Source organism: Leisingera sp. F5 (assembly GCF_001593695.1).
Genome location: NZ_LUKH01000036.1, coordinates 1 through 42968 on the forward strand (window position 1 = coordinate 1; position 42968 = coordinate 42968).

General features: G+C 63.1%; 43 protein-coding genes and 1 pseudogene. 24 read left to right on the top strand and 20 right to left on the bottom strand.

Going from position 1 to position 42968, the window contains the following annotated elements:
* Window positions 1–461 (top strand): annotated as a pseudogene (locus tag A2I95_RS19880) (AsmA family protein); the annotation flags it as partial.
* 240 nt (window positions 462–701) lie between these two features.
* Here A2I95_RS19880 and A2I95_RS19885 read toward each other — a convergent pair.
* From A2I95_RS19885 to A2I95_RS19900, 4 genes are read right to left on the bottom strand one after another with little or no spacing between them, the layout of a single operon-like run.
* A complete protein-coding gene (locus tag A2I95_RS19885) occupies window positions 702–2198 on the bottom strand; it encodes a phosphomannomutase/phosphoglucomutase (protein WP_291732496.1) in 1497 nt (498 codons plus the stop codon).
* Between the two features lie 21 nt (window positions 2199–2219).
* A complete protein-coding gene (kdsA, locus tag A2I95_RS19890; protein WP_291732497.1) occupies window positions 2220–3053 on the bottom strand; it encodes a 3-deoxy-8-phosphooctulonate synthase in 834 nt (277 codons plus the stop codon).
* A 15-nt stretch (window positions 3054–3068) separates the two neighbouring features.
* Window positions 3069–4793: a capsule biosynthesis protein gene (locus A2I95_RS19895; RefSeq protein WP_291732498.1), complete on the bottom strand. Its 1725-nt coding sequence runs from the start codon at window positions 4791–4793 to the stop codon at window positions 3069–3071.
* Entirely contained in the window at window positions 4771–5430 is a 660-nt protein-coding gene (locus A2I95_RS19900) for an ABC transporter ATP-binding protein (RefSeq protein WP_291732499.1), read from the bottom strand. The genes A2I95_RS19895 and A2I95_RS19900 overlap by 23 nt, the downstream gene beginning before the upstream one ends.
* A 266-nt stretch (window positions 5431–5696) precedes the next feature.
* On the opposite strand from A2I95_RS19900, the gene A2I95_RS19905 reads away from it, so the two are divergent.
* Together A2I95_RS19905 and A2I95_RS19910 are read left to right on the top strand one after the other, a co-directional pair.
* A complete protein-coding gene (locus A2I95_RS19905) occupies window positions 5697–6290 on the top strand; it encodes a uracil-DNA glycosylase family protein (protein ID WP_291732575.1) in 594 nt (197 codons plus the stop codon).
* Entirely contained in the window at window positions 6287–7078 is a 792-nt protein-coding gene (locus A2I95_RS19910; RefSeq protein WP_291732500.1) for an SseB family protein, read from the top strand. Before A2I95_RS19905 ends, A2I95_RS19910 begins: the two co-directional genes overlap by 4 nt.
* 265 nt (window positions 7079–7343) lie before the next feature.
* On the opposite strand, the gene yghU is transcribed toward A2I95_RS19910, so the two are convergent.
* Entirely contained in the window at window positions 7344–8219 is an 876-nt protein-coding gene (gene yghU / locus A2I95_RS19915; protein ID WP_291732501.1) for a glutathione-dependent disulfide-bond oxidoreductase, read from the bottom strand.
* 273 nt (window positions 8220–8492) lie between these two features.
* On the opposite strand from yghU, the gene A2I95_RS19920 reads away from it, so the two are divergent.
* A complete protein-coding gene (locus A2I95_RS19920) occupies window positions 8493–9011 on the top strand; it encodes a YHS domain-containing (seleno)protein (RefSeq protein ID WP_291732503.1) in 519 nt (172 codons plus the stop codon).
* A 132-nt stretch (window positions 9012–9143) separates the two neighbouring features.
* Here the strand turns inward: A2I95_RS19920 and A2I95_RS19925 are convergent, their stop codons facing one another.
* On the bottom strand, window positions 9144–9743 hold the full coding sequence (locus A2I95_RS19925) for a GcrA family cell cycle regulator (RefSeq protein WP_291732504.1): 600 nt from the start codon (window positions 9741–9743) through the stop codon (window positions 9144–9146).
* 160 nt (window positions 9744–9903) lie between these two features.
* Between A2I95_RS19925 and A2I95_RS19930 the strand changes: the two genes are divergently transcribed.
* On the top strand, window positions 9904–10716 hold the full coding sequence (locus A2I95_RS19930; protein ID WP_027258190.1) for an ABC transporter permease: 813 nt from the start codon (window positions 9904–9906) through the stop codon (window positions 10714–10716).
* A 5-nt stretch (window positions 10717–10721) separates the two neighbouring features.
* Here A2I95_RS19930 and A2I95_RS19935 read toward each other — a convergent pair whose 3' ends face one another.
* Window positions 10722–11960 (bottom strand): MFS transporter, encoded by a 1239-nt coding sequence (locus A2I95_RS19935; protein ID WP_291732505.1) that lies wholly within the window; start codon window positions 11958–11960, stop codon window positions 10722–10724.
* A 124-nt stretch (window positions 11961–12084) separates the two neighbouring features.
* On the bottom strand, window positions 12085–13002 hold the full coding sequence (locus A2I95_RS19940; RefSeq protein WP_291732507.1) for a DMT family transporter: 918 nt from the start codon (window positions 13000–13002) through the stop codon (window positions 12085–12087).
* A 467-nt stretch (window positions 13003–13469) separates the two neighbouring features.
* Between A2I95_RS19940 and A2I95_RS19945 the strand changes: the two genes are divergently transcribed.
* The 4 genes from A2I95_RS19945 (at window position 13470) to A2I95_RS19960 (ending at window position 17257) form a co-directional block, all read left to right on the top strand.
* Complete coding sequence (locus tag A2I95_RS19945; RefSeq protein ID WP_291732509.1) at window positions 13470–14645, top strand: aspartate aminotransferase family protein; 1176 nt, start codon at window positions 13470–13472, stop codon at window positions 14643–14645.
* A gap of 78 nt (window positions 14646–14723) precedes the next feature.
* Window positions 14724–15650, top strand: coding sequence for an ornithine carbamoyltransferase (argF, locus tag A2I95_RS19950; RefSeq protein WP_291732511.1), 927 nt, complete (start codon window positions 14724–14726; stop codon window positions 15648–15650).
* A gap of 218 nt (window positions 15651–15868) precedes the next feature.
* A complete protein-coding gene (locus tag A2I95_RS19955) occupies window positions 15869–16444 on the top strand; it encodes an isochorismatase family protein (RefSeq protein WP_291732512.1) in 576 nt (191 codons plus the stop codon).
* A 93-nt stretch (window positions 16445–16537) separates the two neighbouring features.
* Window positions 16538–17257 (top strand): SDR family NAD(P)-dependent oxidoreductase, encoded by a 720-nt coding sequence (locus A2I95_RS19960; protein ID WP_291732514.1) that lies wholly within the window; start codon window positions 16538–16540, stop codon window positions 17255–17257.
* Window positions 17258–17324: 67 nt separating this feature from the next.
* Here the strand turns inward: A2I95_RS19960 and A2I95_RS19965 are convergent, their stop codons facing one another.
* The 3 genes from A2I95_RS19965 to hrpB form a co-directional block, all read right to left on the bottom strand.
* Entirely contained in the window at window positions 17325–18806 is a 1482-nt protein-coding gene (locus tag A2I95_RS19965; RefSeq protein ID WP_291732516.1) for an inorganic phosphate transporter, read from the bottom strand.
* A 90-nt stretch (window positions 18807–18896) separates the two neighbouring features.
* Entirely contained in the window at window positions 18897–19355 is a 459-nt protein-coding gene (locus tag A2I95_RS19970) for an NUDIX hydrolase (RefSeq protein ID WP_291732519.1), read from the bottom strand.
* 277 nt (window positions 19356–19632) lie between these two features.
* The gene (hrpB, locus tag A2I95_RS19975) at window positions 19633–22080 is read right to left on the bottom strand and encodes an ATP-dependent helicase HrpB (protein WP_291732521.1); all 2448 of its coding nucleotides are present in this window, start codon (window positions 22078–22080) and stop codon (window positions 19633–19635) included.
* Between the two features lie 199 nt (window positions 22081–22279).
* Between hrpB and meaB the strand changes: the two genes are divergently transcribed.
* The 5 genes from meaB to A2I95_RS20000 all read left to right on the top strand — a co-directional run bounded on the left by meaB (window position 22280) and on the right by A2I95_RS20000 (window position 25539).
* Entirely contained in the window at window positions 22280–23257 is a 978-nt protein-coding gene (meaB, locus tag A2I95_RS19980) for a methylmalonyl Co-A mutase-associated GTPase MeaB (protein ID WP_291732523.1), read from the top strand.
* Window positions 23258–23262: 5 nt separating this feature from the next.
* Window positions 23263–24066, top strand: coding sequence for an alpha/beta hydrolase (locus A2I95_RS19985; RefSeq protein WP_291732525.1), 804 nt, complete (start codon window positions 23263–23265; stop codon window positions 24064–24066).
* A 149-nt stretch (window positions 24067–24215) separates the two neighbouring features.
* Window positions 24216–24506 (top strand): 50S ribosomal protein L28, encoded by a 291-nt coding sequence (gene rpmB / locus A2I95_RS19990; protein ID WP_024089350.1) that lies wholly within the window; start codon window positions 24216–24218, stop codon window positions 24504–24506.
* Window positions 24507–24659: 153 nt separating this feature from the next.
* Window positions 24660–25007, top strand: coding sequence for a hypothetical protein (locus tag A2I95_RS19995; protein ID WP_291732529.1), 348 nt, complete (start codon window positions 24660–24662; stop codon window positions 25005–25007).
* Between the two features lie 55 nt (window positions 25008–25062).
* Window positions 25063–25539: a copper chaperone PCu(A)C gene (locus A2I95_RS20000; RefSeq protein WP_291732532.1), complete on the top strand. Its 477-nt coding sequence runs from the start codon at window positions 25063–25065 to the stop codon at window positions 25537–25539.
* A 99-nt stretch (window positions 25540–25638) separates the two neighbouring features.
* On the opposite strand, the gene A2I95_RS20005 is transcribed toward A2I95_RS20000, so the two are convergent.
* On the bottom strand, window positions 25639–26340 hold the full coding sequence (locus A2I95_RS20005; protein WP_291732533.1) for an NAD-dependent deacylase: 702 nt from the start codon (window positions 26338–26340) through the stop codon (window positions 25639–25641).
* A 50-nt stretch (window positions 26341–26390) separates the two neighbouring features.
* Here A2I95_RS20005 and A2I95_RS20010 point away from each other — a divergent pair, with 50 nt between their 5' ends.
* Window positions 26391–26828 (top strand): low molecular weight protein-tyrosine-phosphatase, encoded by a 438-nt coding sequence (locus tag A2I95_RS20010; protein ID WP_291732535.1) that lies wholly within the window; start codon window positions 26391–26393, stop codon window positions 26826–26828.
* A gap of 1 nt (window position 26829) precedes the next feature.
* On the opposite strand, the gene A2I95_RS20015 is transcribed toward A2I95_RS20010, so the two are convergent.
* The 4 genes from A2I95_RS20015 to A2I95_RS20030 all read right to left on the bottom strand — a co-directional run bounded on the left by A2I95_RS20015 (window position 26830) and on the right by A2I95_RS20030 (window position 30374).
* Window positions 26830–27795: a LysR family transcriptional regulator gene (locus A2I95_RS20015; protein WP_291732537.1), complete on the bottom strand. Its 966-nt coding sequence runs from the start codon at window positions 27793–27795 to the stop codon at window positions 26830–26832.
* A gap of 178 nt (window positions 27796–27973) precedes the next feature.
* Window positions 27974–28285 carry a hypothetical protein gene (locus tag A2I95_RS20020; RefSeq protein WP_291732539.1) on the bottom strand — a complete coding sequence of 104 codons (312 nt, stop codon included), beginning with the start codon at window positions 28283–28285 and terminating at the stop codon, window positions 27974–27976.
* Between the two features lie 152 nt (window positions 28286–28437).
* Entirely contained in the window at window positions 28438–28620 is a 183-nt protein-coding gene (locus tag A2I95_RS20025) for a hypothetical protein (protein WP_027258207.1), read from the bottom strand.
* Between the two features lie 269 nt (window positions 28621–28889).
* Window positions 28890–30374 (bottom strand): hypothetical protein, encoded by a 1485-nt coding sequence (locus A2I95_RS20030; protein ID WP_291732541.1) that lies wholly within the window; start codon window positions 30372–30374, stop codon window positions 28890–28892.
* Between the two features lie 46 nt (window positions 30375–30420).
* Between A2I95_RS20030 and lepA the strand changes: the two genes are divergently transcribed.
* The gene (lepA, locus tag A2I95_RS20035) at window positions 30421–32220 is read left to right on the top strand and encodes a translation elongation factor 4 (RefSeq protein ID WP_291732543.1); all 1800 of its coding nucleotides are present in this window, start codon (window positions 30421–30423) and stop codon (window positions 32218–32220) included.
* A 370-nt stretch (window positions 32221–32590) separates the two neighbouring features.
* On the opposite strand, the gene A2I95_RS20040 is transcribed toward lepA, so the two are convergent.
* Entirely contained in the window at window positions 32591–33079 is a 489-nt protein-coding gene (locus A2I95_RS20040) for a deaminase (RefSeq protein ID WP_291732545.1), read from the bottom strand.
* Here A2I95_RS20040 and A2I95_RS20045 point away from each other — a divergent pair.
* Entirely contained in the window at window positions 33078–33722 is a 645-nt protein-coding gene (locus A2I95_RS20045; protein WP_291732546.1) for a hypothetical protein, read from the top strand. The genes A2I95_RS20040 and A2I95_RS20045 overlap by 2 nt on opposite strands.
* Before the next feature lie 276 nt (window positions 33723–33998).
* Window positions 33999–34256 (top strand): hypothetical protein, encoded by a 258-nt coding sequence (locus A2I95_RS20050; protein ID WP_291732548.1) that lies wholly within the window; start codon window positions 33999–34001, stop codon window positions 34254–34256.
* A gap of 72 nt (window positions 34257–34328) precedes the next feature.
* Here A2I95_RS20050 and A2I95_RS20055 read toward each other — a convergent pair whose 3' ends face one another.
* Window positions 34329–34466, bottom strand: coding sequence for an entericidin A/B family lipoprotein (locus tag A2I95_RS20055; protein WP_084294418.1), 138 nt, complete (start codon window positions 34464–34466; stop codon window positions 34329–34331).
* Window positions 34467–34741: 275 nt separating this feature from the next.
* On the opposite strand from A2I95_RS20055, the gene A2I95_RS20060 reads away from it, so the two are divergent.
* The 4 genes from A2I95_RS20060 (at window position 34742) to A2I95_RS20075 (ending at window position 38758) form a co-directional block, all read left to right on the top strand.
* Entirely contained in the window at window positions 34742–35008 is a 267-nt protein-coding gene (locus A2I95_RS20060) for a hypothetical protein (protein ID WP_291732551.1), read from the top strand.
* Between the two features lie 260 nt (window positions 35009–35268).
* The gene (locus A2I95_RS20065; protein WP_291732553.1) at window positions 35269–35922 is read left to right on the top strand and encodes a protein-L-isoaspartate O-methyltransferase; all 654 of its coding nucleotides are present in this window, start codon (window positions 35269–35271) and stop codon (window positions 35920–35922) included.
* A 136-nt stretch (window positions 35923–36058) separates the two neighbouring features.
* The gene (locus tag A2I95_RS20070) at window positions 36059–37483 is read left to right on the top strand and encodes a TolC family outer membrane protein (protein ID WP_291732555.1); all 1425 of its coding nucleotides are present in this window, start codon (window positions 36059–36061) and stop codon (window positions 37481–37483) included.
* Window positions 37484–37558: 75 nt separating this feature from the next.
* Complete coding sequence (locus tag A2I95_RS20075) at window positions 37559–38758, top strand: hypothetical protein (protein ID WP_291732557.1); 1200 nt, start codon at window positions 37559–37561, stop codon at window positions 38756–38758.
* A gap of 296 nt (window positions 38759–39054) precedes the next feature.
* Here the strand turns inward: A2I95_RS20075 and A2I95_RS20080 are convergent, their stop codons facing one another.
* Both A2I95_RS20080 and A2I95_RS20085 read right to left on the bottom strand, forming a co-directional pair.
* The gene (locus A2I95_RS20080) at window positions 39055–40515 is read right to left on the bottom strand and encodes a cobyric acid synthase (protein ID WP_291732558.1); all 1461 of its coding nucleotides are present in this window, start codon (window positions 40513–40515) and stop codon (window positions 39055–39057) included.
* 196 nt (window positions 40516–40711) lie between these two features.
* On the bottom strand, window positions 40712–41029 hold the full coding sequence (locus A2I95_RS20085) for a DUF6280 family protein (RefSeq protein WP_008556013.1): 318 nt from the start codon (window positions 41027–41029) through the stop codon (window positions 40712–40714).
* Window positions 41030–41248: 219 nt separating this feature from the next.
* Here A2I95_RS20085 and efp point away from each other — a divergent pair, with 219 nt between their 5' ends.
* Window positions 41249–41812, top strand: coding sequence for an elongation factor P (gene efp, locus A2I95_RS20090; protein ID WP_027258216.1), 564 nt, complete (start codon window positions 41249–41251; stop codon window positions 41810–41812).
* Between the two features lie 280 nt (window positions 41813–42092).
* Window positions 42093–42950 (top strand): hypothetical protein, encoded by an 858-nt coding sequence (locus A2I95_RS20095; protein ID WP_291732574.1) that lies wholly within the window; start codon window positions 42093–42095, stop codon window positions 42948–42950.
* The last annotated feature ends 18 nt before the right edge of the window (window positions 42951–42968 follow it).

The following is a 42968-nucleotide window of genomic DNA, read 5'->3' on the forward strand; positions in this document are numbered from 1 at the left end:
TGGAGCAGCTGATGCGCTCGGGCGGCAATGGCGGCAGCACCGTGTTTGATCAGATGACAGCCAGTTACACGATTGAAGGCGGCAACCTGCGCAATCAGGATCTTCTGGTTCTGCTCAAGGGGTTCCGGGCCGAAGGCAAGGGCCGGATCGGGCTGGGCGCGCGGGATCTGGACTACCTGTTTATCCCCCAGCTGGTGCGGGCAGGCCGTGATCAGGTGCTGACCATCCCGGTGCGGATCACCGGTCCTTGGGAAAACCCGGATATCCGTCCGGACCTGAGCCAGGCGCTGCAGCCGAAGATCGACGAGATTGAGCAGGAGGCCAAGGACAGGGTGCGCCAAAAGCTGAGTGAGGAACTGAACACCGAAATCGCGCCGGAACAGGATCTGAATGACGTGCTGAAAGAGCGTATCGAACAGGAAGCCCGGGACCAGCTGTTGAGGCTGCTGGGCGGCGATTGACCTCCTCCAGCTGGAGGGCCCCGGGTCAAGGAGGGCCGAGAGGCCACAGCCCGGCCTGTCCTTGACGCGGCTGCAGGCGACTTACACTCGAATTGGAGCATGTAAGTGCAGACCTGCCCTTACATCGCGTCTCAGCAAATGAAAGCGCCCGCCGAAGGCGGGCGCGGATCGCCTGCGCCAGCAGGCGAAACCACTCAGACTGCCGCCTGCGCCAGCAGGCGAAAAACCTTGTGGCCAAGGTCAGATGGTCTGGTCGTAGTCGCCCACCAGCGGTTCGGTGCGGATCACCGCGTCGATATCCGCAAAGATCGCCCGCATCTCGTCTTCGCTGTCGGAGCTTTCGCAGACCACCACCAGGTTCGGCGTATTCGAGGATGCGCGCACCAGGCCCCAGGAGCCATTGTCCAGGATTACCCGCGCACCGTTCACGGTGACAACTTCCTTGATGGCGCGGCCGGCAAGGCTGTCGCCCGCCTCATGCTTGGCCACCAGTTTCTGCACCAGCCGCTCCAGAACGTCGTATTTCTCGGTGTCGGCGCAATAGGGGGACATGGTCGGGGTGGACCAGGTTTTGGGCAGCGCCTTGCGCAGGTCGGACATCGACTGGTCCGGGTTGCGGTCCAGCATCTTGCAGACCTCAACCGCCACCCGCATGCCGCAGTCATAGCCGCGGCCGATGGGTTCGGCCAGGAAGTAGTGGCCGGACTTCTCAAAGCCGGCCAGGGCGCCGATTTCCTTGACCCGCCGCTTCATGTGGCTGTGGCCGGTTTTCCAGTAATCCGCGGTCACGCCGTTCTTCTGCAGCTCTGGGTCAGAGGCGAACAGGCCGGTGGATTTTACGTCGGCCACAAAAGTGGAGTTCGGATAGAGCTTGGACAGATCACGCGCCATGATCACGCCCACTTTGTCGGCAAAGATCTCCTCGCCCTCGTCATCCACCACGCCGCAGCGGTCGCCGTCACCGTCAAAGCCTAGCGCCAGATCGGCGCCCGAGGCTTTTACGCTGGCGGACATGTCATGCAGCATTTCCATGGCTTCGGGGTTGGGGTTGTAGTGCGGGAAAGTGTAGTCGAGCCGGTTGTGGCTCTCGACCACTTCGACACCCAAACGCTTGAACAGCTCCGGCGCAAAGGCAGAGGCGGTGCCGTTGCCGGTGGCGCAGACCACCTTCAGCGGGCGGGACATTTTGAAATCACCCGCCAGGTCGTCGAGATAGGCCTCTTTCACGCCATCCACGAATTCATAAGAGCCGCCCGGAGCAGGCCGGCCTTCGCCGTTCAGCACGATATCGCGCAGCTCGCCCATCTCGTCCGGGCCGTGGGTCAGCGGGCGCTCAAAGCCCATTTTGACGCCGGTCCAGCCGTTGGGGTTGTGCGACGCGGTGACCATGGCGACCGCGGGCACGTCCAGGTGGAATTGCGCGAAATAGGCCATTGGCGACACGGCGGGGCCAATGTCCTTCACTTGGATGCCCGCCTGCATCAGGCCAAGGATCAGGGCGTTTTTGATCGCCAGCGAATAATCCCGGTAATCGTTGCCGACCGCAATCACCGGCTCGATGCCGCGTATGCGCATCTGGGTGCCAAGGCCCAGGCCCAGGGCGGTCATGCCGGGGAGGTTGATCTCCTCCGGGTACTTCCAGCGTGCGTCGTACTCGCGGAAACCCGTGGATTTGATCATCGCGTCGCGCAGAAAGCTCCAGGTGTTCGGGGTCACCTCTGGCTGGGGTTTTGTCATCTCTGAAATCTCTTTGCTGGTTCAAATACGGATGGGATCGGCCTTGGCCAGCGCATCAAAGCGCATCAGGCTGCCGATGAGCTGCGGCATCTGATCCAGGTAGATCATGTTCGGCCCGTCGGACGGTGCTGTGTCCGGGTCCTGATGGGTTTCGATGAACACTGCTGAAATGCCGAGCGATACCGCTGCGCGGGCCATCAGCGGCGCAAATTCACGCTGGCCGCCGGTGGAGCCGCCCTTGCCGCCGGGCTGCTGCACCGAGTGGGTGGCGTCCATCACCACCGGGTAGCCGCCCTGCGCCATCTGCGGCAGCGACCGCATGTCGGCCACCAGGGTGTTGTAGCCGAATGAAGTGCCGCGTTCCGTCAGCAGGATATTGGTGTTGCCAGTGCTTTCGACTTTGGCCACCACATTGGCCATGTCCCAGGGCGCCAGGAACTGGCCCTTCTTGATGTTCACCGCCTTGCCGGTGTTGCCTGCGGCCAGCAGCATGTCGGTCTGGCGGCACAGGAAGGCAGGGATCTGCAGGATGTCCACCGCCTCCGCCGCCACCGCGCATTGCGCCTCGGTGTGCACATCGGTCAGCACCGGCACGCCGAATTCCGTGCGGATTGTGTCCAGCACTTTCAGCCCCTCGTCCAGCCCCAGCCCGCGCTGGCCGGACAGCGAGGTCCGGTTGGCCTTGTCATAGGAGGCTTTGAACACAAACTGGGCGCCGGCCTTGTCACAGGCCTCTTTCAGCTGCCCGGCAATCATCCGGGCGTGATCTGCAGTTTCCAGCTGGCAGGGGCCGGCAATGAATGTCAGCGGACAATCATTGCCGATAGTGAGGCCGGCGATATCGATGTTTTTCATGAGCTTCCGATAGCTTTATGATGAGACCTGTTCCCGCAGGATAGACGCGGTAAGCGAGCACATCAGATAAATACCGGAAAAAATCAGGAAAGCCAAAACGGTATTCTCGAACTTGCGCGGATAAGACGGCTCCTGGCTGGGAACAGGCTCCACCGCGGTGGTCAGATAACGGACCTGGCGGTTGGCCTCCAGACGGGTGGTTTCCACTTGCTGCAAGGCCGATTGCAGCATCAGGTCGCGGGTCGCGAGATCGGCCTGAGCCATCTGAATCTGGATCCGCAGACTGGCCAGCGAGTTTTCGCCGGCCGAGGCATCGACCATGCGGTTGTTGAGACTTGCGATCACCGCTTTCAGCCGCCGGATGTCTGCCTCCGCGCCGGACACTTTGGCGCGGTTGGGGCGGGCGTTGTCCTGAAGCGCGGCGAGCTCCAGCCGTTTTTCCTCCAGCTGGATTTCAAAGGTGCTGATCTGCTGGCGCAGCGACGCCACCACGCCTTCGGGGTCCAGAACTGACCCTTGCTGCTGCAGCAAAACCAGTTGCTCCTGTGCGGCGCGGCGCTGGGCCTCGGCATCAGAGAGCGCGGATGCCGCTTCGGACATCTGGTCGGCCCGCTTTTGCTGCGAGAGGTTGTTCACCTTTTCCTGCGCATATGAGATCAGCTTGCGGGAAAATTCCGCCGCGGCTTCGGGATCGGCAGCAGAGACTTCCATCCGCACCACGCCCTCGGTCGGGTCATAGCCGATCTTCACGTTGCGGCTGTAGGTGGCATAGGCCTCCTCGTTTGTCGGGCCGCTCTCCAGCCGCTGGATCGGGTCCAGCCAGTCCTGGGTGAAATGCGCCTTGAAACCGGCCTCTCGGTCCAGCCGCAGCATCGCCTCTTTGGACATCAGGTAGCTTTGCACCGCAATAGAATCCTGACTGGTGGCGAACTGAGTGCCGGACAGCAAGCCGCCGACACCGCCGCCCGCGCTGTCGGCCTTAAGCACCAAGAACTCAGATTTGGAAGAATACATCGGCGTGGCCACCGAGTAGAAGTAAAACCCAGCGGCCAGCGTCGGCAGCAGCACGAAAAAGGCCAGCCGGGCGGCCAGCAAGGTCAATTTGCGGCGGCGGCGGCGGGCGATATCGCGCTGGATTTCCTGGATTTCACGGGTGCGCCGCTCTGCCGGGCTCAGCTCGGTCGAGGGCAGGGTGGTCTTGCCCGCGGGCACTGTCTGCGGCAGCTGGACCGATCCGGGCGCAGGCGGGGTGCCTGCGGGCTGCGCCTTGTTCTGCGGCACCACCAGTTCCAGCATATTGGCGCGCTTGAACGGGTCGATGCCGCGCTCGCGCAGCATCCGCACGGCCTCAAAATCCGAGGTGGCGGCAAGGTTATGTTTCTGCGCCATCCGGCGGGCCAGGCGCAGTTGGCGGCCGGTCAGGCCTTCGTGGCGGATTGCATCGATATCGGTTTCCTGCCGGGTCTCGCGGGCCGAGCTGACCATGCCGGACAGCGGCGCGCCGCCAGGTTGCGCTTCAGCCGGATGGGCTGCGCCCGGATTCGACGGAGCTGCCTGCGCTGCCGGTTCTGCTGCCGGCGCCGCGGGCCGGGCGGCGGCAGCCGCGGTCCGGGGCTGGGAAGGCCCGGCCGGGCTTGCGGCGGCGCCGGCCGCCTGAGGCTGATCCCCGGCGCCGCTGGCTCCGGCTGCAGCGGGGCTGCGGCGGATGCGGAACTTTTTAGCTCTCGGTTTCGTAGTCATAGAGCTGTTTCGCTTCTTCCAAAGTGTCAAAAATGTGCAACTGGCCCTGCAGCAGGACCGCAGCTGAACGTGCAAATTTCTCCAGCGTCTTGGCTTGGTGGGAGACGATGATGATTGTGGTTGTCGCCAGCCGCTCCTGCAGGATTTGGCCAGCCTTGCGGTTGAACTCCACATCCGTTGTGCTGGGCATGCCTTCATCGATCAAGTAGATGTCAAAGTCCAGCGCCAGCATCAGCGAGAAGCTGAACCGTGCCCGCATCCCCGAAGAATAGGTGCCAAGCGGCTGATCGAAATACTCCCCCAGACCGCAAAGCCAGCGGCAATAGGCCTCCACATAGTCGGGATCCAGCCCGTACAGCTTGGCGATATAGCGGCAGTTTTCCATTGCGGACAGGCGGCTGATCACCCCGCCCATGAACCCCAGCGGAAAGGAAATCTTGCAATTGCGGCGGATCTCGCCCTCATCCGGTTTTTCCAGCCCGGCCATCATGTTGATCAGCGTGGTCTTGCCGGTGCCGTTCGGAGCCAGCACACCCAGCGATTTGCCCGGCTCGACGCGGAACGACACGCGGTCAAGGATCACCTTGCGCTGGGTTCCCGTCCAGAAGGACTTGCTGACGTTTTCAAACTCAAGCATTGCTGGTTCCGGTGCTGCTCGTGCGGCCCTCTTGCGGGCTCTGTCTGCCTCATATCCACATCGGCGCTCTGACGCGCCCGTGGCTCTTTGGTATCAAAAGAGTGTTAATGGCCTACGCCGCGAATTTGGCCTTATTATGTCGAATTGTACCATAATTGATCAATGAAGTTTTAACCAATTCACCCCCGATCCGGGATGAGGGACGTGTTTTTTGCCGGCAGGATGGCAAGGCGGAGTAAGCGATGACTGTTTCCAAAGGCGGGACAATGAGGGCCGGGCAGCAATTGAAAGCAGAGATTCGGGGCTGCCGGATCTGTGCGGAGCGATTTGCCGCCACTGCCACGGCGCATGAGCCGCGCCCCGTGGTGTGGTTCCGTCCTTCAGCCCGGATCCTGATTGCCGGTCAGGCCCCGGGGGCGCGGGTGCATGAAAGCGGCCGGCCTTTTACTGACCCGTCCGGTGACCGGCTGCGCGGCTGGCTGGGCCTCACTGAGGCGGAGTTCTATGACAGGGACCGGGTGGCCGTGGTGCCGATGGGGTTTTGTTTTCCCGGCTACAACGAGAAAAAGGCCGATCTGCCGCCGCCTGCCGTGTGCAGTAAGACCTGGCATGCCCAAGTGATGGCGCAGCTGCCGGATGTCCGCCTCAAGGTTCTGGTCGGTGCGCATGCGCAGCGCTATCACCTCGGCGTAAAGGGGCCGGTGACGCCGCTGGTTCAGGGCTGGCGGGATCATGCGCCGCAGGTCTTCCCCTTGCCGCATCCGTCCTGGCGTAATACCGGATGGCTGAAGAAAAACCCCTGGTTCGAAGCCGAGCTGCTGCCGGTTTTGCAGGCCCGGGTGAGGGAGCTGATGCAATGACCGAACAAACTCTGTTGGACCTGGCCCATGCCGCGATGGAGACCGCGCCGCAGGACGATGCTGCCCGGCTGCGGTTTTTTGAGCGTCTGTCGGATGCCGAGCTGTTTTTGATGCTGGCGGCTGAGGCCGATGGAGATCAGATTTCGCCGGAGCTGTTTGAGACGCCGGAGGGTTCCTTTGTGCTGGTGTTCGACCGTGAGGAGCGGCTGGCGGGATTTGCCGGCCGGGCAGTGCCTTATGCAGCGCTGTCGGGGCGGGTTGTTGCACAGTTGCTGGCGGGGCAGGGGATCGGGCTGGGCCTGAACCTGGAAGTGGCGCCCTCATCAATTCTGATCCCGGCAGAGGCTATCGGCTGGCTGTATCAGACACTGGGCCACGCCCCCGAAGAAGTGGAGGACAAGATCACGGAGTTCACAGCGCCTGCCGGGCTTCCGGAGGTGCTGCTGACGGCCTTGGATGCCAAACTGGCTACCGCTGGCGGGCTGGCCGCAGCGGCCTATCTGGCCGGCGTGCGCTATGCAGGCGGCGGGCGCGGGCATCTGTTGGGCTTTGTCGGTGCCAGAGAGGCCGCGCAGCCGTCGCTGGCCAAGGCCGCCGGCGAAGCGCTGACCTTTTCCGGCGTTGAGGCCGGTGCCATGGATGTTGCGTTCTTCGAGCTGGAGGATCCGGTTGCTGCCAGCCTGGCACGCGCGGGCCTGCGCTTTGACCTGCCGCAGCCGCCGGAACCGGAAAGCTATCAGCCGGAGATCCCGGGCAGCAACCCGGACAAGCCGCCGCGGCTGGTGTAGCAGGAGGGGGAGGCTCCCGCCTGTTCCGGCACATTTGGAAAATGTGCCTCGCAGTTGGGCGTGGCGCTGTGCTGTGCACAGCGCAGGGGGCCTTCTGAAAAGCGCTTAAGGGCAGGCCTGCCCTTAAGGCGCCTGTTCAAGGATGTTCTGCCTGTTTCCGGGCGGTGGCGCGCCGCGCATCAGCGCGGCGCCGGGCCCAAGGCCGCATAAGGCAAGTCCGGGCATGGCCCGGACTTGCGCGGGCGCGGGAGGGCATCGTGCGCAGTTATTCCGCTGCCGGTTCCAGCTTGTCCTGGGTGCGGGTGTCGAAATCGCTTGCGTCGTGGCGCTCATGCAGCTGGGTATCCAGTTCTCCAAAGGAGCGGTTCACCATGCGGCCGCGTTGCACCGCCGGGCGGGCGTCGATGGCCTTGGCCCAGCGGACGACGTTCTTGTAGCTTTCCGCGTCCAGGAATTCCGCGGCATCATAAAGACGGCCCAGAACCAGCTGGCCGTACCAGGGCCAGATCGCCATATCGGCGATGGTGTAATCCTCACCGGCGATATAGCTGCGCTCCGCCAGCTGCCGGTCCAGCACGTCGAGCTGGCGTTTGCTTTCCATCGCAAAACGGTCGATCGGGTACTGCCATTTCTCCGGCGCATAGGCGTAGAAATGGCCAAAGCCGCCGCCCAGGTAGGGCGCGCTGCCCATCTGCCAGAACAGCCAGTTCAGGGTCTCGATGCGCGCCGCGCCGCCTTCCGGCAGGAACTCGCCGAATTTCTCCGCCAGATGCATCAGGATCGAAGCGCTCTCGAACACCCGCACCGGTTCATTGCCGCTGCGGTCCAGCAGCGCCGGGATTTTCGAGTTCGGGTTGATCTCCACGAACCCCGAGCCGAATTGGTCGCCGTCGCCGATCTTGATAATCCAGGCGTCATACTCGGCGCCCGCGTGGCCCTTGGCCAGCAGCTCTTCAAGCATCACCGTGACCTTCACCCCGTTCGGGGTCGCCAGGGAGTATAGCTGCAGCGGGTGCTTGCCCACCGGCAGTTCCTTGTCATGGGTCGCACCGGCAATGGGGCGGTTGGTGGAGGCAAACTCGCCGCCGTTTTCCTGGTCCCATGTCCAGACCTTCGGCGGGGTATAGGGGGTGTCGCTCATCTGTCGGGCCTTGTTATGATTGTTTCCTGAATGGGGGCAATCGCACATGCTGCGGCGATCGGCTCAGGCAGAGATAAGGGGATATTTACAATTTCCAATGACTGGAAGGTATGGGCGACGCAAATTTTTCAAAAGTTCACAGAAGCCGCGTGTGCGGACACAGAGGCGTGAGCCCCCCTTCGCATTTGCTGCAGGCCCTATAATGTCTGTTCCGAAGCCGGTCAGGATGCCGGTGCCCAAGTTGAAGCGATCACCGATGAAAGGGATGATTTCATGAAGCGTTTTGCATTTGCTGCCGTGGCAGCGCTGTCCTTTGCCCTGCCGGCCTTTGCAGGCGAGCAATATGTCGATGGCACCGGATTTGCTGTCTCCGGCTATGACGTGGTGGCCTACCGCAGTCTGGATATGAACCCGGTGGGCACTGCGCAGCCTGAACCAGTCCGGGGCCATGCGAATATCACCGCTGACTACAACGGCGCGACCTGGGCGTTCTCGACCGAGGAGAACCGAGACGCGTTTCTGGAAAATCCGGCCCATTATGCGCCGCAGTATGACGGCCACTGTGCCTATGGCGTGTCGCGTGGCGGAAAGGTGCCGGCCAATCCGAACCTGTGGCGCATCGTCGATGACAAGCTGTATCTGAACATCACCGACGTTGTCGTTGGCTTCTGGGAAGAGGACATTCCGGAAAACATCAACCTGGCCGAAGGCAACTGGCCGGGGATTGAGCCGGACGCGGCCTCGGGCAGCGTGATCCCGAAGTTCACCTCTGCCGGACCGGTGGCAAACTGATCTGAGGTAAAACTCTCATCTGCCTGGCCGCAAGGCCGGGCGGGCGGCGGAAATGAGAAAACCCGCGCTGCAAGGCGCGGGTTTGAATTGTCTTATAGGTCTGCACACAGGCTGTCAGCGCCCGCCTGATCCTCAGCGGCGGCGGTCCCGGCGCGAGGACATCGGCTGGAAGGCCACGCCCACATGCGCCTCGCAATAGGGTTTGCCTTGCTGCGAGGGCAGGCCGCAGAACCAGAAGTCCTCGGTTGCGGGGTCGCCAACCGGCCATTTGCAAGTGCGTTCGGTCAGATCCATCAGGGTCAGCTTCTTGGCCTTCTTTTCGATCTCGTTGACCTTGGCCAGCGCTTCGGGGCTGATTTCATTGGCCGAAGGCTGGGGCGGCAATGGCTGGCCGGCCGGGATGATCTGGCGGCGGGCAGGCGTCGCCGGTTTGGCTTCGGCTGAGGCAGGCTGGACCGCTGCGGGGCGGGCCGGCTCGGTCTTGGGCTGCGGCTTCGGTTTCGCTGCGGCCGCAGGTTTCGGTGCTGCAGCTGCGGCGGCTGCGGCGGGCTTTTCCTTCGGCTCGGCGGCCTTGGTTGTGCCGCTGTTGCGGTTGGACAGGCCGAGGCGGTGCACCTTGCCGATCACCGCATTGCGGGTAACGCCGCCCAGTTCCTTGGCGATCTGGCTGGCCGACTGGCCCTCGCCCCACATTTTCTTAAGCAGTTCGACGCGCTCGTCTGTCCAGGACATCTGTTGCCTTTCCAAGCTAATAGCGGCCCCAGGGATTCTGCGGCCGCCATCATATTCCGTGTGATCGCCCTATTTTAATCACTCCGGGCGGAGTTACAAGGCATCTTGCGCCCCTTGCCGCAGCCGTTATGCAGGCAAAGCAGCGAAAAACGGGGGCAGCATGGCGGATCAGGGGTATCAGGTTGAATTGGGCGCACGCCGGTTCGGACGGGTGAACTGGCTGGGGCTCAAGGCGCTGGCCTGGCGCGAGGTGAAGCGGTTCCTGGCAGTTTGGACCCAGACCCTGCTGGCGCCGCTGATGACCGCGGCGCTGTTTCTGATGATCTTCAACATCGCCATCGGCCCTCAGCGCGGTGATGTGATGGGGGTGCCGTTCCTGACCTTCCTGGCGCCGGGCATCATGATGATGACGGTGATACAGAACGCTTTTGCCAATACGTCGTCCTCGATTGTGATTGCCAAGGTGCAGGGTAACATCGTCGACACGCTGATGCCGCCCCTGTCCGGGCTGGAGATCCTGCTGGGCTATCTGGCAGGCGCCATCGCCCGCGGCACGCTGGTGGCACTGGGCATCGGGCTGGGATTGATGGCGGTCTTGCAGATCGTGCCTGCGCATCCGCTGACAGCACTGGTGTTCATCGTGCTGGGCGCGGCGTTTCTGGGCGGCTTGGGCATCGTCGCCGGTGTTTTTGCTGACAAGTTCGATCAGATGGCGGCGATCACAAATTTCATCGTCACGCCGCTCGCCTTTTTGTCGGGCACCTTCTATTCGGTCGAGGCTTTGCCTCCGGTGCTGAAAGTCATCTCGCATCTGAACCCGGTCTTCTACCTGATCGATGGGGTGCGATTCGGGGTGATCGGCACCTCTGACAGCCCGCCGCTGCTGGGGCTTGCGGTCTGCAGCGGCGCCACCTTTGCAGTGTGCCTGCTGGCCTGGGCCATGCTGCGTTCCGGGTACCGGCTTAAACCCTGACGCTGCTATTCTGCCGGAACCGGATCTTCGCTTGACGGAGGCACCGGTTTCCTGCGTCCAAGCCGCGGGTGCAGGTTGCTCGCCAGCAGCACCGCCCCTGCGGTTGCTGCCGCCCCTGCGGCAAAGATCCCCGCAACCGGCGCGGCCAGCAGAACCAGCCACGCAACGCCAGGGGTCAGAATGCCGGAAATGTCGCGGTAGCTGGAATAGACTGCCGACATCTCGGTGCGCTCGGACGGTTTCACCGCCATCAGAAACGGCAGGCCCGCACAGATATCCAAGAGAATCAGTGCTGCCGAACCGGCCACCAGCAAGGTGATCGACACTGCGGGCCAGTCTTGGGTAAAACATGCGGCGCCAAAACAGGCGGTCACCCCCAAAAAGCCTGCCTGCACCGCAAACCGGATCGAATGCCGTTGCACCCAGCGCTGCAGCAGTGGCGCGCCGAACAGGGCGGCATTGGTCACGGACAGCAGAAGGCCGCCCAGTTCCTCGCTCAGGCCTTTTTCGATGGCAAAGATCGGCAGGTAGACCACGTAAATCCACCACCCGGCCGAGCGGATCACCGCAAACAGCCAGCCGGCGACCAGACGCGGCTGCGCCAGAAACCGGGGCAGGTAAGTCAAGGGATTGGAGGCCGGGCCGCGGGCGCGGGCGATCTGCTTGCCGTCACCCATGCGCATCCACCAGAAGGCCGCCAGCATCACCAGTGCAGCAGCGCCAGAGATCAGAAATGGGGCCGGGGGCCAGATCTCCAGCAGCAGCACGCCGGCCACCGGGCCTGCGGTCCAGCCAAGGGCCGAATAGAACATCCGCGAGGTTTCGCATTGCCCGAGTTCCATCCGGGAAATGTAGTCCAGCACATAAGCGTTGAAGCAGATGAACGTGGTCACCGCCGCCACTGTGTTCAGTGCAAGGGCAGCAAGCACCGACACCGGGCTGCCTTCGATGGCAAAGCCGGCAGAGGCGATGAACATCAGCGCCCCCAGCGAATAGGCCCAGCGGCGCGGCACCAGCCGGATCAGCGCCGGAATCATCAGTCCGGCCAGCAGCGACAGGATGCCAACCGCGAAATAGGAGGCTGACACCAGCCCGGCATCCCCCAGGGCCCGGTACATGATCAGCGGAAAGACTGAGATCAGCGTGCCGCGCACAACCGCTTCGAGCCCCGCCAGGATGCCAAAGTCCCGCACCGAAGGCACCGGCGCGTGGCGCAGCCATTCGGGTATCCGCCTCTCGTGCATCTGCGTCCTCCTGTCCTGCTAGGGAACAGGGTGGCGCGCAATATGCGGGGAAAATGCCGGTTTTCGACGCAGACGTCGCGGCCAGACCCGGCGCAGGAAATAACTTTTCGTGAGGGCCGGCTGTCTAGCGGTCGATTGCGGCAGCGGCGGCGCGGCCTGCCGGGGGAACAGGCCGGCCCTCCCGCCAGGCGAGAATGGCCGCACCGGCCAGAATGATGAAGGCGCCAAGGAAGGATATGGCATCCGGCACCACGCCGAAGCCAAGGAAGTCGTAAAATGCCGCAAAGACCAGCGTGGCATAGCTGAACGGCGCCACAAAGGAGGCATCGGCCCGCGCCATTCCATTGATGAAACAGGCCTGCGCACAGGCCATCAGCAGCCCCAGTCCAGCCAGCGCACCCCATTGCGCGAGGCCCGGCATCTGCCAGACCGGCAGCACGGCGCAGCTTGCGATCATCATGCCCAGCAGGTTGTTGAACCAAAGCACTTGCAGCGGCCCTTCGCGGCCCGCGAGCTTCTTGATGAAAATCAGCTCCAGCCCCATCACCGCCGCGGCCCCCAGCGCGAGCAAGGCTGCGGGCTGGAAGCTGGCGGGGGTAGGGCGCAAGAGGATCATCGCTCCGATCATGGCAACCAACGCCGCCCCCCAGCGCCAGGGGCCGACCCGCTCTCCCAGCAGCGGAATCGCCAGCAGCATGCCGAACACCGGGTTCAGGAAGGTGATGGCGGTGGCATCGGCCAGGGGGATGTAGGCAACCGAGGCAAACATCAGCGTCACACCGGCCCAGCCGAACGACGTGCGGCCGATGTGATATCCCCAATGCGGCCGGGTGAACCGCGGGCGCAGGGCTATCACCACCGATGAAATCGCCAGGAAAGCAAAGACAAACCGCCCATGGCTGATCTGCATCGGATGCAGCGGCGTGCCCAGCAAATCCGTTCCCAGCGCCTTGGCCAGCAGGGTGGTGCCCGCAATGAAGGTTGTTGCCGCCAGAATGAGGGCGGCGGCCAGGGCTGGGTTCTGGGGAGTAACGAGGCTCATCGGCAAGCGGTGCGGCAAGCTGCCGCGGGATGCAAGTGGAAACGCTTCGGCGCCTGCCGTATTCTGGTCAGGGGAAGGCACGCTGCCCCGCAGGTGTAGCAGGAAGGGGGGCGCTGCCCCGCAGGTATAGAAGGAAGAGGGGCGCTGCCCCTCTTGGCCTGACGGCCAATTCACCCCGGAGTATTTCGGCAAAGGTGAAGGAGCGGGCGGCGCGATGTGGCAGATAGACGGGGCGGGTCGTACGAAAAGGGTTTTCTTTTACCGAAACCTCCATTATGGAACCCATCCATGATCAAACGTGCAGATATCACCGTTTTGCGACGCCGACGCCGCCTGGCGTAACCGGCCCTTTGATCTGTTGTGCCTGCCTTGCGGCACATCCCCTTCGAAATCCCTTGCTCCGCCGTTGACCCAAGGCCCCAGCTGTTGCACAGCTTTGGCTTCTACCTTTGAAAAGGATGATCCTGATGATCCCGTCCGTTCTGCCAACCTACAACCGTGCACCGCTTGAGTTCGTCAAAGGCGAAGGCGCCTGGCTGACCACGGCAGACGGGCGACGCTTTCTGGATCTGGGGGCGGGCATTGCAGTGAACGCGCTGGGCCATGCCCATCCGGCGCTGGTGGAGGCTCTGACCACCCAGGCGCAGGCTTTGTGGCATGTCTCCAACCTCTACCAGATCCCGCAGCAGCAGGCGCTGGCCGACAAGCTGGTGGAGCATACCTTTGCCGATACCGTGTTCTTCACTAATTCCGGCACCGAGGCCTGCGAGCTGGCGGTGAAAATGGCGCGCAAGTATTTCTACGACAAGGGTCAGCCGGAGCGGGTGGAGATCATCACCTTTGACGGCTCCTTCCATGGCCGCTCCTCCGCCGGCATTGCCGCTGCCGGTTCGGAAAAGATGACCAAGGGCTTTGGTCCCATGTTGCCGGGTTTTGTGCATCTGACCTTCGGCGATCTTGATGGCGTGACCGATGCCATCTCCGACCAGACCGCCGCGATCATGATCGAGCCGGTGCAGGGCGAGGGCGGCATCCGCCCGGTCCCGGATGCAGAGCTGAAGGCGCTGCGGGCGATTTGCGACGAACATGGCCTGCTGCTGATCCTGGACGAGGTGCAATGCGGTGTCGGGCGGACCGGCAGGCTGTTTGCCCATGAGTGGGCGGGCATCACCCCGGACATCATGATGGTGGCCAAGGGCATCGGCGGCGGCTTCCCGCTGGGCGCGGTGCTGGCCACCGAAGACGCGGCCAGCGGCATGACTGCAGGCACCCATGGCTCCACCTATGGCGGCAACCCTTTGGGCTGTGCCGTTGGCTGCGCGGTTATGGACCACGTCGCCGACGAGGCGTTCCTCGCCGAGGTGAACCGCAAGGCGGGCCTGTTGCGGCAGAAGCTGGAGGGGCTGATTGCCAACCACCCGGAGGTCTTCGAGGAGGTGCGCGGTTCCGGCCTGATGCTTGGCCTCAAGTGCAAAGCGGTCAATATCGACGTGGTCAATGCAGGCTATGACAACGCACTGATCACGGTCCCGGCAGCGGACAATGTGATCCGCCTGCTGCCGCCGCTGACGCTGACCGATGAGGACATCGCCGAGGCCGTCAGCCGCCTGGAAAAAACCGCCGCTCAGTTCGAAGCCGCCTGATCTTCACCTTTGGACAAATACTCCCGGGGGTCCGGGGGCAGGCGCCCCCGGCCTTCGCCAGCCAGAAGCGATACAGTGATGAACCATTTCCTCGACATCCACAAAACCGATCCCTCCGACCTGCGCGCAATCATCGATCAGGCCAAAACCACCAAGCAGGCGCGCCTCGGCCACCCCAAGGCAGCCCTGGACGATGAGCTGCCGCTCAAGGACCGGATGGTGGCGCTGATTTTTGAAAAGCCCTCGACCCGGACCCGTGTTTCGTTTGATGTCGGCGTGCGCCAGATGGGCGGCCAGACCATGGTGCTGAGCGGCAAGGACATGCAGCTGGGCCATGGCGAGACCATTGCCGACACCGCCCGCGTCCTCAGCCGCTATGTCGACATGATCATGATCCGTACCTTTGACGAGACCGTGCTGACCGAGATGGCCGAGTATTCGGACGTGCCGGTGATCAACGGCCTGACTGACCGCACCCACCCCTGCCAGATCATGGCCGACGTGCTGACCTACGAGGAGCACCGCGGCTCGATCAAGGGCAAGAAAGTGGTCTGGGCAGGCGACGGCAACAATGTCTGCGCCTCTTTCCTGCATGCGGCCGGCCAGTTCGGCTTTGACCTCACCTTCACCGGTCCGGCGCAGCTGGATCCGGAGGAGGAGTTTATCGGCCTCGCACGCAAGGCAGGCGCCAAGGTGACCATCGAACGGGACGCGTTCAAGGCAGTTGAAGGCGCCGATCTGATTGTGGCGGATACCTGGGTGTCGATGCATGACAGCCAGTCCTCCAAGGAACGCCGCCACAACATGCTGCGCCCCTATCAGGTGAATGACGATCTGATGGCCGCCGCCAAACCCGATGCGCTGTTCATGCACTGCCTGCCCGCTCACCGCGAGGAAGAGGTGACAAGCGCCGTGATGGACGGAAGGCAGTCGGTGATCTTTGATGAGGCCGAAAACCGCCTGCACGCGCAGAAGGCCATCATGCGCTGGTGCCTGGGCGGCTGAGCATTGCGGCTTGCGGCCAGGGCGGGGCGCTCCCGCCTGCCGCGGATCATTCCATGGAATGACCCTGGCCGGTTGGGCGTGGCGCCGGGCCTTTGGCCCGGTGCAGTGCGTCTGGCGCAGCCGTTTCGGGTTTGGACCCCACGGAAACGGGGATTGCACTGGCTTGAGCCGAGCAGCCCTGCCAGTCTTGGCCTGTATTCGAGCGGGAGGAAATTTTCATGGACCATTCAACAGCCCTGTTGATCGTCGACATGCAGCAGGAGATGGCCAATGTGGCCGCCACGGGCCGCCAGCAGGCCAACCCCGAGGCAGAAGAAAGGGTTGCTGAGCTCGCCGCAGCCTGCCGCACGGCGGGGTTGCCGGTGGTTCATGTGATGCACGATGACCCGCGCGCTGAGAGCAAGTTCCGCCGCGATCTGCCCAGCGGCCAGCCCTTGCCCTGTGCTGTGCCGCAGGAAGGAGAGGCGGTATTTTGGAAGACCTCCTCCTCCGGGTTCTGCGGCACCGGGCTGGAACAGCATCTGCGGGACGCGGGCATCACCCGTCTGGTGATCGCTGGCGGGGTGGCGGCGTTCTGCGTCAACTCCACCGCCCGTTCCGCCGCCGGTCTGGGATTTGGAGTCAAGGTGGTGGAGGATGCGCTGATCGCCTTCGACATGCCCGCGCGCAAGGGAGGCATGCTGGATGCGCAATCCGTTCTGGAGGTCACGCTGTCGGCCCTTCACGCAGGTTTCGGCAAAGTGGTGAGCGTGGCAGATGTGCTTGCGCAGCTGCCTGCCGGGGCTGAAGCCTGAAAGCCATCACCGGCCGAAGCCTCTGCCTGATAAACCTTGTGCAGGCTGCGGATTCCCGCCAGCATCCTCGCGCCAATCAGGGGGAGGAAGACCATGGCGGACGTATCATTCAAACCGCAGGCACTTATCGTCGGGGCAGGGACCGGCCTGTCGGCGGGTTTTGCCCGGCAGCTGGCGGGTGCTGGTTACGCGGTGCATCTGGCGGCGCGCAATGTGGCCAAGCTGGAGGCACTGGCGGCGGAAACCGGGGCAGAGCTGCACCCGCTGGACGGCACCGATGCGGCAGGAACCGCCGCCCTTATCGATGGTCTGCCGGGCGATCTGCGGGTGGCCTGTTACAACCCCTCGGCCCGGATGCGCGGCCCGGTGGCCGATCTGGACCCCGAGGCGGTGCGCAAGGCGGTGGAGATCACCGCCTACGGCGCCTTTGTTCTGGGGCAGGCGGCGGCCAAACGGATGCTGGCGCAGCAGCCCGCGAATGGACGGCGCGGCACCATCCTGTTCACCGGCGCCTCCGCCGGGGTGAAGGGTTTTGCCCAGTCCGCGCCCTTTGCCATGGGCAAGTTTGCGCAGCGCGGCCTGGCGCAGTCGATGGCGCGGGAACTGCACCCCAAGGGCATCCATGTGGCCTGGGTCAACATCGACGGCGGCATCCGCAATGCATCGCGTCCGGAGCGGACCGAGGCCACAGGCCGCCCGGACAGTATGCTGGATCCGGAGGCCATCGCCGCGGAATACATGCATTTGATCAATCAGGACCGGTCAGCCTGGAGCGATGAGCTGGTGCTGCGCCCTTGGGTCGAAAAGTTCTGAACCGGTAACGATGAAACCCCCGCAGCCAGATGGGCGCGGGGGCTTGCTGTTTCATCGCTGGTATGGATCAGCCGACGATGGCGTTCAGCAGCAGGAAGATCACCGCTGACAGCAGTGCGGCAGCCGGCACGGTAATCACCCAGGCGGCCACGATGGTCATAAAGTGGCTGCGGCGCACCAGCTTGCGGCGGCGGCGTTCTTCGGGGGCGATACGCTTGGCTGCCGGGCGCTCTTCGACGGTCTTCTTCAGGCGGCGCTCCATGTGCCACTCGCGGAAGAAACCGACGCCGAACACAGCCCCCACAGCAATATGGGTGGAGGACACCGGCAGGCCCAGCCAGCTTGCCACAATCACGGTGATGGCGGCAGACAGCGACACGCAAAAGGCGCGCATCGGGTTCAGCTTGGTGATCTGGCTGCCGACCATGCGGATCAGCTTAGGGCCGAACAGGAACAGGCCGAACGAGATGCCGAAGGCGCCGATCACCATCACCCATGTGGGAATGGTGACTTTTGAGGCGAAATCGCCGAACTCGGTGGCGTGCACGATGGCAGCCAGCGGGCCGACTGCGTTGGCCACGTCATTGGCGCCATGGGCAAAGGACAGAAGGGCCGCAGATATCACCAGCGGCAGGCCGAACAGCGCCTTCAGCGACTTGTTGCGGTTCTCCATGCCCTCGGACTGGCGCCTGATCAGCGGCGCGGTGATGACATAGGACAGCGCGCCTGCGCCTGCGCCGATCAGCAGCGCGGTCTGCAGGTCGATCTTGACGATCCGCTTCAGCCCCTTCAGCGCCAGATAGGATGCAAAGGCACCTGCCATGATCCCCACCAGCACCGGCACCCAGCGCCGTGCTGCGGCGATCTTGTCGTCCTGGTAGATGATCTTGGCCTTGATGAAGGCCAGGAACAGCGCCGCAACCACGCCGCCCAGCACCGGCGAGATCACCCAGCTGGCGGCGATCTTGCCCATGGTGGGCCAGTTCACCGCGGCGATGCCTGCAGCAGCCACACCGGCGCCCAGCACACCGCCGACAACCGAATGGGTGGTGGACACCGGCGCGCCGACCCAGGTCGCCAGGTTCACCCACAGTGCCGAAGAAATCAGCGCCGCCATCATCGCCCAGATGAACACGCTGCTGCTGGAAACGGCCGCCGGATCAATGATGCCCTTGGAAATGGTCGAGACCACATCGCCGCCCGCCAGCAGCGCACCCGCACTTTCGGCAATGGCGGCAATCACAATGGCGCCGCCCATGGTCAGCGCATTTGCACCCACCGCCGGCCCCATGTTGTTGGCGACATCATTGGCGCCGATATTGATCGCCATATAGGCGCCAAAGGCGGCGGCCGCGATCACCACCATGTTCATCGCCGAGCTGCCGAAGAAGACACCTGCTGCCAGACCGGCCAGCACGATGAAGGCCAGTGCAATGCCAGGCGCCACCAGCGGGCGGGAGACATAGCTTGTGGCCAGTTCGAGCTGGGAGATCCGGTTCAGATCCTTGTCCAGCGTGTTCCATTGCGTGCGCTGCTCTGCATCGCTCATCGTCGCATTCCTGATTCCGAGGTCTGCGCACGCGCCTAACGCTGCTCCGGTCACGGATCAAGCGTTTGACATAAAAATGTCACATAACTTTTACAATTGACGCAAAAGGTCCTGCAACTGCGGCTCCTGCACCAGGGTTGCGGCCTGTTCCGGGCGCATCCATTGGCGGTTGCGCTCAGCGGATTCGGGGTAGTCGTCGGTCAGTTGCTCCACCTCGGCGGAGAAGATCAGCGTCGTCACCGGTTCCTCGGTGCCGTTGTCGTGGTATTTGGTGTAGTTGTACTCGCCGATCGGTTTTTGCGAGATGCGGGCCGCGCGCACGCCGGCTTCTTCCCAGGCTTCCTGCAGCGCGGAATCCGGCCCGTCCTTGCCCTCGATCGGCCAGCCCTTGGGCAGGATCCAGCGGCCGGTGCCGCGGCTGGTGATCATCAGCACTTCTTTGCCGTCCGCGCCGGCGCGGTAGCACAGCGCGGCGACTTGCAGGCGGTTTGGTCGTTTCAGCATGGGCTTGAGAATTTCTTCCCAGGCGCGGATCAGAGTGCTTGTCATGTCTGCTCAGCCTTTATTGTTGGGTTGGTCCCGTGTTTTGTGTGGAATTGTGGGAAAGTAAGCTTGAAAATGCTGAGTTTCAAGGCCGGGCCTGCAGATATGCCGGCCTGGCGGCAGGCGGTTTGCGCCTGTTCGTGCTCTGCCTGCACCTGCTGCACCGCGAACATTGCCGGCAGCGGGCGGTAATTGCGGGTGCTCCCGCCCGCTGGCCACTGCATCAAAGATGCGTCGCCAGCCGTTGGGCCGGGCAGCGCGCCTGGCGGTGCGCTGCGGGCGCTTATTTGCGGCGTTTCGCGCGCAATGTCGGGTCTTCCCGGGTGGGGTCCTCGGGCCAGGGGTGCCTGGGATACTGCGCACGCATATCCTTACGCACGTCCGCATAGGAGCCTGCCCAGAAACCGGGCAGGTCGCGGGTGATCTGGATCGGGCGCTGGGCCGGCGACAGAAGGGACACTTTCAGCGGCACGCCCCCGACGAACGGGTGGCGGGTGACGCCGAACATCTCCTGCAGGCGGACCGAGATTTCCGGCACCTCACCGTCATAGCTGATCGGGATCTTGCGGCCCAGCGGGGTGGTGAAACTGCCCGGTGCCTCGCAGTCCAGGATCTGCGTCTGCTCCCAGTTGAGGGCAGCGCGCAGCGCAGGCAGCGGGTCAAAACGTTTCCAGTCCTCGGCGCTTTTCACCCCGCCCAGCATCGGCAGCAGCCAATCCTCCAGCGTCTCCGTCAGGCCGGGAAGGGAGAAATCGGGCAGATCATGGCCTTCCGCCCGCACCAGTTCCACCCGCGCCGCCAGCCGTGCCGCAGCCCCTGACAGCCGCAGGCCCACGTCACGCACCCCGTCCAGCATCGCTTGCGCCACCGCGTCCGGCGGCGCATCCTTCCAAATCCGGTCGTCCAGCACCACCGCGCCAAAGCGCTCCTGCTGGCGCGCCACTACCCGGCGGTCGCGCTTGGACCATTCGCAGGTGTCACTCCAGATGATCTGATCCGCAAACAGCTCACGGATTTCGCCTTGCGAGATCTGCGCCGCCATCCTGATCCTGGCTTCGCGCGGGTTGCCGTCGGTGTCCAGCGCCACGATGAACGGCGCTCCGGCCAGCGTGTCGCTGCTTTCAAGGATCGCGCCCTTGCCGCCGGACAGCACAAACCGCGGCGCGTCGCCCTTGCGCCGCTGGCTAACGCGGTCGGGATAGGCCAGCGCAGCCATCATCGCGTGCGACAAGCCGGCATCGCGGCGGCCTGCCTGTTTCTCCAGCCGCCGCGCCTCGTTCTTGATGCGTTCCGCCACCGGGCGGTTCAGCTGGTACGGGCGGCTGCGCCCGAACCCTTTGGGATCCTTCAACGCCTTCAGCCTCAGGGACAGATCGGCAGGTGCGCCGCGCAGCGGGTCGCGCTCGCCGAGCAGTGCCGCCAGCGGCGCGGCGGCAGGACCGGCGGTGAGCAGCATATGGCCAAGACGCGGATGCAACGGCAGGGATGAGAGCGCCTTGCCATGTTCGGTGATCCGGCCCTGCGCATTCAAAGCGCCCAGCATCTGCAGCAGCGCTTGCGCTTCGGCCAACGCGCCGGCAGGCGGCTGGTTCAGGAAAGAGAGGTCCTCCGGCGCCGCGCCCCACAAGGCCAGTTCCAGCGCAAGATCCGTGAGGTCAGCGCTTTCAATCTCGGCCGGCGGGAACCCCATCAGCGCGCCTTCCTCACCCTTGGTCCACAGCCGGTAGCAGATACCTTCGGCGACCCGCCCCGCGCGGCCCTGGCGCTGGGTCGCCTCGGCGCGGGTCACTTTCTCTGTCACCAGCCGCGACATGCCGGAGCCGGGATCGAACCGCGCGCGGCGTGCCTGGCCCATATCCACCACCACCCTGATATCCTGAATGGTCAGCGAGGTCTCGGCAATCGAGGTCGCCAGCACCACTTTGCGCCCGGTCTGCTCAGGCTGAATGGCCGCGCGCTGCTCGGCAAAGGGCAGGGCGCCGAACAGCGGGCGGATATGGCAGTTGCCCGGCAGGCGTTTGGCCAAAGCACCTGCGGCGCGGCGGATTTCACCCTCGCCGGGCAAGAACGCCAGAATGCCGCCGCCGGTCGCCCGGGTCTCTTTCTCGGCCTGCAACACCAGATCGGTCAGCGCGTCCACGCGGCGGGCCTGGGCAGGCAGGGGGCGCTCCAGCCAGCGGGTCTCCACCGGATAGCTGCGCCCCTCAGACGTCACCAACGGCGCGTCCAGCAATGCCGCCACGGGGGCCGCATCCAGGGTTGCCGACATGGCGACAAGGATCAGGTCATCGCGCAGCGCGCCCGCCACCTCCAGGCACAGCGCCAGCCCCAGATCGGCGTTCAGGGAGCGCTCGTGGAATTCATCAAAGATCACCGCGCCGACGCCAGGCAGGTCCGGGTCCGACTGCAGCATTCGCGTCAGGATGCCTTCGGTCACCACCTCGATCCGTGTCGCCTTGGAAACCTTGGCGTCACCGCGCACCCTGTAACCGACGGTCTGGCCGGGTTTCTCCCCCAGCGTCTCCGCCATCCGCTCCGCAGCCGCACGGGCGGCCAGGCGGCGGGGCTCCAGCATCACGATGCGGCCCCGGATCAGCCCGGCCTCCAGCATCGCCAGCGGCACCCGTGTGGTCTTGCCTGCACCGGGCGGCGCCTGCAGCACGGCACGGCCGTGGGCGCGCAGGGCGTCCAGCAGGTCGGGGAGGGCGTCTTCGATCGGCAATCTGGTCATGCCGCCTTATCGCCAAAGGCAGCGGTCAGGTCCAGCGGCCAGTCCGCACGAAGAGAACTTGCGCAAACCGGGGCAAGCGCGGCGGATTTGCCGCCTTTCCTGCCGCGTCTGCTGATGTAGGTTGTGCGGCAAACGGCAGGGACTGGACTTTGCGGGCGGCCTTGCGCCAAGGTCCGCCCATCACGACAGGAAGACGCGCATGGATACCGAACAGCTGAAGCAAAAGATCCTCGATGGCGACCGGCGGGGGCTGGCCCGCGCCATAACCCTGGTGGAAAGCGGCCGCGCGGATCACCGTGCCAAGGCGCAGGAACTGCTGTCGGAGCTGGCAAAACACAAGCGCCAGTCGCTGCGCATCGGCCTTTCGGGCACGCCTGGTGTGGGCAAATCCACCTTCATCGAAAGCTTCGGGATGATGCTGACCGGGCTGGGCCTGCGGGTTGCGGTGCTGGCGGTGGATCCCAGCTCCGCCCGTTCCGGCGGGTCCATTCTGGGCGACAAGACCCGGATGGAACGCCTCAGCCGCGACAAAAACGCCTTTATCCGCCCGTCCCCCAGCCAAAGCCATCTGGGCGGCGTTGCCCGCCGCTCGCGCGAGGCGGTGGCGTTATGCGAGGCGGCGGGGTTCGACGTGGTGCTGATCGAAACTGTCGGCGTCGGCCAGTCGGAAACCGTGGTGGCCGAGATGTCCGACCTGTTCCTCTTACTGCTGGCGCCTGCGGGCGGTGATGAGCTGCAGGGAGTGAAGCGCGGCATCATGGAAATGGCCGACCTCATTCTGGTCAACAAGGCCGACGGACCCCTGAAACCTGTCGCGACCCGCACCTGCGCGGACTACGCCGGTGCCCTGCGCCTGTTGCGCAAGCGCCCGCAGGATCCCGAGGGCTACCCCAAGGCGCTGATGGTCTCGGCCGTCGAAGAACACGGGCTGGAACAGGCCTGGGAGGAGATGCAGGCGCTCACTGCCTGGCGCCGGGACAACGGCCATTGGGAGCGGCGGCGCGCGGATCAATCCTGTTATTGGTTCGATCAGGAAGTGCGCCAGGCGCTGCTGGCGCGGCTGCATACCGCCAGTGCCCAATCCGCTATGGCAGAGCTGTCCGGCCAGGTGGCCAAGGGTGCGCTGACTCCTGCGGCGGCGGCGCAGCAGATGCTGCAGGACCATCTGAAGGGCTGACCGCCATGCAGGAAGCCCGGGTCTTTGACGGTGATAAGCTGCGCGCCTCGCTGTTCAACGCGGGGGCTGAACGCCTGTTTGTGACCTTCCGCCAGCGGGTTGCTGTGGCGGGCGGATTCGAAGCCCGCGGCCCGGTCAAGAACATGACGCAGCACGGCTATGCCCACCTGCATATCCAGCCCCGCAACAACGACTGGTATGTGAACAGCGAAACCCAGGCGCTGTCCCGCAGCCTGAAAGATCTGACCAAGGGCTATAAGGATGTGTCCGCAATGGGGTTCTCCATGGGCGGCTACGGCGCCTTGCGGTTTTCCTCGGCTCTGCGCCTGAACCGGCTGATCGCCGTCTCCCCGCAATACACCATAGCGCAGGGCGTGGTGCCCCATGACCGCCGCCGCAAAGAGGCTGCGGCCTTTGATGACGCGCTGGGCGATCTGGTCCGTTTTGGCCGCCACGGCGTTCGGGGCATGGTTCTGTTCGACCCGTTCCGCAAGATGGACCTGAACCACGCGCTGTATATCCAGGCGGTGTTTCCGAACCTGCAATTGTGCCGCCTGTCCTGCGGCGGCCATCCTGCCAGCCAGGTGATCCGCGAGGGCGGCAGTTTCTGGGATCTGCAGTCGATGCTGCACACGGGACCGCTGACCGCGGCGCGGGTTCTGGACCTGCACCGGGAGCGCCGCAGGCGTTCGCAGACCTATTGGCAGCGCTTAGCGCGGGTTGCGCGCCAGCGCGGCAGGCCGCAGCTTGGGGCCGCTGCGGACGCCCGGCTTGAAGGGCTTGCAGGCGAACAGGAAAACGGGCAGTAAGCCCCTCAAGAAAGCTGAGTTGAATCACTTGACGCTGTTGCTGGTTGATCGTATGAGCAGCGGACCAGTTTTCGGGCGCAGCCAATGGCAGCGCCCCTTGTGATTTGGTCCGGAGCTGCTCCGGACTTCCAGAAACGAAGGATGATGATATGTCGCGCCGTTGCGAACTGACCGGAAAAGGCCCGATGACTGGCAACAATGTCAGCCACGCGAAAAACAGAACCCGCCGCCGGTTTCTGCCGAACCTGAATGATGTGACCCTGCAGTCCGAGACCCTGGGCCGCGGCGTCAAGCTGAAGATCTCCGCAGCTGCGCTGCGCTCGGTTGATCACCGTGGCGGCCTGGACGCCTTCCTGGCAAAAGCCAAGAACGAAGAGCTGTCCGACAACGCACTGAAAGTGAAAAAAGAGATCGCCAAGGCACAAGCCGCCCAGGCCTGATAGACTTGGCTTGATCGAACTGGCCTGATCCTTTCACTGGATTACAGTTACAGACACCGCGCATGAGCAATCATGCGCGGTGTTTGCGTTCGCGCAATCTGCCGCGGCAAAGCCCCTTGCAGCGTGGGTGCCGCACAGGCATATCTTCTGGTGATGAAACACTTTTCATGCATTTACTTAGGCCTGTTCCTGGTCTTTGCGGTCGCTCTGACTGCGCATAGCGCCGCCGCGCGGCAAGGCGCGCGGGATGCGGTCGGGCAGATAGTGATCTGCACCGGCATGGGGCCGGAAGTTATCTATGTGGACAGCGAAGGCCAGCCGGTCCAGCCGCCGCACAGCTGCCCCGATTGCGTGATGCATCTGCTGGACGCCGTGGCGCCGCCTGCCGGTTTTCCGGTACCCGGGCAGTTGGTGGGCCGCCTGGATGCGGTTTCGGAAAATGCTGCTATCGGCAGCTATTGCGAGCCAAGTGCCACAGCCCGTTCGCCGCCTGCGGCTTGACCGCAGAAAAGCATTACACCCGAAATTCAATCACTTGCTTATGAGGAGACAGACAATGTCCCTGAAATCCGTATTCCTTGCCGCCGCTGCAGCGGCCGCTCTGGCCGGGCCCGCCTTTGCTGACGGCGCCCACAAGATTATGGTCCATGACCAATACGCGCGGGTGTCCTCGCCCACCGCCAAGGCCGGTGCGGCCTTCATGGAGATCATGAACCAGACCCATGCAGATGACCGGCTGATTGATGTCCGCTCGGATGTGGCCGCCAGGGTGCAGCTGCACACCCACAAGGAAGATGAAAACGGCGTCATGAAGATGATGCATGTTGAAGAGGGCTTTGCCATTGCCGAGGGCGATACCCATATGCTGAAGCGCGGCGGCGACCACATCATGTTCATGGGGCTGAACCAGGCGCTGAACCACGGCGATGTGGTCAAAGTCACGCTGGTGTTCGAAACCGCAGGCGAGGTCGAAATCGAAGTGCCGGTGGATCTGGAGCGCAAGGCCGAAGGCCACGGCGGCCACTCGAACTGACCAGGCACGATAGGGTAGGGCGGGCGCGGCGTCAGGCTGCGCTGCAGCCCTCCTTCGCGCCCAAAGCCCGCCGCTTGGCGGGCTTTTTGGTGTCCAGGATCAGCCCAGCAGCTCTGCCACCCAGGCCGGAACGGTTTCGCTGGCCGGGCCAAAGCGGCGCTCGGCAAAGCGGGAGGCGGTGGCTGAAGGCTCCAGGTTCAGCTCCACCGTATGGGCGCCCGCCAGATACGCCTCATCGACAAAGGCCGCCGCCGGGTAGACCTCGCCCGAAGTGCCAATGGCGGCAAACACATCCGCCGCCGCCAGATGCGCAAAGATCTCTTCCATGAAATAGGGGATCTCTCCGAACCAGACCACATCCGGCCTGCCTGCAGGGGCAGCGCAGGCAGGGCAGGGCTGGCCTGTTTGCATTACCAGCGGTGCTGTCCAGTTATGGCCGCAAGCGGCACACAGGGCGCCTGCCAGCGTGCCGTGCATATGCAGCACCTCCGCCGCGCCGCCGGCCACGTGCAGCCCGTCCACATTCTGGGTGACAATGACCACCTCGCCCGCATGTTCAGCCTGCAGCCGCGCCAGCGCCTGATGCGCCGCATTGGGCCGGGCCTCAGCCGCCTGGGCGCGGCGGGCGTTGTAAAAGCGATGCACCAGATCCGGGTTGCGGGCAAAACCTTCGGGCGTTGCCACATCCTCGATCCGGTGCTGCGCCCACAGGCCCCCTTCGTCGCGGAAAGTACCCAGCCCGCTTTCGGCGGAAATCCCGGCACCGGTCAGGATGACAATCTTCTGCGCGCTCTTTCCCATCGCCCCGGAACCTCATATCACTGCCCCTGTTCAGCAGGAGCCATGTCCCAATGCCTACCCGTATTCTGTTTGTCTGCCTAGGAAACATCTGCCGCTCCCCGGCGGCCGAGGGCGTGTTCCGCGCGCTCTGCCCCGCAGCGGAGACTGACAGCGCCGGCACCGCCTCCTATCACGCGGGCGAGCCGCCATATGGCCCGATGCAGGCGGCGGCGAGGGCGCGGGGGCTGGATATCTCGGACCTGCGCGCACGCCAGTTCCGGCGGGATGATTTCGCAGCCTTCGATCTGATTATCGCAATGGATGCCAGCAATCTGGAGAATATCGAGGCCCTGCGTCCGGCAGACAATGAAACACCGGTGCGCCTGTTCACGGACTACGCGCCGGAAACCGGCGCCGACCATGTGCCCGACCCTTACTATACCCGCGATTTCGACGGTTGCCTGGATCTGATCGAGCAGGCCGCCAACGGCCTCAGGGCGGCGCTCTGACTTAATCGGCGATCACCCGGAAGCCGCCTGCCAGGAACGGCAGCTGCTGCACCGCCGGATCGATCATCTGGGTCTGCACCAGGCGGCGCAGGGTTTCCGCCACGTCACGCGGCACCCGGTCGGCCCAATCGGCAGCGGTGAACAGCGAGATCGTCCGCGACATCTCGCCAAAGGGCAGCGGAAAGGCGTCGATCTGATCGTGGAAGCGCGCCGCCCGCATATAGCCCAGCGGGGTGGTGACCGCCCAGCCGATCCGCCGTGCCACCATCGCCATCAGTGCCAGATGCGAGCCGACCTCAAAGCGGTCCTCGAACTCCAGCTTCTGGCGCACCAGCAGCCCCTCGATCTGCTGCGAGATCAGCTGCTCGCGCGCGTAGCGCAGGAACGGTAAATCCTGCAGCTGCTCCGCCGCCTGCGCCGCATCGGACAAGGCGCCGCGCGGCGCCACCAGGATGAAAGGATCGCGCACCAGCGGGTATTCCACCAGCCCCTCGTGCAGCCCGCCGGCGGTGGCGGCAACCGCGATATGCAGCTCTCGGGCCTCCATCGCCTGCACGATGTCATGGCTGGAGGCGGTGATCATCTTGAACCGGCATTGGGTCAGGCTGTCCGCAAGGATGGTCGCCAGCCGCGGCGTCAGGTCATTGTCGAAATCATCAATCAGACCGATCGACAACGCCTGTAAGTGGCTGAGATCCATCACCGTCAGCTCGCTCTGCGCCAGCCGCAGTTCCGACAGCACCGCCTCGGTCCGGGCCAGGAAACTGCGCCCTGCGGCGGTCAGCACCATCGGGCGGCGGCCGTGGTCGATCAATTCGCTGTCCAGCGCCTTTTCCAGATTGCGCATCTGCTGGCTGACCGCGGGCTGGCTGAGACCGGTGATTTCCGCCGCTTGCGCCACCGAACCAGTCTTGGCCAGCGCCTCGAACACTTCCAGCCCGCGCAGGGTAACACCTTTGATCAACATGCAATCGCTCCAATACCTTAGGCCGTTTGTTCCGCGTTGCAGCTGCCTGGTCAAGGGGGGCAAAGCGGCAGCCTTTCCCCCTTGCGAAAATGCCGCAGCGCAGATGCATCAAAACAGGCAAAGGCGCCCGCGGGGCGCCTTTGCATTGCCGTGCGGCTTAGGAATGAAGAGAGCGGGCTCAGCCGCAGCTGCGCGCCGCGTGATCGCCAAAGGCCTTGTAGCGCAGCCACAGCCGTTCGTCAGTCCGGCTGGAGGACTGGCGCACCACCTGCGCCTGATGCGGATCGCCAAACCATTTCGAGACGGTCTTGCGCTCGGCCCGTGTCAGGCTGCGGTTGGCCACTTTCTGGATGCAGCTGCACAACCCGGGCGAGGCCGCGGTGCGGTCCGATTGGCGGCAGGCGCGCTCAATCGCGCCGGCTTCAGCGCCGGCGGGCGCCAATGCGGTGAGGAACCCGGCGCAAAGCGCGGCGGTCAGGAGGAATTTCATCTGGCTCGTGCCCCGTTTTTTGACAAGCGGGTCTGCTGCCCGCGGAATTACCCGCAGTATGCCAAAAGCCAAAGCGTGTTTCAATCATGGTAAACGGAGTGCTGAGAGGTTCGGAGCGCCGTTGTCTGCGGCGCCCCGGGCGGTGTCCTGTCTCAGGCCTGGTTCGGCCCGCGCAGGGCGCGGATTGCCTGGCGCACGGCTTTCCAGTCCGCCGCCTCGTCGTCCTTGCCGGCTTCTTCGCAGGCGCGCATCTTCTGCGCGGCCTCCAGCTCGGCCTTGTCGCCATGCGCGCTGTAGAGCGCGCGGGCATACTCGGTCGCTTTGATTGCATCCATGCGGGTCGTCCTCCTTTGCTGTGTTTCCCGCCAGAGGGGCGCGCGTTTCGCGGAATGAGGTGAGTATAGCGCATTTTGGCCCCGTGCGCAGGGAGAGCGGAGAATTTGAGGCGTTTGGAGTGCGGAGAGGGAAGCGCCTGTCATCAAGTTAGCGCAGCCGGGCATAACAGAACAAGGAGGGCCGCGCCCGGTCCGAGGGTGGGTGCATAGCGCCCTCCCGTGGGGGCGGATCGGACGCTGCCCGGCGTGCCGCCGGGCAGGAGATTGATTTAGAGGACGCCGAGCAAACGCAGGCCCAGCGAAACCAATTTGACCAGCAATTCGGAGACGGCATACGCTGCCAGCCCCATAGTGGCTATGCGATGCACTTTGCCGTCATGTGCAGCGTTCAGCTTTTCCCAAAGCGGCGCCATCTTCGAACTTCTGCTGAAAATCCGTGTCGCAGCATCCGCGCCCGGCAGTTTTGGCGCGCCGTTGGGCAGCGGCAGCAGTGCATCGTTGATCAGCTCAGGAATGTCCTGTTCGAAATCTTCCGCCAGTTCCGGCTCGCTGATGGCCGCCAGCACAGGCAGTGCCTTTTCCAGCAACTGTTTGTCTTCGGGCGTAAGCGCCTTGAACGCCTGCTGGGCAAGCTGATCGCGGTTGGCGGTCACCTCCGGGTGATTGGCCCGGATGCCGCGCACGCTTTCCTCCACCGCGTTCAGCAGGGCGAGGTTGTCCTCATTGTCCGGCAATTCGCGGCTGTCATGCAACTGCCCGCGCAGGCTGCCCGCCACCCGGGTCAGGGTCAGCTCTGCATTCTGCGGGTCGTCTTTGTATTTGGTCAGCACCCGATTGAGTTTACGCACATCGCCCGAGCGTTCCGCCAGCCCGTTATGGCCGCCAAGGCAATCCTCCAGCGCGTCGCTGATCTGCGACAGCAGGGCGGACATATAGGGCGCGTTCTCGACCGCGATCGGCACCGCGCGGAACTTGCCGGTCTCCGGGTTCAGCTCGATGGCCTCCGCCATCGGCAGCTTTTCAGAGAGCATCTCTGCCTTGATGCGCTCGATTTCGGTGGCGATGGCTTCCGGGCCTGCATCCCAGATTGGATCGTCGATCAACGCGACCCGGCGTTGGAGGTCCCAGTCGAGCGGTTTGCCGTCGAGGAAACCCTGGTACCAGTCGCGCCAGAAGGACCAGCAGTCGTGCGACAGTTTTTCTTGCCAGTTCAATGTCCCAAATGAACTTGTAAGCTTTCGATTGAAAAGCTGCTTTGGCTTGTCGGGAAGCCGCTCTAGCTCTTGCCTGACCCGTTGAACTTCACGCAGGTAAGACGCAGCTGCAAAAAATGAAAAGTAGTGGGCAAGGATATCAGCCGTCGACGGTTCGGAAGTGTGTGCAGAAAGCCGTAGAGCAATGTCTTCCGCTAAAATTGTGACGTTGCCGTTCGGTAGCCAAATGCCCAGTCGCTTTGAAGTTTCCTTCACCTGGGCAATTGCCGTTTCGACAGAAGACGCCAAAGTCAGGTCAGTTAAAGCGTTTAGGCAACAGCATTGCGTGATGAGGCTGCGAAGATGCGATAAAAAGTACATGTTGGCTTCAGCGCCTTCGTCTGGGGAAGGCAGCCCAGCGGCTAATAGCGGCAACGCGCTGAGCGCCGTGCGAACTAGAAGCACGTTTTGGAATGATTCAGCGGCGTGTGTATCGAGCTCGGCGGTTAGTAGCTGAAACAATGTCTCTAGCTCGTTGCTAGACTGGTCGTCCGTTTCCATTCAATCCACCTTGACCAAACCCCGAATCCAAATCATATCCCCTTGCATGACAGAGCTCGCCAAAATCCGCAATTTCTCCATCGTCGCCCACATCGACCATGGCAAATCCACCCTCGCCGACCGGCTCATCCAGGAGACCGGCACGGTGAAGGACCGCGATATGAAGGAACAGCTGCTCGACTCGATGGATATCGAGCGCGAGCGCGGGATCACCATCAAGGCCAACACCGTCCGCATCGACTATACCGCCGATGACGGCGACACCTATGTGCTGAACCTGATCGACACCCCCGGCCACGTCGACTTTGCCTATGAGGTCTCCCGCTCGATGCGCGCGGTCGAAGGCTCGCTCTTGGTGGTCGACAGCTCGCAAGGGGTCGAGGCGCAGACCCTGGCCAATGTCTATCACGCGATGGAGGCCGACCACGAGATCGTGCCGGTGCTGAACAAGATCGACCTGCCGGCCTCCGACTGCGACCGGGTAGCGGAACAGATCGAGGATGTGATCGGCATCGATGCTTCGGGCGCCATTCAGGTCTCGGCCAAAACCGGCCAGGGCATCCGTGAAACGCTGGAAGCCATCGTGCAGCATCTGCCCGCCCCCAAAGGCACCCGCGACGCGCCGCTGAAGGCGATGCTGGTGGACTCGTGGTACGACGCCTATCTGGGCGTGATCGTGCTGGTGCGGGTGATGGACGGCACCCTGAAAAAGGGCATGCGGGTCAAATTCATGTCCAACGACACTCTGCACCATGTGGACCGCATCGGCGTGTTCCGCCCGGAAATGCAGATGATCGACTCTCTGGGCCCCGGCGAGATCGGCTTCCTTACCGCGTCGATCAAACAGGTGCGCGACACCCGCGTCGGCGACACCATCACCAACGACCGCAACGGCACCGAAGACGCGCTGCCGGGTTTTAAACCCGCCCAGCCGGTGGTGTTCTGCGGCCTGTTCCCCGTCGATTCAGCCGAGTTCGAAGACCTGCGCGATGCCATCGACAAGCTGGCCCTGAACGACGCGTCTTTCAGCTTTGAGATGGAAACCTCCGCCGCCCTCGGCTTTGGCTTCCGCTGCGGCTTCCTGGGCCTGTTGCACCTCGAAGTGATCCGCGACCGGATTGAGCGCGAATACAACATCGAGCTGATCACCACCGCGCCAAGTGTGATCTACCATGTCTACATGAAGGACGGCGAGAAGACCGATCTGCACAACCCCGCCGACATGCCTGACATGTCCAAGGTCGACCACATCCAGGAGCCGCGCATCAAGGCGACGATCCTGGTGCCCGACGACTACCTCGGCGATGTGCTGAAACTCTGCCAGGAGCGCCGCGGCATCCAGGAAGACCTGACCTATGCCGGCTCCCGCGCCATGGTGGTCTATGACCTGCCCCTGAACGAGGTGGTGTTCGACTTCTACGACCGTTTGAAATCGGTGACCAAGGGCTATGCCTCCTTTGACTACCAGATGACCGGCTACCGCGAGGATGCGCTGGTCAAAATGTCGGTGCTTGTGAACGACGAGCCGGTGGACGCGCTGTCGATGATGGTGCACCGCGACCGCGCCGAAATGCGCGGCCGGGCGATGTGCGAAAAGCTGAAAGAGCTGATCCCGCGCCACATGTTCAAGATCCCGATCCAGGCGGCCATCGGCGGCAAGGTGATCGCCCGCGAGACCCTCTCGGCCCTGCGTAAGGACGTGACCGCGAAATGCTACGGCGGCGACGCGACGCGGAAGCGCAAGCTGCTGGACAAGCAGAAAGCGGGCAAGAAGAAGATGCGCCAGTTCGGCAAGGTGGATATCCCGCAAGAGGCGTTTATTTCCGCCCTCAAAATGGACAGCTGAGCACCGTCTAGGAAACGCTCCGGGGGAGCGTTTCAGGTGCGAAGGGGCGGAGCCCTGTCAGCCATTCGAGGGCGCGCGGGCGAAAGCGGTTGGCACAGCCAACTGCGTGCCCGCACCCTAGTGTTCTGCGGTGGAAACAACTCTAAATCGATTGCAACACGGGGCCTAGGCCCCGTTTTTTGTTGCGGAGCTTTCCAAAGTCCCGCCCGGCCGAGAGGCCGGGCCGCGCCCGATCCGGCCCCACGGGCGGGCATGGCCCTGCAAAATCAAAGAAGCGGAGGTGGGTGAATGCGGTAGGTGCTGGTAATGGAAAGCCAACACGGCCCGCACTTCCTGGCGTACTAGTAGCCGACAGGCTCTGTTCGAGCTATCATAGATAGCGAACATTAACCCCAGCTTCGCTAAAGAGCTGTTCTGAAATGTTCATGCTTTGGCCAAATTTTTGGTCAGCCTCAGGACGCTTCCTAGTCGCTAATTCAATAATGCCGGATTGGATAATAGCGCGGGAACAGTCCGCGCAGGGGTAGTGATTTGCGTACATTTTTGAGTTTCGAAGGCTTATGCCTGCTCTGGCAGCATTGAAAATTGCATTGCGTTCCGCGTGCTCAAACCAGAAGTATTTTTCGCCGCTGGTTCGGTCGTGTCGGTTTTCTTCCAGCGCTGAAACGCCACGCGGCAAGCCGTTGTAGCCTGTGGACAAGATTGTGTTGCCTTCTCCAACAATAACGCAGCCAACTTTCCGTCCGCGGTCTTCGCTCCATTCAGCGATTGTTTCACATAGCTCCATGAAGCGCTTGTCCCAGATGGCGAGCTTGTTATCAATGGCACTGCCAATGGTAGAACTGAATGGAGAAGTCATGCTAGTCACCGAGAAGCATATTGAAGAGAGAGGGCTCGTTTCTCCTGCCTGGCAGATAAGAACAAAAAACTCCACATGTGATCTTACGATTGGAGAGATTTTTCCAATGGGTATAAGGCCGCAGAACTGGGTCAAGGGAACTAGAGAGTTCACTTTGAAGCCTGGTCACATGGTTTCTGTTGTGACAGCCCAAAAGCTCACTCTTCCTGGCAACGTTACAGGTTTGGCGACGCTGGTGACCAGCCTAACGCAAAAAGGAATTCTGTGTTTGAACGTTGGGGTTGTGGATCCTGGCTATGATGGTCCGTTGAGCGCAATGCTGGTGAATTTTTCAAGTGTAGAACGCGAAATTTCTGTCGACCTGCGTCTGTTCCGTGTTCTGTTCTTTGAACACGCGAACGTATTGAATTTGGAGAAATTCACACAGCATCCAGTGACATATTCATGTGCCATTGATGCGCGAAGCCGACACCAGTTTTCAGAGACATTTCTTAATGTTCAGGGGGTTATGAACCTTGCGCGCAAGGAATCCTGGAAGACCGTTGGAGCGTCTATCTTGTTGAATTGGCTTCCCATTCTGGCGCTATTGGCCGGTGTCGCAGGTGCTGTATTCGGCGGACTTGCATTTTTTAGCCCTAGTTAACTCTTGTTCCGTTTTCCCCCGGTCGCCAGGCCGGGCAGCGCCCGACCCTCCCGTCAAACCGCAGGTTTGCCTCTGGCAAACGGGGAGGAGGCTTCGCACCCGCCCAGGGTCAGGCGCTGCCCTCAGCGTACCAAAACAGCCTGACCACCCCGGCCAAAACCCGCCGAACCCCATGCGCCAAGCTCCGCCGGTTCCGCCCTCCCGCCGCCGCCCAGGCTGAAAACCCGCCGCAAAAATGCTATCCTCCGCCCAGCCAAACTTTCGGAGGATGGCCCCATGACCACCAAAACAGTGAAACTCTCCACTCTGGCCGCGGCGCTGTGCCTGCTGGCGGCGCCGGCGTTTTCCGGCCAGTGCCCGGCGGATATCGCCAAGATCGACGCGGCGATTGCGGCAGGAACTGCCCTCAGCGAGGATGACCTGGCCGATGTTCAGGACATGCGCGACGAGGGCCAGGCATTGCATGACGGCGGCGATCATGCAGCCTCGGTCGCTATTCTGGCTGAAGCCAAGATGATGCTCGGGATCGAGTGACCGCACACCAAAAATGCCCGGCCCCGGAACGCAAAACGGAAGCCGGGCGTTGCTGTCTCATATTCATTGGGCTTACAGCGCGTCCTGCACGTCTTGCGCCGCGCCGCTGATCGCTTGGCCGGCTTTGGAAATGTCGCGCCCCGCGCCCTTGGTGGTCTCGCAGGCGGCCAGCCCCAGCAGCATCAGCGCACACGCAAAAATCCTGATCATCGTCTAAGGCTCCTTATATCTGCCCGGTTCTTTGCCGGGATATCTAGCAAGCCGTCCCGGCGCAGGCCAGCGCTATTGCCGGGGCAGGGCGGTGCCTGCAGCGCGGTTTACCAAAAATTGCAACTTATAAGGTAGTGCAATCCCCGGAAATCGCGAGTATCTTGACCTGGATCAAGGCTGTAGCTTTGACCCCGCGGCACGTTGTGCGAAATTTTAGCTGGAGGGCATGTACTATGGATTTTTCCGCCAGAAAACAAACCCTTGAGGTGCGTCGTATGGCGCTAGCGGGCACCCTGGCGAATGCCGGTCTTGCACCGGACGCCATGCAGATGGGGTCTGCCCGGCGAGCCGGGGCAGGGCATGCCGGCTCTATCGCGTTCCCTGCCAAGGCCGGCCTGGAAGAGCTGCGCCGCATCGATGCCGCTTTGGCCCGTCTGCGCGAGGGGTCGTATGGCTATTGCCGGATTTGCGGCGACAACATCACCGATGACTGGCTGGACCAACGCCCGGCCTCGCCCTTTTGCAAAAGCTGCGCGCTCTGACAGCCGGCGCCTGACCGGACCCGGCGGCTGCGGGACGCGGCGGCGCCCTGTGCAAGCCACAGAATGCTAACCGTAGACAGATCCGGGATCTGCATCAGCCAGGGGGCAGCCGCCCCGCTGGCTGATGCCGGTTCTGCACCGCGCCCGTTGTCCTGCTGCAGCGCTGCACTACTTTAGGACTTCGCGCAAAAGGCCCCGTTGCCGTGCCGGCCGGGATATGTCACAACCTGCCTGACCGACTGAACAAATGAGTTTAGCAGATGCCAGATTTCACTGAGCGCCGCCGCATGATGGTGGACACCCAGATCCGTCCGTCGGATGTCACCAAATACCCGATCATCGAGGCGATGCTGGAAGTCCCGCGGGAACAGTTTGTCCCGGACTCGCAGCGCGAGGCGGCTTATGCGGATCAGAACGTGAAACTGGGCGGCACCCGGGTGCTGATGGAGCCGCGCACCCTGGCCAAGATGCTGGACGCGGTGGATCTGCAGAACGACGAACTGGTGCTCGATGTGGCCTGCGGGCTGGGCTATTCCACCGCTGTGGCCGCCCGGGTGGCGCAGATGGTGATCGGCGTCGAAGAAGATGAGGACATGGCCGCTGACGCGCAGGAGCTTCTGTCTGAAACCGGCGCGGACAATGCGATCGTGCATACCGGTCCGCTGGCGGAAGGTGCTGCCGAACACGGGCCCTACGACGTGATCCTGGTTGAGGGCGGCGCTGAGCAGCTGCCTGCGGGATTGCTGGGCCAGCTCAAGGACGGCGGCCGGATCGCGGCTCTGATGATGACCGGCGCGCTCGGTGAGGTGAAAATCGGCTACAAAAGCGGCGCCCGGATTTCCTGGCGGTTTGCCTTCAATGCCAGCGCCCCGGTACTTCCGGGGTTTGCGGCTGCGCGTGAATTCGCGCTCTGACCCGCAGGGCGCGGCATTGCGTCTCTAGGGATGCTGCCGTTAGATTGAACAAGAGGCCGGGCGCCGTGCAAAGGAGCGCCCGGAGTGCAGATAAAAACCACCGCGGCTGGCGGCGCGGCAAAAGATAAGGCAACCGATGCGAATGAAATTTCCGGCGAGTGTGTTTAAGGCTTTTGTATTTGCCGGCGGTGTGACAGCCACGGCGCTGCTGCCGCTGAAGGCCGCGGCGGACAACCTGTCCGACGCGATGATCGGCGCCTATAAGACCAGCGGTCTGCTGGATCAGAACCGGGCGCTGCTGCGGGCTGCTGATGAGGACGTGGCCATTGCCGTGTCCCGGTTGCGACCGCTGATCCAATGGACACTCACCGCCAGCCATACCTATTCCCGCAGCATCAACCAGTTCGGCAACTTCAACGAGTTCACCAACAACGATCTCGGCACCCAGATTCAGCTGACCCAGCTGCTGTATGACGGCGGCGAAACGCGTTTGCGCAAACAGGCGGCCCAGGAACTGGTGCTCGCGGCGCGCCAGCAGCTGCTCAGTGTTGAACAGTCGGTGCTGATATCCGCCGTTCAGGCCTATGTCGGGGTCCTGCAGGGGCAGGAAAATGTCGCCTTGCGCCGCAACAACCTGCGTCTGCTGCTGGAAGAACTGAAGGCGGCCGAGGACCGGTTTGAAGTGGGCGAGGTGACCCGCACGGACGTCGCCTTGGCTCAAAGCCAGGTGGCGGCGGCCCGCGCCAACCTGACGGATGCCGAGGGAGACCTGCTGACGGCCCGCGCCACCTATCTGCAAATCGTCGGCCACGCGCCTGGCGCGATTGCCGGTCAGCCCCGGCTGCCGTCGCGGGCTGTGTCCATCGACCGGGCGCAGTCCATTGCAGCGCGCAACCAGCCGGACCTGCTGGCGCAGCAGCATGCGGTCAAATCCGCCGACATTCTGGTCCGGGCGGCGGCCAAAGCCTTGGGGCCAAGCGTCAGCTTCCGGGCCACTGCGGGGCTGAGCGAGGATATCAATGACAGCACCGGCACCGACTCGGATGCCTCTGCTTCGGTTACGCTGACCCAAGACCTGTATGCTGGCGGCCGCAACGCGGCGAGCCGGCGGCGGGCCATTGCAAGTGCCGACTCGGAACGCGGTGCTCTGATTAATACCCAGCGCGCCGTGCGCCAGAATGTCAGCTCGGCATATTTCAATGTGGAAACGGCGCGGGCGACCCTGGTGTCCTCCAATGAACGGGTGCGAGCGTCCAAGGTGGCATTTGACGGCATCCGCGAAGAGGCCACCCTGGGGGCACGGACAACGCTGGACGTGCTGCAGGCAGAGCAAGAGTATCTCGATGCGCAGACCGGGGAGGTGAACGCACGCGCCAACCAGGCCATTGCGGCCTATCAGCTGTTGCAGGCGCAGGGTCTGCTCACGGCCGAGCATCTGGGGCTGGCGGTCGAGATTTACGACCCGACGCTTTATTACAACCTGGTTAAGGGTGCGCCTGCACAATACAGCAAGCGCGGCAAGGATCTGGACCGGGTGCTCAAGGCCTTGGGACGTAACTGACAATTCATCCTATCGGTTGTGCGGTGACGGGAAGGCCGCTACACTCTGACTCAAGAGGCAAGAGTGGTTTATAAAATGTCCGACCCAGTTACCCATGCTGAGATCGAAGATGTATTGTCCTCAATCCGCCGCTTGGTGAGTGATGACAGCCGCAGCGGTCCTGCTGCGCCGGAGCCTGCAGCCCGGCTGGTTCTGACACCCGCGCTGCGGGTGCAGGAGGACGGTCCTGACAGTCCCCCGGCATCTGATAATTCTGCAACTGATGATCCTGCAGCGGCAGAACCTGAGGCTGTGCCCGGGAGCTCGGGGCAGGCCGGGGGCGGCTCTGAGGCGGCGGTGTTAGCCGGCCCTTCGGAGGTGGCCGGGGACATCGCGTCGGATCTGGAAGCGGAAGCCCCGATAGCCTTCCGGCACCGCAACAGCGTGGCTGGAACCGCATCGCCCTTGGATAACGGGCAGCCGGAGGTGGAGCAGGACTCTGGTTTGCAGTCCATCCAGCCTGATCCGGGCCAATTTGACACCGGATATTTGGGTGCAGACCGCTTGGATCCGGATCACCTGAGTTCAGGCCCGGATGCAGGATCGAAACACCACCAACCGCAAGGCACGCCCGGTGCCGCGACCGACGCGCCTTGGGGCGACCCCAATGCGACGCTTTTTGCCGCTGCCGCGGATGCGGAGCAGCCAGAGGGCGGCACAGACAGTCTTGCTGTGAAAACTCCAGCGGGCAGTCAGGCCCCGGAAGACAGTCAAGCCATTGAAACCGCCGGCGCCCGCGCCGCGTCAGTCGTGCGCAAAATTGCCGAGCTTGAGGCCCGCAGCGCCCGCGGGCAGGAGCAGGAGCCGCAGCAATGGGAGCCGGACAGCCAGACGGAGGCTCCGTTTGCCAGTACTGTCACCGATACCATCGAATGGCGCGACGAACCGCTTTCAGCCCGCGGTTCCGGGCCGCAAGCCGAGGACGGCGCCTTCGCCGCTGGTGATGCGCCGCCGCAGGAAACGGGTGCAGAAGTATTGCCAGGGCCGGGTGTCAACGACGGCAGCGCGGTTGCGAGGGCTGAAACGGTGGCCGAAGCCGCTGTCGCCGGAGCTGCATTGGAAACTCTGGCCGAGTCCGCTGACGGCTATCTTGACGAGGATGCCCTGCGCGATCTGGTGGCCAGCATCGTGCGCGAGGAATTGCAGGGGCCGCTGGGCGAGCGTATCACCCGCAACGTGCGTAAGCTGGTCCGCCGCGAAATCCACCGCGCGCTGGCCGCGCATGATCTGCTCTAGACCCTGCGGCGGCCTGCTGAGCTTGCCCGCGGATGGGATGACGTTCCCAAAGGCGCATTTTGGTGCGCCTTTTTCTTTGGAGCTGTTGTGCAACCGAAGGGCAGGCCACTCTGGAATGTCGCACTGCATGTGAAAAAGGGGCTGCTCCCGCCCGGCGTACGGCTTTTAGCAAAGCCTTCCGCCCGTTGGGCCCGGCGCCGCGCAGAGCGCGGCGCCGGGCCCAAGACCGCAGACGGGTCTGGCCGTGGCCAGAGCAGGCTGCGGACGCGGGAGGGCTTGCCTTGCCCGATGGTGCCTTAGAACGTCACCGGCCGGGACAGCTCCAGCAGCTGGTCCAGATCCATATAGCGTTCCAGATGGTCTGCCAGCGCATCCAGCGTCTCCTCGACTCCGTCCTCGTATCCCGTTTGGCTTTCATGCCCGAGACTGCCCAGGAAGCTGGCGCGGAAGGCATCCGAGGAAAACAGCCCGTGCAGATAGGACCCTTTCACCCGGCCGTCCGCCGAGGCAGCCCCTTCGGTGCGGCCATCAATGCTGAGCCAGGCGCGGGCGCAATCGGCCCCTTCGGTGCGGCCCATATGGATCTCATAGCCGCTCACCGGCAGATTGCCGTCGCGGGTCACTGCCTCGGTCAGCGTGACACGCTTTTCGCCTGCCATCACCGTATGCACATCCAAGAGGCCCAGTCCCTCGACCTTGCCGGGGCGGCCGTCGACGCCCTCGGGGTCATCAATGGTCTTGCCCAGCATCTGATAGCCTCCGCACAGGCCCAGCACATGGCCGCCGCGGCGGCGATGCGCCAGAATGTCGATGTCCCAGCCTTGCGCGCGCAGATAGGCTAGATCGCCAATGGTCGATTTGCTGCCCGGCAGGATCACCAGATCCGCATCGCCAGGCAGGACGCGGCCCGGCGGCACGATCTCCACCGTCACCTGCGGCTCGGCGGCCAGCGGGTCCAGATCGTCGAAATTCGCCATCCGCTCCAGCTGCGGCACCACCACCTTGCAGGCGCCGCCCTTGTGCGAGGTGATGTCCATCATGTCTTCGGCCGGCAGTTTCCAGGCATCCCAGAACCACGGCACCACCCCCAGGCTGGGCCAGCCGGTGCGCGCGGCAATATCGTCCCGACCGCCGTCAAACAGGCTCAGGTCGCCGCGGAACCGGTTCACCATGAAGCCTGCGACCCGCTCCAGATCTTGCGGCTCCAGCACCGCATGGGTGCCCACAATCTGGGCAATCACCCCGCCGCGGTGGATGTCGCCGGCAATCACCACCGGCACCCCTGCCGCGCAGGCAAAGCCCATATTGGCAATGTCATTCTTGCGCAGGTTGGTCTCAGCCGGTGAGCCCGCGCCCTCGATCAGCACAAGATCGGCGTCCGATGCCAGCCGGCGGTAGCTCTCCAGCGCTGCCTCCAGCAGGCCGGTTTTGTCACGCATGAAAGACCCGGCACCTTGGGTGCCGCGGCGTTTGCCCTGCACGATCACCTGCGCGCCAGTATCGGTTTCCGGTTTCAGCAGCACCGGGTTCATATCGGTGTGCGGCGGCCGTTTTGCGGCGCGCGCCTGCAGGGCCTGCGCCCGGCCAATCTCGCCGCCCTCGGGCGTCACCGCGGCGTTGTTCGACATGTTCTGCGGCTTGAACGGTGCCACCTTCAGCCCGCGCCGCACATAGGCCCGCGCCAGCCCAGCCACGATGAGCGATTTGCCGACATTGCTGCCGGTGCCCTGGATCATGATCGAACGCGCCGGTGTCATCCTGCTGCTCCCTGTCTGCGCCCCGTAACTCACGGGCCTGCATAGCAGCTTAGGCAGCGCCGTCCATGGGCGCTGTGCCGCAAGCGGCCCGCAGCAGGCGTGGCGCGACAGGATGACCTGGCGGAAACCCTGGCGTGCAAAAAGAAAAACGCGCCCCCAAAGGGCGCGCTTTTCGGCAATGCGGGGCAGAGGCCTTTTAGGCGGCTTCTGCCTGCGCAGCGTTGCGGCGTTCGCTTTCTTCACGCGACAGCGCAACCGAGGTCCGCACACCGCGGCCCACGAAGTCCATCAGGCCTTCCACAACCCGTTCGTTCGGGTCGATACCGGCGCAGGACAGCACTTCGCGGCCATCGCGCGAGCGTGCCCAGCGGGCAATCTGTTCCGGGCCATTGCCGTATTTCTTGTCGTCGGCGATGGCATCATCCAGTGCGGCCAGGACAACGGCTGCAAACAGTTTGCGGGCGCGGTTGCCTTGCTCGTTATTATAAGCGGTGCCGTCTACGAAATCTCGCATCTCGTATCCCTTGTTGTTCTTGCTATTGCAATTTTCGGCGTAGCGCTGCTTATGGCGGAATTGTGACGATTCGGATAGAGCGCAGATGCATAGCTTTCATGCAAATTGCGCATACCTTATTCACACAGTCTCCATACCATATCCTTGTCTTGCCAGCGATCAGCCTGCCAGATATAGGGTCTTGCAAGTTTTCAACAACCATCCGAAAGGCATTTTCCCATGCCCAAGATCAACGGTAACGAAATCCGTCCCGGAAACGTCCTGGAACATAATGGCGGTTTGTGGGCAGCGGTGAAGGTCGATCACGTCAAGCCCGGCAAGGGCGGCGCCTTTGCCCAGGTCGAACTGCGCAACCTGCGCAACGGCTCCAAGCTGAATGAACGCTTCCGCTCGGCGGACAAGGTCGAGAAGGTCCGGCTGGAACAAAAGGACCAGCAGTTCCTCTATGAAAGCGACGGCATGCTGGTGTTCATGGACACCGAAACCTATGAGCAGATCGAATTGCCGGCAGAGCTGCTGGGCGACCGCCGCCCGTTCCTGCAGGACGGCATGACCATCGTGGTGGAATTCCATGAATCCGAGGCGCTGAATGCCACCGTGCCGCAGAAAGTGACCTGCCAGATCGTCGAGACCGAGCCGGTCGTCAAAGGCCAGACCGCGGCCAATTCCTTCAAGCCCGCGATCCTGGACAACGGCGTCAAGGTCATGGTGCCGCCGTTTGTCGGCCAGGACGAGATGATCGTCGTCAACACCGAGACCATGGAATATTCCGAACGCGCCTGAGCCGCACCGGAGTTGAGAACAGAAAACCCCGCCGGCGCTGCCCTGAAGCATTCCGGGTTTTGGGGCGCAAAATTGGCCCCTGTCGGGATTTCTCTCGGCAGGGGTTTGATTTTTAACGATAAAACTTGATAAGGATCAAGCGCGTTTGCGGGGGTTTTGTCCCGGAGCAACACATCGCAGAAAAATGGGTTTGAGACTTCGGTTTGCCGGGCTTCGGCCAATGCCTCTCTTGGCGCGTGGAGGCCGTCTTGCCGGAACGAAAGAGGAAAAGGGCTCTCTCGTGGTCAAGTCTATTGCGCAACTCTCGTTGGAGGTAGTGTATCCTCCGGCCGGATCAAAGATCAGCCTCAATACCTGCGCCGGTCCAGATTGCGGCAACTATGGCGTTGAGCCGGATTTCTCCATCCCGGATTTCTCCATCCCGGATTTCTCCATCCCGGTGTTCCAAGGACCGAACGCTGCGCAGCGAAACCTCGCAGCGCCCACCAGAATTCCTGCGCTCGCCAGCGGAGTTGGAAACTGCACGCTCAGCGCTGATGACAGGACCCAACGGGTTTCCCAAGCCTTCGAATACAAGGATGATCCGCGTCACTGGGATGATGGCCGGCAATTTGTTTGCCATCACCAGAAGAGAAACCGCACCTGCGAGATTTCATTCAACCTCCTTTCCAGTTCACACTTCGAGGACGAGTTCGACCGCTTGGAAACACAAAGTGGGAAGATTGAGGGGCCGGTTTGCGGGAATTGCGGCACAAGATACCTGGAGCGCCCGGAGGAGTTCATCTTCAACGGCACTCACGGCAAGACCGCCGCAGGAGGGAACCGAAGAAAATCGAAACCAGCAGCGTTTCGGATCATCCATCACCCCTGCAAAGGAAAGCCTGGAGCGAGGCTGCCGGTTTCTCTCGGTCACCAGAATCAGAAAAATCGACACGGCAATGTTCGCCGCTCCGTGCGCTGGTCAATGACGCCAGCATCGTCGGCTTGCGCAGGTTGCTGGCAGATCCCGGCACTGGAAAGTGGACGTGTCACGGAATTGTTCCGCTCCTTTGACTTGGTATTTTGCCGCAAAGGAGAGACATCATGGCACCGAAACCAACCCCGGAATTCCGCGCCGAAGCAGTGCGCGCAGCGTTGACGAGCGGGCTGCCGCGTA

What these genes read in the sequence shown, in the direction of transcription:
- A2I95_RS19895 (WP_291732498.1), bottom strand. Translation starts at nt 4,793, where the DNA reads ATGACTACGAAACCGAGAGCTAAAAAGTTCCGCATCCGCCGCAGCCCC.
- meaB (WP_291732523.1), top strand. Translation starts at nt 22,280, where the DNA reads ATGGATACCGAACAGCTGAAGCAAAAGATCCTCGATGGCGACCGGCGG.
- A2I95_RS19995 (WP_291732529.1), top strand. Translation starts at nt 24,660, where the DNA reads ATGAAACACTTTTCATGCATTTACTTAGGCCTGTTCCTGGTCTTTGCG.
- A2I95_RS19885 (WP_291732496.1), bottom strand. Translation starts at nt 2,198, where the DNA reads ATGACAAAACCCCAGCCAGAGGTGACCCCGAACACCTGGAGCTTTCTG.
- A2I95_RS20025 (WP_027258207.1), bottom strand. Translation starts at nt 28,620, where the DNA reads ATGGATGCAATCAAAGCGACCGAGTATGCCCGCGCGCTCTACAGCGCG.
- A2I95_RS19970 (WP_291732519.1), bottom strand. Translation starts at nt 19,355, where the DNA reads ATGACAAGCACTCTGATCCGCGCCTGGGAAGAAATTCTCAAGCCCATG.
- A2I95_RS19965 (WP_291732516.1), bottom strand. Translation starts at nt 18,806, where the DNA reads ATGAGCGATGCAGAGCAGCGCACGCAATGGAACACGCTGGACAAGGAT.
- A2I95_RS20005 (WP_291732533.1), bottom strand. Translation starts at nt 26,340, where the DNA reads ATGGGAAAGAGCGCGCAGAAGATTGTCATCCTGACCGGTGCCGGGATT.
- hrpB (WP_291732521.1), bottom strand. Translation starts at nt 22,080, where the DNA reads ATGACCAGATTGCCGATCGAAGACGCCCTCCCCGACCTGCTGGACGCC.
- A2I95_RS19910 (WP_291732500.1), top strand. Translation starts at nt 6,287, where the DNA reads ATGACCGAACAAACTCTGTTGGACCTGGCCCATGCCGCGATGGAGACC.
- A2I95_RS19925 (WP_291732504.1), bottom strand. Translation starts at nt 9,743, where the DNA reads ATGTCCTGGACAGACGAGCGCGTCGAACTGCTTAAGAAAATGTGGGGC.
- A2I95_RS19935 (WP_291732505.1), bottom strand. Translation starts at nt 11,960, where the DNA reads ATGCACGAGAGGCGGATACCCGAATGGCTGCGCCACGCGCCGGTGCCT.
- A2I95_RS20045 (WP_291732546.1), top strand. Translation starts at nt 33,078, where the DNA reads ATGCTAGTCACCGAGAAGCATATTGAAGAGAGAGGGCTCGTTTCTCCT.
- A2I95_RS19945 (WP_291732509.1), top strand. Translation starts at nt 13,470, where the DNA reads ATGATCCCGTCCGTTCTGCCAACCTACAACCGTGCACCGCTTGAGTTC.
- yghU (WP_291732501.1), bottom strand. Translation starts at nt 8,219, where the DNA reads ATGAGCGACACCCCCTATACCCCGCCGAAGGTCTGGACATGGGACCAG.
- A2I95_RS20040 (WP_291732545.1), bottom strand. Translation starts at nt 33,079, where the DNA reads ATGACTTCTCCATTCAGTTCTACCATTGGCAGTGCCATTGATAACAAG.
- A2I95_RS20070 (WP_291732555.1), top strand. Translation starts at nt 36,059, where the DNA reads ATGCGAATGAAATTTCCGGCGAGTGTGTTTAAGGCTTTTGTATTTGCC.
- A2I95_RS20020 (WP_291732539.1), bottom strand. Translation starts at nt 28,285, where the DNA reads ATGAAATTCCTCCTGACCGCCGCGCTTTGCGCCGGGTTCCTCACCGCA.
- A2I95_RS20075 (WP_291732557.1), top strand. Translation starts at nt 37,559, where the DNA reads ATGTCCGACCCAGTTACCCATGCTGAGATCGAAGATGTATTGTCCTCA.
- A2I95_RS20080 (WP_291732558.1), bottom strand. Translation starts at nt 40,515, where the DNA reads ATGACACCGGCGCGTTCGATCATGATCCAGGGCACCGGCAGCAATGTC.
- A2I95_RS20055 (WP_084294418.1), bottom strand. Translation starts at nt 34,466, where the DNA reads ATGATCAGGATTTTTGCGTGTGCGCTGATGCTGCTGGGGCTGGCCGCC.
- kdsA (WP_291732497.1), bottom strand. Translation starts at nt 3,053, where the DNA reads ATGAAAAACATCGATATCGCCGGCCTCACTATCGGCAATGATTGTCCG.
- A2I95_RS20065 (WP_291732553.1), top strand. Translation starts at nt 35,269, where the DNA reads ATGCCAGATTTCACTGAGCGCCGCCGCATGATGGTGGACACCCAGATC.
- A2I95_RS19955 (WP_291732512.1), top strand. Translation starts at nt 15,869, where the DNA reads ATGGACCATTCAACAGCCCTGTTGATCGTCGACATGCAGCAGGAGATG.
- A2I95_RS19985 (WP_291732525.1), top strand. Translation starts at nt 23,263, where the DNA reads ATGCAGGAAGCCCGGGTCTTTGACGGTGATAAGCTGCGCGCCTCGCTG.
- A2I95_RS20010 (WP_291732535.1), top strand. Translation starts at nt 26,391, where the DNA reads ATGCCTACCCGTATTCTGTTTGTCTGCCTAGGAAACATCTGCCGCTCC.
- A2I95_RS20015 (WP_291732537.1), bottom strand. Translation starts at nt 27,795, where the DNA reads ATGTTGATCAAAGGTGTTACCCTGCGCGGGCTGGAAGTGTTCGAGGCG.
- argF (WP_291732511.1), top strand. Translation starts at nt 14,724, where the DNA reads ATGAACCATTTCCTCGACATCCACAAAACCGATCCCTCCGACCTGCGC.
- A2I95_RS20050 (WP_291732548.1), top strand. Translation starts at nt 33,999, where the DNA reads ATGACCACCAAAACAGTGAAACTCTCCACTCTGGCCGCGGCGCTGTGC.
- A2I95_RS20000 (WP_291732532.1), top strand. Translation starts at nt 25,063, where the DNA reads ATGTCCCTGAAATCCGTATTCCTTGCCGCCGCTGCAGCGGCCGCTCTG.
- A2I95_RS19960 (WP_291732514.1), top strand. Translation starts at nt 16,538, where the DNA reads ATGGCGGACGTATCATTCAAACCGCAGGCACTTATCGTCGGGGCAGGG.
- lepA (WP_291732543.1), top strand. Translation starts at nt 30,421, where the DNA reads ATGACAGAGCTCGCCAAAATCCGCAATTTCTCCATCGTCGCCCACATC.
- A2I95_RS19930 (WP_027258190.1), top strand. Translation starts at nt 9,904, where the DNA reads ATGGCGGATCAGGGGTATCAGGTTGAATTGGGCGCACGCCGGTTCGGA.
- A2I95_RS19920 (WP_291732503.1), top strand. Translation starts at nt 8,493, where the DNA reads ATGAAGCGTTTTGCATTTGCTGCCGTGGCAGCGCTGTCCTTTGCCCTG.
- A2I95_RS20060 (WP_291732551.1), top strand. Translation starts at nt 34,742, where the DNA reads ATGGCGCTAGCGGGCACCCTGGCGAATGCCGGTCTTGCACCGGACGCC.
- A2I95_RS19940 (WP_291732507.1), bottom strand. Translation starts at nt 13,002, where the DNA reads ATGAGCCTCGTTACTCCCCAGAACCCAGCCCTGGCCGCCGCCCTCATT.
- efp (WP_027258216.1), top strand. Translation starts at nt 41,249, where the DNA reads ATGCCCAAGATCAACGGTAACGAAATCCGTCCCGGAAACGTCCTGGAA.
- rpmB (WP_024089350.1), top strand. Translation starts at nt 24,216, where the DNA reads ATGTCGCGCCGTTGCGAACTGACCGGAAAAGGCCCGATGACTGGCAAC.
- A2I95_RS20085 (WP_008556013.1), bottom strand. Translation starts at nt 41,029, where the DNA reads ATGCGAGATTTCGTAGACGGCACCGCTTATAATAACGAGCAAGGCAAC.
- A2I95_RS20030 (WP_291732541.1), bottom strand. Translation starts at nt 30,374, where the DNA reads ATGGAAACGGACGACCAGTCTAGCAACGAGCTAGAGACATTGTTTCAG.
- A2I95_RS19905 (WP_291732575.1), top strand. Translation starts at nt 5,697, where the DNA reads ATGAGGGCCGGGCAGCAATTGAAAGCAGAGATTCGGGGCTGCCGGATC.
- A2I95_RS19900 (WP_291732499.1), bottom strand. Translation starts at nt 5,430, where the DNA reads ATGCTTGAGTTTGAAAACGTCAGCAAGTCCTTCTGGACGGGAACCCAG.